Source organism: Shewanella sp. MEBiC00475 (assembly GCF_005234075.1).
GTDB lineage: Bacteria > Pseudomonadota > Gammaproteobacteria > Enterobacterales > Shewanellaceae > Shewanella > Shewanella polaris.
Genome location: NZ_CP039928.1, coordinates 2,422,200 through 2,479,870, shown reverse-complemented (window position 1 = coordinate 2,479,870; position 57,671 = coordinate 2,422,200). Strand labels below are relative to the sequence as shown.

Here is a 57,671-nt window from a genome sequence, read left to right as displayed (position 1 = left end):
CCAACGGATAATCGCACGAATACGACGTTCCATTTCTTGGTTACCAGGCATATTAGGCTCTTGGCCTGCTGGAATAGTATTTAAATAGGCAGTAGTGGCATTGTAAGGTAAGTGAGTACCATTACGACGTGCTTTATCAATTAATTTTTCGAGTAAAAAATGTGCACGTTCAGGCCCTTCATGCTCTAACACAGCTTGCAAAGCATCAACCCATTCATGGGTTTCTAGTGGGTCTAAATCTTGAAGCATATCTTCAGACATCTCGCAGTCCTTCTTTATATACGGGTTATATTTCGGCTTTTAGTTGCTGCTTGTTGACACAGCAAAAATGTATTCTTATTCAAAGTGACAAGTACTACACACCGCTCTTTAAACGGCGCAAACTACGTTGCAACCGACTGTCTTCTTCTCTTACTGCCAACATGACTTCTTCGATGTAGCTTAAATGTTCATTAGAAGCTTCACGCGCAGCGTCTGGGTCCCGACGTACAATCGCAGCGAGTAAAGCTCGTCTGTGATCATTTGCCATGGTGGAAGCTTCTTCGCGTCGGCTTAAAAGTTCCAAGTTTTGTTCTACATTTTTATGTAGTACAGGGGTTAAACTTAATACTAGATGAAGCATTGCAACATTGTGTGACGCCTCTGCCACTGCACGATAAAAATGTACAATTGCATCAGCCTGCTCTTCAATACCGCTTGCGGCTTCTACTTCATTAATTCGGTTTTTAATATTTTGCATATCCGCATCAGTACCGCGCAATGCAGCAAAATACGCCATCATGCCTTCAGTAGCGTGACGAAATTCAAGTAAGTCATACTGACTTTCAGAATCGTTATGCATTAATTCAACGATAGGATCGGCAAGACTTTGCCAAAGTTGTTCTTTTACATAGGTGCCACCGCCTTGACGACGCATCAGCAACCCTTTAGCTTCTAATTTTTGAATCGCTTCACGTAAAGAAGGACGAGACACTTCAAATTGTACCGCGAGTTCGCGTTCAGGAGGTAGTTTCTGACCCGGCTGTAAACTGCCTTCGAGGATCATTCGCTCTAATTGCTCCATGATCACATCAGAAATTTTTGGCTGGTTAATTTTAATATAAGCCATCTGGCGCCCTGCTCCCTAAACAAGCAATTGTCAATTGGTCTGACCAATTAATATGAGATAGCGCACTTTATCAAATCATACAAGCCATGTCTAGTTATCGGCATATCGACAATAGAACACCGTATTCGTTTAAAACGTTCGAGCCAAGAGCATAACTGATATTAACACTCAAGGGGTCAGACCATTTACTCGAATTAACCTCAACGCTGGATACAATAAAGCCGCCCTAGGAACTAGAGCGCTTCGCTGCTAGAGGCTATAAAATCTCAGCAGCAAAGCTGTCCTAGTAGGACGTAGTCCACCCTAGAGTCTAACTAACAACACCAAAAATGGTTAATACCGAAACCATTGTCAGCAATAACACAAAATTACGCTTACTCAATGCCAGTAATGCCAATGTCGACCGTATACTCAGCGGCGCATCACCTGCTTCAGGTAAAGATTCTGCCGCGACAGCAGTGTAAGTTACGATTGTTTTCGCATCGGTTTTGCCACTTAAACCATATTGTCGCCAAGCACTCAAACCAGTGCTAAATTGGCCACTTAATACATAGCCAAAACTAAAGATACGGCTTGGCAGCCAATCCAATAGCATCAGCAAACGATCAACTAATGGCATCTCAAGCTTATTTTTATTATTGTAATCACTAAAAAAACGTACTGTACAATACAAAACAGCGCCAACGGGTTCTAAAAATATTAAATACAATGCCACTGCGCCGTAATAGCGATAATTAATCCAAGCGGTTATTTGCCCCACTTTACGACCTAAATCTTGCTCATCAACCACATGCAAGTGTTCAGTACAGTCCAACTCTCCGGCCAATCGATAACAAGCTTGTATGTCGCCCCGACATGCCGCTTGAATATACTGTTTAAACACCCGTCGTAATGACTGGTGGCAAAAACAAATAATGGATATCAGCACCCAAAACAACAAACTCAATAAATCATAAAAAATACCATCGAGCAGAAAACTAATCAGCAAAACCAATAAAGCAGGCAACACAATTGCCATCGCAACACCAAATTCGGATTTAAGCGATTGGTTATCCCAAAATAATTTTTGGTAACGCGCTATAACGCTATCAAACTGCCAACCACTGGGCAGAAGTTTCAAACGCTCTACTAAAATTGCCATTAACAATGAAAATAACGCCATGAAAATCCTTTTTTACTTCTATTCAGTTATTGCCAGCATTAATAAGCAGCTCTTTTGCGGGCTATATTGATAAGTACCATCTAACATCAGCAAAGTCTGTAAGTGCTATTTTAAGCGCTAAGTGTTGTGTTTCAAGTTCGTAATCTCTAAGTGCTAACCTAAACAACTGGAATGGCTTGCTTATATCGAGACCAATCAAAACCACTACCGGGATCTGTTTTACGTCCTGGCGCAATATCACAATGGCCGACAATATTATTTACATTAATCATAGGATACTGCGCCATTAACTCCAATGTTAACAGGATTAATTGATCATATTGCTCATCGGTATACCCACTGTTATCTGTCCCTTCTAGTTCTATACCTATGGCAAAATCGTTACAACCCTCACGCCCATTGAATTCAGAGACGCCAGCATGCCAAGCTCTGTCATCACAACCCACATATTGAACCACTTCACCATCACGGCGAATAAGAAAATGCGCTGAAACTTGCAAGCTTGCTAACTCAGTAAAACTGTCGTCAGCATCTACATTTAGGCAACCTTGGAATAGTTCATCAATGTGCGGTAAGCCAAAACACCCCGCGGGTAAGCTAATATTATGGATCACCAATAAACTCACCTCGCCATTGGGGCGAGCGTTAAAATGTGGCGATATACACTTTCGAGCCTTGGTTAACCAACCTTGTTCCATTAAGCCTTGTGGCATATCCATCCTTAAACATCACTACCAAACCATTATGAGTTCAAATTTAACAGTATTAAACAGCAATACCAATCCTAAAAATTACCTATTTGCTTGTGTCAGTATAGCGATAAATTATGTTAATCTTTAATAGCTGCTTTCGGCAATAAACTCTCTACTGAATGCGGATACCGTTTTGCCCTATCACGCTATGTTAGCAAGGACTTTGCTTATGTTAGAAAATGACATTCGTCACGCTGTAAAAACTGCCTTAGATGAAGACTTAGGATACACACCCCACAATACCATTCATGGGATGCTAACTGCCGACATCACCGCACAACTTATTCCTGAAGATAAACATATGTCTGGGGTGCTCATCACTCGCGAAGAAGGCGTTTTTTGTGGCAAAGAATGGGCTGAACAAGTATTTAATCAGTTGGGTAGTGAAGTCGCACTCCATTGGCATGTTGACGACGGTGATTTAGTGGTTCCCAATCAAGTTTTGTGTGAACTCTCTGGTCCGGCACGAGCCATTTTAACGGGTGAGCGCACTGCAATGAACTTTATTCAGATGTTGTCAGGCGTTGCCAGCTTAACCAAACTGTACGTCAACAAGCTTGCTGGCACTCATACTCAATTGCTCGACACCCGCAAAACTATTCCGGGCCTTCGAACTGCACAAAAATACGCTGTCACCTGTGGCGGTGGACATAATCATCGCATTGGCTTGTTCGATGCTTTTTTGATTAAAGAAAATCACATCATGGCTTGTGGTGGCATTTCAAAAGCCATTAACGCAGCACGTCAATTAGACAGCCAAAAACCAGTAGAAGTTGAAGTAGAGTCACTTGACGAATTAACCCAAGCTCTCGACGGCGGCGCCGACATCATCATGTTAGATAATTTTGATGTCACTATGATGGTTGATGCCGTTAGCCTAAATAATCGTTATAAAGACCAAGGTAAAGGCGCCAAATTAGAAGTATCAGGCAATGTCACCTTAGACACACTAGCCAGTTTTGCACAAACCGGTGTTGACTATATATCTGTGGGCGCACTGACTAAACACGTTAAAGCGCTAGACTTGTCGTTACGATTAAAAGCGTAATACATAGTTAACATTAAATATTGATTACACCCAAGCATGAGCTAACCATTACTTAGCAATGAATTAGCAATGAATTAGCTCATGCTGAGCAAATATAATTTTTTATCGATCTTGTGATCAATCATTATGATTAATCGTTGTTATCAATTTGCTATTAATTGTAATCATGAACGACCGGACAAGTTAATCTTGCTTACCTTTGCACCAGCATAGTTCAAGCAATCACCATCTCAACGTAAGCTTCCCTTCAAAAAGTGTGTCATCCATCATCAAGAAAGCGCCAAAAAATCAATTTTGTTGCATTTTTGTCAAAAAAACATTTATTAATCGCTAATGTCAAAAAATAATTTATCGTACCAAGTGCGGATAACGTGAAATCAGTGCATTTTTAGACATTTATTTTCAATTTGTGTGCGAATGCTATTCCATTTTATAACAGTTTATAATAACGTTTGTCGTAGGCGAGTTGGCCTTTCGGCCATGTAGGGTAAAATATTGAGTAAATACCGCTCTTGCTGGATAACGATCAATTAACACCTAGTTAACATTTAATTGTAAATTAATATGTAAGTGTTAATCTGCCATCCTGTAAAGATTGACGTATTTGCTCTAGTCTTACCACTCAGCCGAAACGTCTTATTAAGTAAACAAAATCTGTAAGCATTTTTGCAGTTAACTTGGTTTTCGATGTGATATCAAACATGACATATAACCGTTATGTTGCATGGATTGGTTGCATGGATTGTAAGGTAGAACAAGATAACCAAGGGTAATGTAACAATGTTAACACTATAAAAATCATGGTGCTTAAACACCATACAATTGTGCTTAACGGTTTGGGCAAATGGAATGCCAACTACTACAGTTAGTTAATGGATTGAGTCGTTAGACCATGCCACTCAACTAAATGAGTAGTCATCTAGGATAGAGACTAGCCCCCAGCCTATTAAACGGAGAGAAAAATGAAAGGTATCAACCAAATCAAAAACGCTAAGGGTTTTACTCTTATCGAATTAATGATCGTAGTCGCGATCATCGGTATTCTTGCAGCAATCGCATTGCCTGCATATCAGGATTACACAGTTAAGTCCCAAGCAGGCTCAGCTTTGTCTGAAGTGAATTCTGTCAAAACACAATTTGAAATAGTAACTAATGAAGGTAAAGCACCTAGCTTAGTCGCAACTGAGGTTGGTTATATTGGACAAACTGCAACAGGTGCTGCTTATTGTGGTTTAGCAGTAACGGCAACGACTATTGTTTGTACAACAAAAGGTGGTAATGCTACTGCCTTTAATGGAAAAACAATTACTTTAACTCGTACTGCTGCCACAGGAGTATGGGCTTGTACGTCTAACTTAGATGCTAAGTTCAAACCAGGTAAGTGTACCTAATATTTTAGAGAAAAAAGGCAGCTATATGCTGCCTTTTTTGTATTTGGCTGAAATGCAATTTATGACATAATCAATAATATAAGTATATTAGCAAGGTAAATAAACATGTCGACTGCAGGATTAAATCTTGGCCTTTCAACTTTATTTATCAAAAAAGGTCTACTAACAGAAGAAGAAGTCGCAACGTCAATCTCGCAATCTCGTAAAACAAAAGTTTCACTCGTCACTACTGTAATTCAAGCAAAACTTCTGTCTGCTCGTGAAATTGCAGAATTATGTTATGAAGAATACGGGACACCTCTCCTAGATTTAAACGAATTTGATATTGTCTCTATTTCAGAAGAATTATTAAACAAAAAACTCATTGAAAAGCACAAATGTTTACCACTTTTTAAAAGGGGTAATCGCCTTTATATTGCCACCTCAGATCCGACAAATATAGCCGCTCTTGAAGATTTTCAATTTAGTTTAGGTTTGCATGCGGAAGCTATTCTCGTTGAGGATGATAAGCTATTAAAAGCACTTGAAAAAATCATTGAAGATGATATTTCAGGATTAGACTTAGCCGGTGTGGACGAAGAAGCGCTTGCCAATATGGAAGTCACTGATAATGAAAGGCGGGATGAACCAACGGGTGACAGCAGTGATGATGCCCCAATTGTTATTTATATCAATAAAATCCTCACCGATGCCATTCGTAAAGGTGCCTCTGACTTACATTTTGAGCCCTATGAAAAACGCTACCGGATCCGTTTCCGTATCGATGGAATATTACACGAAGTATCTGAGCCACCAGTCAACCTATCCAACCGGATTTCAGCCCGCTTAAAGGTCATGTCAAAGCTGGATATTGCTGAGCGCAGAGTGCCACAAGATGGCCGCATTAAAATGAAACTGTCGCGCACCAAATCTATCGATTTTCGTGTCAGTAGTTTGCCCACCATTTGGGGCGAAAAAATCGTAATGCGTATTTTAGACTCATCATCCGCACAACTCGGTATTGAAAAGCTCGGATATGAAGATGATCAACGTTTACTCTATGAAGAAATGCTCGCTAAACCCCAAGGGATGATTTTAGTTACCGGCCCTACAGGTTCGGGTAAAACAGTCTCCCTGTATACTGGGCTGAATATTCTTAATACCGAAGAGCGTAATATCTCTACTGCAGAAGACCCGGTTGAAATTAACCTCGAAGGGGTTAATCAGGTCCATATTAATTTAAAAGCAGGTTTAACCTTTGCTTCTGCACTACGTTCTTTTTTACGTCAGGATCCTGATGTGGTGATGGTAGGTGAAATTCGTGATTTAGAAACCGCCGAAATCGCCATTAAAGCCGCGCAAACAGGTCATTTAGTGTTATCAACGCTGCACACCAACTCTGCAGCAGAAACCCTCACTCGTTTAATCAACATGGGGGTGCCTGGTTATAACATTGCCAGTTCCGTTAACTTAATCATTGCTCAACGACTTGCCAGACGCTTATGCCCAGCATGTAAACATGAAGAAATAATCCCAGTGGCAGAACTACAACGTTTAGGATTTGCTGAAGCTGACATAGCCAAAGGCTTTACCGTATTTAAACCTGTAGGCTGTGAGCTATGCTCTGGCGGTTATAAAGGCCGAGTCGGCATTTACGAAGTAATGAAAATGAGTGATGAAATTGCCCGTACTATTATGGAAGGGGGTAACTCACTGCAAATAGCAACCCTCGCTAAGCAGCAAGGTATGCGTGATTTACGTCAATCTGGGTTGCTCAAAGTCATCCACGGTGTAACCAGTATCGCGGAAATTAACCGTGTCACTAGCTTTTAATTCAGCTATAGTCAAATCAGTGATAGTAAATCAACTAGTTAATTGATTATTCTCTATTAACAATAATGCGTTAACGTGGTGCAGCGAAAAATAAAAGGATTGGCTAAATGGCCACAACAACAGCTAAAAGAAAGCCAAAGTCAAAGGTAAAAAAAACCACTAAACACCAACCTAAGGTATTTACCTACCAATGGAAAGGCATTAACCGCGATGGTCAGCGCACTTCGGGTGAGTTGAAAGGATCAACTATAGCTGAAATTCGCAGTGTGTTAAAAGCCCAGGGTGTCACCCCCAAAGGCGTACGCAAGAAATCCGCACCGTTATTTAAATCTGAAAAAAGCATCACCGCAATGGACATTGCGATGATCACTCGCCAAATAGCTACCATGCTGGCTGCTGGTGTACCTTTGGTCACAACTATCGAATTACTTGGCCGGGGCCATGAAAAAGCCAAAGTGCGCGAATTATTAGGTACCATTTTATCCGACGTCCAATCAGGTATTCCGCTTTCAGATGCATTAAGACCTCACCGACGCTATTTTGATGATTTATACGTAGATTTAGTGGCAGCCGGCGAACATTCAGGCTCACTCGATGCAGTATTTGACCGCATAGCTACCTATCGCGAAAAAGCCGAACAATTAAAGTCAAAAATCAAAAAAGCAATGTTTTATCCCGCTGCGGTAGTAATTGTTGCAATATTGGTAACTTCGCTACTACTATTATTTGTAGTACCGCAATTTGAAGAGATTTTCAACGGCTTTGGCGCTGAACTGCCCGCGTTTACTCAGCTCATTATTGGTATATCTCGCTGGCTGCAAGCTTCATGGTATTTCTTTGTTATAGCCATTGTTATTGGTATTTGGCTGTTTAAACGAGCGCATCGTACGTCTCAAAATTTTCGCGATAAAATCGATCAAATGGTACTTAGAATCCCTATAATTGGTAATATTCTCCATAAGGCAGCGATGTCACGTTTTGCCCGCACCTTATCAACCACCTTTGCGGCGGGCGTACCATTAATAGATGGTTTAGAGTCCGCCGCAGGGGCATCAGGTAATTATGTTTATCGCAAAGCATTATTAAAGGTACGTCAGGAAGTGATGTCTGGTATGCAAATGAATGTGGCCATGCGTACCACAGGCTTATTTCCTGACATGCTGATTCAGATGGTGATGATTGGGGAAGAGTCCGGCGGTTTAGATGAAATGTTGAACAAAGTCGCTAACATTTATGAAATGCAAGTGGATGATGCCGTTGATGGGTTATCAAGCTTAATCGAACCCATTATGATGGTGGTGATTGGGACTCTAGTCGGCGGTTTGATCGTCGGTATGTATTTACCTATTTTTGACATGGGTAATATTGTTGGCTAAATAAAAAACCAAAAATAAGAACAAAATGACTGAATTTATCTCAACTTTTGTAACAACAATGCACCAGTACCATTGGGTATTTATCGCAATTAGCTTTATTTTTGCTGCCACCATTGGCAGTTTTCTCAATGTGGTGATTCACCGTTTACCAGTAATGATGAAACGAGAATGGCAAAGTGAATGTAACTTCTACCTCAATGAATACCATCCAGATATTGTTAAACAGGTGGGTAATGAGCGCTTAAATAAACCTATCGATCAATTCCCAGTAAAATACAATATTGTGGTACCCGGCTCTGCATGCCCAAAATGCAAAGCCAATATTAAACCTTGGCATAATCTCCCCATATTAGGTTGGATAATGCTTAAGGGTAAATGCGCCGATTGCAAAACCAGTATTTCAAGCCGCTATCCCATTGTCGAACTATTAACTGGGGCATTAATCGCCACCTTAGCTTTCTATTTTGGCCCAACATGGCAGTTTGTGTATGCCAGTATTTTAACGTTCGTGTTGGTTGCATTAACAGGAATAGATCTAGACGAAATGCTATTACCCGACCAACTGACATTACCAATATTGTGGTTAGGGTTAATTATTAACCTTAAAGGGATTTATGCTAGCCCTGAAGATGCCATTATTGGCGCTGCTGCAGGTTATTTAAGTTTATGGTCGGTATTCTGGTTATTTAAACTGGTTACCGGCAAAGAAGGCATGGGATACGGCGACTTTAAACTGTTAGCGGTATTCGGTGCTTGGTTAGGTTGGCAAATGCTGCCATTAATTATTCTATTATCTTCACTGGTTGGTGCTGTGGTAGGTATAACGATGATCATCGCTAAAAAGCTCAATAAAGGTAATCCAATTCCTTTTGGTCCTTATATCGCTGCAGCGGGTTGGATAGCGTTGGTCTGGGGGCAAGATATTCTTAACTGGTATCTAAGTACCTTATGATTAAAAACAAGTTTGTTGTTGGACTTACTGGTGGTATAGGAAGCGGCAAAACCACTGTAGCTAACTTATTTGCTGAATACGGCATAGACTTAGTCGATGCAGATGTTATCGCTCGAGAGGTTGTCTCAATAGGCTCAGATGGACTCAAAGCAATAACTGAGCATTTCGGTAAGGCTATTTTATTAACCGACGGCAGCCTTGATAGAGCGGCTTTACGAACTCACGTATTTAATCACCCTCAACAACGTTTATGGCTTAATAATTTACTCCATCCTATGATCCGTCACCAGATGCTTACTCAAGTACAAGCATCAACGTCAGCATACGTGATAATGGTTGCACCCTTGCTATTTGAGAACCATTTAGATAGTTTAGTGAATACCACTTTGGTTGTAGACATTGCACCCGAGTTACAAATTTCAAGGACGATACAACGTGATGGTGTCAGTAAACAACAAGTCGAACATATTCTTGCGAGTCAAATGACCCGAGAACGACGTGTCGCTCAAGCTGATAATATTATTGATAATCAAGGAGAAAATGAACTGTTGCGCAGTCAAGTATGTCGTCTGCACCAACAATATTTACAACAGGCTGCTGATTTAGAAACTGACCTCAATGACTGATTTAATCTACGAACAACCATTAAATGAAAAAATACGTAGTTATTTACGCATAGATAATCTTGGCCAACAGTTGCAATTATATGCCACACAAGATCATCAACATCAATGTTTCCCCTCGCTTTTCTCTCTTGCAGAGCTCACTGAACGTTGCGATTATCGCACCGACATATTAAAAGATATCGAAAAACAAATTCAGCTAATTTCCAATTGGCGTACATATGCTAATGTTGATAACGCTCAAGTAGATCTACTCACAGAAAGACTCAACGCATTAAAGTCACCGTTACAAATACAAGAAAGAATTGGTTGTAGACTCAAACAAGATAAATTTATTACCGCATTACGACAACGATCAAATATGACGGGAGCGTACTGTAACTTTGATTTGCCTCAGTTGCATTTTTGGTTAGGTCAGGACTGGCAACATAGACAACAAGATATTAAAAACTGGCTAGTACAATATCAGCCTCTTCTGGCACCAATATCCCTATTATTAGAATTAATCAGATCTACTGCTGACTTTACTTTATGCCATGCGCAAGGAGGGTTTTTTCAAGGTGATTCTTCGCAATCACTGTCGTTAATCCGAGTTAAAATAAATTCCAATCAAAATTGTTATCCCACCATTAGTGGCCATCGAAATCGTTATGCTATCCATTTCGTAGATTTTAATTTACAACGTCATACTAATGAATCTGTTGAATTCTCACTAGCAACCTGCACTTAAACACTTTACCATCAGTAACAACATTAATGACTAAGAACAATTATGCCTTTAACAGTAGTAAATTGCCCTATTTGTAGTACCAAAGTCGAATGGAAAGACGAATCTCTATTTAAACCATTTTGTAGTGAGCGTTGTAAACTCATCGACCTTGGTGACTGGGCTAGCGAGAAACACGCAATTCCGGTTAAGAATAGTATCGATCCAGATATGCTTGATGATATTGGTTTTGATGAAGGCGACTTCTTTAAAGAATAAGGGCCCTAATCATGCAAAAAAGAGTACATGTTGCCGTCGGCGTTATCATAAATCAACATAAGCAAATTTTATTAGCTAAGCGTCATGACCATTTGCACCAAGGTGGAAAATGGGAATTCCCAGGCGGTAAAGTCGAACAAAATGAAACGGTAACCGCAGCGCTAATTCGCGAATTGAAAGAAGAAGTTAATCTTGATGTTAGCAGCACCACAGAATTTATGGACATCTGTCATGACTACCCAGATAAGCTTGTTAGGCTTGATATTCACTTAGTGACAGATTTCAATGGCCAAGCCGCTGGCGTTGAAGGACAACAAATAGAATGGGTTGAACTACAAACCATCTCTAAATATGAGTTCCCTGAAGCCAATAAACCCATTGTAGATAAGCTTTTAACGTTAAATTTATAAAAACACTAAGCCACCAGATTCTGCTGCAATAATTTTTACCCTTTCACAAATTGCAGACGAAAAAAAGCCCGCTACATAATAGCGGGCTGTTTCACGACTCTTGCAAGTCAATTAGGCGCCTGGAAATGACCTACTCTCACATGGGGAGACCCCACACTACCATCGGCGATACTGTGTTTCACTTCTGAGTTCGGAATGGGATCAGGTGGTGCCACAGCTCTATGGTTTCCAGACAAATTTGTTTAAAGACTGGTTAATTATCCGTCTGACGGCATTGTCTCCTCACTCTAGTGCTCATGTAGTGAACTACACTCCGCGCTTCGTTCGTCACGGCTTTGTCAGCCAAACAATTTCCTGCGTCTAATTACCAATATTTAATAATTCGGAAAGCTGATTATGCTTTATTAAAGCTTACTTGAGGTCTCGCACTGCTTAAGCGCTCTATTCTAACACTAAGGTCAGTAAAACCCATCTGGGTTGTATGGTTAAGCCTCACGGGTCATTAGTACAAGTTAGCTCAACGCCTCACAACGCTTACACACCTTGCCTATCAACGTAGTAGTCTCCTACGGCCCTTTAGAGAGCTTAAAGCTCTAGGGATGACTCATCTTAGGACTCGCTTCCCGCTTAGATGCTTTCAGCGGTTATCGATTCCGAACGTAGCTACCGGGCAATGCTATTGGCATAACAACCCGAACACCAGCGGTTCGTCCACTCCGGTCCTCTCGTACTAGGAGCAGCTTCCTTCAATCATCCAACGCCCACGGCAGATAGGGACCGAACTGTCTCACGACGTTCTGAACCCAGCTCGCGTACCACTTTAAATGGCGAACAGCCATACCCTTGGGACCGACTTCAGCCCCAGGATGTGATGAGCCGACATCGAGGTGCCAAACACCGCCGTCGATATGAACTCTTGGGCGGTATCAGCCTGTTATCCCCGGAGTACCTTTTATCCGTTGAGCGATGGCCCTTCCATTCAGAACCACCGGATCACTATGACCTACTTTCGTACCTGCTCGACGTGTATGTCTCGCAGTTAAGCTGGCTTATGCCATTGCACTAACCGTACGATGTCCGACCGTACTTAGCCAACCTTCGTGCTCCTCCGTTACTCTTTGGGAGGAGACCGCCCCAGTCAAACTACCCACCAGGCACTGTCCCGAACCCCGATAAGGGGCCGCGGTTAGAACATCAAAACTACAAGGGTGGTATTTCAAGATTGACTCCACTCTGACTAGCGTCAAAGTTTCAAAGTCTCCCACCTATCCTACACATGTAGGTTCAATGTTCAGTGCCAAGCTATAGTAAAGGTTCACGGGGTCTTTCCGTCTAGCCGCGGGTATACGGCATCTTCACCGCAATTTCAACTTCACTGAGTCTCGGCTGGAGACAGCGTGGCCATCATTACGCCATTCGTGCAGGTCGGAACTTACCCGACAAGGAATTTCGCTACCTTAGGACCGTTATAGTTACGGCCGCCGTTTACCGGGGCTTCGATCATGAGCTTCTCCGAAGATAACCCAATCAATTAACCTTCCGGCACCGGGCAGGCGTCATACCGTATACGTCATCTTGCGATTTTGCACAGTACTGTGTTTTTGATAAACAGTTGCAGCCACCTGGTATCTGCGACTGCCGTCAGCTTAGGGAGCAAGTCCCATCACCGACAGCAGCGTACCTTCTCCCGAAGTTACGGTACCATTTTGCCTAGTTCCTTCAGCCGAGTTCTCTCAAGCGCCTTGGTATTCTCTACCCGACCACCTGTGTCGGTTTGGGGTACGATTTCTACTAACCTGAAGCTTAGAAGATTTTCCTGGAAGCATGGCATCAACTACTTCATCACCTTAGTGACTCGTCATCAGCTCTCAACCTGTACATTTAAGTACGTATTCCCGGATTTGCCTAAGAATACAGCCTACTACCTTAAACGCGGACTACCAACGCCGCGCTAGCCTAGCCTTCTCCGTCTCTCCATCGCAGTTAGCAAAAGTACAGAAATATTAATCTGTTTCCCATCGATTACGCCTTTCGGCCTCACCTTAGGGGTCGACTCACCCTGCCCCGATTAACGTTGGACAGGAACCCTTGGTCTTTCGGCGAGGGAGTTTTTCACTCCCTTTATCGTTACTCATGTCAGCATTCGCACTTCTGATACGTCCAGTGTGGGTTACCCCTTCACCTTCAACCGCTTACAGAACGCTCCTCTACCGCGCACACCTAATGGCATGCACCCGTAGCTTCGGTGGTATGTTTAGCCCCGTTAAATCTTCCGCGCAGGCCGACTCGACTAGTGAGCTATTACGCTTTCTTTAAATGATGGCTGCTTCTAAGCCAACATCCTAGCTGTCTAAGCCTTCCCACATCGTTTCCCACTTAACATACACTTTGGGACCTTAGCTGACGGTCTGGGTTGTTTCCCTTTTGACAACGGACGTTAGCACCCGCTGTCTGTCTCCCGAGTAGTACTCATTGGTATTCGGAGTTTGCAAAGGGTTGGTAAGTCGGGATGACCCCCTAGCCTTAACAGTGCTCTACCCCCAATGGTATTCGCTCGAGGCGCTACCTAAATAGCTTTCGAGGAGAACCAGATATCTCCGAGTTTGATTGGCCTTTCACCCCCAGCCACAAGTCATCCGCTCATTTTTCAACATAAGTCGGTTCGGTCCTCCAGTTGATGTTACTCAACCTTCAACCTGCCCATGGCTAGATCACTCGGTTTCGGGTCTACGCCTTGCAACTAAACGCGCAGTTAACACTCGGTTTCCCTACGGCTCCGCTATTCGCTTAACCTCGCTACAAAACGTAAGTCGCTGACCCATTATACAAAAGGTACGCAGTCACGGTCTCAAGAACCGCTCCCACTGCTTGTACGTACACGGTTTCAGGTTCTATTTCACTCCCCTCACAGGGGTTCTTTTCGCCTTTCCCTCACGGTACTGGTTCACTATCGGTCAGTCAGGAGTATTTAGCCTTGGAGGATGGTCCCCCCATATTCAAACAGGATGTCACGTGTCCCGCCTTACTCGTTTTCATCTATGGTTAGTTTTCATGTACGGGGCTATCACCCTGTGCCGCTGTGCTTTCCAACACATTCCACTAACACCCCATAGACTTAAGGGCTAATCCCCGTTCGCTCGCCGCTACTAGGGGAATCTCGGTTGATTTCTTTTCCTCCGGGTACTTAGATGTTTCAGTTCCCCGGGTTTGCCTCACTACACTATGTATTCATGTAGTGATAACAGCTTATGCTGCTGGGTTTCCCCATTCGGATATCGTTAGCTCAAATGCTTATTACTAGCTCGCCAACGCTTTTCGCAAGTTATTACGTCCTTCATCGCCTCTGACTGCCAAGGCATCCACCGTATACGCTTAGTCACTTAACCATACAACCCAAATGAGTTTCACTTGCGTGAACCACCTGCGTTATATCGCAACTAGCTGGTTTTTACTTGTCTCACCTCCAGGGTAGGAAGTGGACTCGCCTTAGTTTTTAGAATATTCAAGACACTTAAACAGTGTTTTGAGAACTCAAGATACTGATGCTTTCGCATCAGTATTATTTTTCGCACTAACGTAATCACATCAACAACAACGAATCGTCATCAATGCGCCTTTAGTTAGTACTATCAGCTTTCCAAATTGTTAAAGAGCGGGCTTAAAAAAGCCAAAGATAAAATTTCATTTATCTTTGGCATCTCTAACCTATGCATGTATTTATCATTATGATAAATCTAAATGGTGGAGCAATGTGAGTGGGATCGAACCGCTTTTATAGCGTCTTGATCAAACTAATTGAACCAACAAGTAAATGGTGGAGCTATGCGGGATCGAACCGCAGACCTCCTGCGTGCAAGGCAGGCGCTCTCCCAGCTGAGCTATAGCCCCATTTACATGCAGTGAGATTAATATCAAGTAACCAATCATAAGATTGGCGAAGCCAAATCGAATTTTAACAAGTTAATTCAATGCGACGTTTCCACTCTTATTACAAGAGTCTAAACGAGTATTTAATTAACGCAGATAAAATGAAGATTTGGTGGGTCAGAGTGGACTTGAACCACCGACCTCACCCTTATCAGGGGTGCGCTCTAACCAGCTGAGCTACAGACCCATTCTTTTTGGTCTTTTAACCCTTACTCGGCGTTACTTTCTTCGTTTCTCAGTCATGTGCTAAAAGCACACTCCCTGCGAGACTCATCAAGTGCCTTGATTAAGAATCAAAATCCTCAAAAATACCTTTCGATATCTTTCTCTTTCTTTCTATCAAGTAATCTGTGTGAACACTCACATGCATTGCTGCACTTTAGGTATTGAGTTAGTCGTATAGGTAAGGAGGTGATCCAGCCCCAGGTTCCCCTAGGGCTACCTTGTTACGACTTCACCCCAGTCATGAACCACAAAGTGGTGAGCGTTCTCCCGAAGGTTAAACTACCCACTTCTTTTGCAGCCCACTCCCATGGTGTGACGGGCGGTGTGTACAAGGCCCGGGAACGTATTCACCGTAGCATTCTGATCTACGATTACTAGCGATTCCGACTTCATGGAGTCGAGTTGCAGACTCCAATCCGGACTACGACGTACTTTGTGAGATTAGCTCCACCTCGCGGCTTTGCAACCCTCTGTATACGCCATTGTAGCACGTGTGTAGCCCTACTCGTAAGGGCCATGATGACTTGACGTCGTCCCCACCTTCCTCCGGTTTATCACCGGCAGTCTCCCTAGAGTTCCCACCATTACGTGCTGGCAAATAAGGATAGGGGTTGCGCTCGTTGCGGGACTTAACCCAACATTTCACAACACGAGCTGACGACAGCCATGCAGCACCTGTCTCACAGTTCCCGAAGGCACACCAGAATCTCTTCCGGCTTCTGTGGATGTCAAGAGTAGGTAAGGTTCTTCGCGTTGCATCGAATTAAACCACATGCTCCACCGCTTGTGCGGGCCCCCGTCAATTCATTTGAGTTTTAACCTTGCGGCCGTACTCCCCAGGCGGTCTACTTAATGCGTTAGCTTGGGAGCCCAGTGACTAAGTCACCAAACTCCGAGTAGACATCGTTTACGGCGTGGACTACCAGGGTATCTAATCCTGTTTGCTCCCCACGCTTTCGTACATGAGCGTCAGTCTTTGTCCAGGGGGCCGCCTTCGCCACCGGTATTCCTTCAGATCTCTACGCATTTCACCGCTACACCTGAAATTCTACCCCCCTCTACAAGACTCTAGTTCACCAGTTCTAAATGCAATTCCCAGGTTGAGCCCGGGGATTTCACATCTAGCTTAATGAACCGCCTGCGTACGCTTTACGCCCAGTAATTCCGATTAACGCTCGGACCCCTCGTATTACCGCGGCTGCTGGCACGAAGTTAGCCGGTCCTTCTTCTGTAGGTAACGTCACAGCAGCGTGCTATTAACACGCTACCTTTCCTCCCTACTGAAAGTGCTTTACAACCCGAAGGCCTTCTTCACACACGCGGCATGGCTGCATCAGGGTTTCCCCCATTGTGCAATATTCCCCACTGCTGCCTCCCGTAGGAGTCTGGGCCGTGTCTCAGTCCCAGTGTGGCTGATCATCCTCTCAGAACAGCTAGGGATCGTCGCCTTGGTGAGCCATTACCTCACCAACTAGCTAATCCCACCTAGGTTCATCCAATCGCGAAAGGCCCGAAGGTCCCCTCCTTTCCCCCGTAGGGCGTATGCGGTATTAGCAGTCGTTTCCAACTGTTATCCCCCTCGACTGGGCAGATCCCTAGGCATTACTCACCCGTCCGCCGCTCGTCAGCAAAGAAAGCAAGCTTCCTCTCTGTTACCGCTCGACTTGCATGTGTTAGGCCTGCCGCCAGCGTTCAATCTGAGCCATGATCAAACTCTTCAATTAAAGTTTTTTGAAATACTCTGTTAGGAATATCTCGGCTCAATGAATTCTGATTTACACCTTATAAACTCGGAAGAATCTATAAAATGCTTGTTACATATTGCTATGAACATTCATCGTTGCATTGAGTTGAAATTTTTTGATTGCCAACATTCCGAAGAACAGAAGACAATTTCGAATAACTCAATACCTGTGAATGTCCACACAGATTACTTGATAAATTGTTAAAGAGCGTTGATGCTATCTTTCATGCATCGCCGTAAGACGCTAGGTCGTTGGCTTGGGCTGCGTATTTTACGCATTCCCTTTATGGCGTCAAGTGTTTTTTCAAACTTTCTTTTCGCTGCTGAACTCAGTGTTTTGAGGCACTTAATTCAACCTAACCCGGTGACTGCTTGCGCTGTCTGCCGTGTCAGTGGATGCGCATTATAGGCAACACAAGATTTAGTGCAAGCGCTTTTATTGATGAAACGTATTGAACGTCGAACTTTTATGCAGATCGATTCTTTTTTAGCTTTTTTGCTTAAAGAACCATCTTCAATGAAATGGGAAATGCTTGTTTTTGATATTTAAGTGACTTTTAAGCTCAATTTTTCAACAGCGGTCTGGTTTATCTGGTAATTTTTAATTAGTATGTAATAGTATTTAACAGTTATTTATCATTTTTATATTCATTAGAGATTATTTTATGCAGAAATCATTCGTGATTGTTTTGATTGCGGCGCTTCTTGGCGCTTTTGTTTTTTCTCAGTTTGGCGGTACACCATCTTCGGTAGCGTTTATTGCTGGTGTAGTCGTTGCGACGTTAATTTTCACCTTTATGCCATCTAGCGGTTCATGTTCTTCTGATGAACCTTATGTTGGCCCTACCATGACACTATATGTAGGCAATTTGCCTTACCGTGTTCATGAAGGAGAAGTAAAGGCATTGTTTGGCGAATACGGACCGGTTAACTCAGTTCGTTTAGTGCGAGACCGTAAAACAGGACGTCGTAAAGGATTTGGTTTTGTTGAGATGTCTGAAGCGGGCGCACAGAAAGCAATGTCGAAATTAAACGACTACAGCTTTCAAGAACGCACGTTAAAGGTAAGAGAAGCTAAATCACAAGAATCTGATTCAGATAATAGCTAATTGCTATTTAAAGTAGATTCTTATCACTGTTCAATTTAAGCAGTGTTGTTAGTCGGTTATGGTTACCAGCGAAAAATCACCAAAACCATAATCGACTAATGTTCCTTTTAATCCCTCGCTAATACCTTTCGTGTAACAAGCTTGTAAGTGCTTATTCCCTTGCTGTTCTTTACTTAATAGAAATCTCACTCGCTTTGCAACTGCCTCTCCTGAATCCAGTAATGCCACATCACTTCCTAAGCATTGACTAATTTCCGCCGCGATTATGGGGAAATGTGTACAACCAAGCACTAGCACATCGATATCTGATTCTATAATAGGCAATAGCAGTTGTTTTAATACGATTAAGTCTATCGGTATCTGCGCAACATGTTGCTCTGCTAGTAGGACTAACTCCGACGTACCAAACAATTCAACCTTACAACCTTCTGCAAATTGGCTAATTAATGCCTGAGTATAATCTCGCTTTACTGTACCTGGAGTTGCCAGCAAACCAATGTGTTTTTTCTTTGATAGCATCGCAGCAGGTTTAATTGCCGGAACCACACCGACGATAGGGATCGATAATTGCTTACGTAATTCGGGTAGCACTAGAGTGCTGGCGGTATTGCACGCCACAACAACAATACTGGCATTGAGACGTCTAGCATGAAAGGTTATCAATGCAACACAGCCCACGATTAATTCTTGCTCTGATAAGTTTCCATAGGGTAAACGTGCATTATCAAATAAATAGCAATAATCATGCTGTGGCAGTAGTTTTCTAATTTCATTCATAACCGACAATCCGCCGATACCAGAATCAAACACTAAAATAGGTCCAGACAATATGGGCTCCAAATATGTATATGCTCAGCATTAATCATCATGTAACTTTATACTTAGGCGCGTAATACTAGACATGAGCGTCATTTAGTATAATATTTGCGCCCATTTTTACAGCCTTAGGTGGACGATATGAATTTAGCTGCAATGGACCCTAAAAACTACGATGCACAATTACAACAAAAGCGCATCAAGCTAGAGCAGACCTTTGCCAGCTTCAACCCACCCGCACTCGAGGTATTCGCTTCAGAAGTAGCGAATTACCGTATGCGTGCAGAATTTAGAATGTGGCACGAAGGCGATGACCTATATTACTACATGTTTGATAAAGCACTGAATGCAAAAGTGCGTTGCGATCAATATTTACCTGCTGGTAAATTGATTAATCAAATGATGGCGACTTTGATTGAAGAATTAAGACCCAATCCGGCGTTACGCCACAGACTATTTCAAATTGATTTTTTGTCGACATTAAGTGGTGAAATACTGGTTTCTTTACTTTACCACCGCCAGCTTGATGAAGAGTGGCGTGAACAAGCGACTCAATTAAAAGCAAAATTATGTGCCCAATTCAATGTTAATATTATTGGCCGTGCGCGTAAGCAGAAAATCGATTTAGATAAAGATTTTGTGGTTGAGACCTTAACGGTTAATGAACAGGTATTGCATTACAAACAAATTGAGAACAGTTTTACCCAGCCCAACGCGAAAGTGTCTGTAAAAATGCTGGAATGGGCGATTAATGCCACTAAGAACAGCCAAGGTGATTTACTTGAACTGTACTGTGGTAATGGCAATTTTACGATTGCACTCGCTCAAAACTTCAATCGAGTATTAGCAACAGAGTTGGCTAAACCTTCTGTTGACGCTGCGCAGTACAATATTGATATCAACAATGTCACTAACGTCCAAATTATTCGTATGTCGGCAGAAGATTTTAGTGATGCTATGGCTAAAAAACGTCAATTTAGACGTTTAGAGGGTATCGATTTAGACAGTTACGATTGCAATACTATCTTTGTTGACCCACCACGCGCAGGTATTGATTCTGAAACATTGAAGCTAATCCAAGGTTATGAGCGGATTTTATATATCTCGTGTAACCCAGAAACCCTCAATGATAATTTACTGACGTTAAGTCAAACCCACAAAATAACTCGCTTCGCGCTATTTGACCAATTCCCTTACACTGACCATATGGAATCTGGCGTTTTGCTAGAACGTTTATAATTAAAAGATGCTATTCAAACAGGGGGCAAAAAAGTTATGCCTCGTTTGATAAAACAGACAATCGATTAGGCTCGATTGTCTATTTTATGTTGTAACGCTTCAGCCCCAGTAGCAACCATACGCAAATGTAGTACTAATTGATCGGCTAATAATCTTCGTTCACTACGTTTTGAATCCAACGCTGATGCGCCCGCATTGAAGACTAAAATAACGAGAGCTTCAGCTTGAGCACGCGCTAACACAGGAGTGCGATTTGTCTGTGCTTCAGTATAATGAGCAAGTTCAGATATGAAGTGCTCAATTTCACGCTCAACGGCAGCTCTAAATGCTGCAGAGGTACCAGAACGTTCATGTAACAGTATTCTAAATACGTTCGGATTTGACTCCAAGACTTCCATAAAAGTGTCGACAGAAATACGGATTACACTGCCACCCGCTTCAGCACGTTGACGCCCTTTACGCATCATTTGACGTAGGGTTAATCCACCTTCATCAACCATGGTCAAACCCAGTTCGTTCATATCTTTAAAATGACGATAGAAAGATGTTGGTGCAATACCCGCTTCGCGAGCCACTTCACGTAAGCTTAAGCTAGAAAAACTTCGCTCAGCATTAAGCTGATTAAATGCAGCATCAACTAATGCTCGACGAGTTTTTTCTTTTTGTTGTGCTCTAACACCCATTACTAATCCATTCAATCACTATTAATTCACAGATAATACCGTTTTTAAAACAGAAACACAGCCCTGTTAAACTTGACCATGGCTAGCTCATTAAGTTAAATTAGCGTACAATTGTACGCTCAACCTTCTTTTAAACCTATTTATTGGAACCCTATTAAATGAAAAAACCTCCAATCATTTGGCTTAATACACTGTTATTTGCCATTACTTTTATTGGCGCTCTAGTATTAGTCCCTTGGCGTGGTATTACCCATGGCTTTGATGGCATTGAATGGATTTCGTTTGTTATTTTTGCTTACGCAAGTGGTCTATCGATCACTGCGGGTTACCACAGATTATGGTCTCATAAAGCTTATAAAGCTCACTCTTCGGTACGTTTTTTATACGCACTAGGTGGGGCGCTCGCACTTCAAAACAGTGCATTACACTGGTGTAGTGATCACCGCGTTCATCACAAACATGTTGATAATAATGATAAAGATCCATATTCCGCAAAAATGGGATTTTGGTATAGTCATATCGGTTGGATGCTGCGCGAGTATCAGGCAAGTCGTTATAGTGATTATAACAATGTACGTGATTTACAAAATGATCGTATCGTTATGTGGCAACACAAACACTATTTAGCTTTAGTGATACTAATGAATATTGGTTTGCCAGCATTTATCGGTTGGTTAAATGGCGATATTCTATCTATGGTATTAATGGCAGGCTTATTGCGTCTAGTGGTAGTACATCACTGTACTTTCTTTATCAATTCATTGGCTCATATCTGGGGTAAACAACCGTACACAGATAAAAATACAGCTAAAGATAATGCCATTTTAGCATTGTTTACGTATGGAGAGGGTTATCACAACTTTCATCATATTTTCGAAAATGATTACCGTAACGGTATTAAATGGTGGGATTACGATCCAACCAAATGGTTAATCAAGCTAATGAGTTGGTTTGGCTTAACCAGTAATTTACGTCAAGTTCCACAAGAACGTATTGAAAGTGCCCGTTTGCAAATGCAGCTTTTAGAGGCTCAAAATCAGGTTGCTCACTTACCTAACTGTGATGAAATAATTGAAAAATTTCAAACAGAGTATGAGCTAATGAAGCAACACTTAGTTGAATATTATCAAGCTCAAAAAAGCTTGTTAGAAGCAAAACGTAAGCAACTAACTGACCATAACCTCAAACAGCAGGTACAATTATTACGTAATCAATTTCTTGAGCAACAACGTAATTGGAAAAGCTTAACAGCAGCCTATGCACAGTAAAGCTAATGCTTAACTATTTAAAAGGTCACGTACATACGTGACCTTTTTTATTTTGAGCAATCCCAAATAATGCCACTATTACCCTCAACTTAAGATATACCCCGTTTTACAATTCATTCTTTCTACGACCCCAAAATAGAGGTCTGTCGTTCGTTGCTGTAGCAACTATGTGTATTGGCTCACACGACAATCAATTAAGTGCAACACTCACTGAACATGTGTTCGCGTATATTACCTTTACTCCTTACCACCATGCTCACCTAACTGCCGCATGACATTAGCGATACATTGAATTGACCTAAAAATAAAATAAGCTAATGTTCATAATAATATTTTTATAGCTTTAAAAAAGATCGACTAAGTTTGATAAACGACTAAAACACAAGATATTCTGCCTAATAATGATTATAATTGCTGCTCAATTCGCCATCGAAAGATCAACTAATATGTCTCAGCAAGCAATCAAACTAACCGAATATAGCCATGGCGCAGGCTGCGGCTGTAAGATCTCCCCTAAAGTATTAAGCACCATTCTTGCATCACAACTCCCCGTATTTACTGATCCTAACTTATTAGTGGGTAATCAAACCCGTGACGATGCCGCTGTCTATAAGCTAAATGAACAAACTGGCATTATCAGTACCACAGACTTTTTTATGCCCATTGTGGATGACCCATTTACTTTTGGCCGAATTGCAGCCACCAATGCCATCAGTGATATATACGCTATGGGTGGTACTCCCATAATGGCGATTGCCATTTTAGGCTGGCCAATTAATAAATTACCCGCAGAAGTAGCACAACAAGTAGTAGATGGTGGACGTCAAGCCTGTGCCGATGCCGGTATTATGTTGGCTGGAGGTCACAGTATTGATGCTCCTGAACCTATTTTTGGATTAGCCGTAACAGGGCAAATTCCGCTTGAACAAGTAAAACAAAACGATACCGCCAAAGCAGGCGATCGTTTATACCTCACCAAACCGATTGGTATTGGTATTCTGACAACAGCACAGAAACAGAAAAAACTCCGTGATGAAGATAGTCTAATTGCGCCTGATGCGATGTGTCAGCTCAACAAGATTGGTATCGATATTGCTAAAATTGTTGGTGTTAATGCATTAACAGACGTAACGGGGTTTGGACTGGCCGGCCACTTAATTGAAGTCTGCCAAGGCGCAAAACTTAAAGCTAACTTAGTGTTATCCCAAGTGCCTTTATTACCAAAAGTAAGTGATTACTTGGCTCTTGGCTGTATTCCTGGCGGAACTCATCGTAACTTTGACAGCTATGGCGAATATTTACCGCCTTTAACTGATGATCAAAAAGCCATTCTCTGCGATCCACAAACCAGTGGAGGATTATTAGTTGCAGTGAGTGCTGAAGCGGAAAATGAACTTAAAGCATTATTAGAAACCAATGGAATTGAAGCTATTTGTATCGGGAGACTCAATACCTATAAACCGAGTTCTGATGGCCATGATGTTCTTGTGGAATTAAGCTAATGAGCGAGGTTATTCCCAGTTCTGAATATGGCAGAATACTATTAGAAGGTCGTCCATTAATTGATGTGCGTGCACCTGTCGAATTTATCAAAGGTGCATTTAGCCATTCAATTAATTTACCGTTAATGCAAGACGGTGAACGCGAGAAGGTAGGAACATGCTATAAACAACATGGTCAGGACGCTGCTATCGCATTAGGCCATGAGCTGGTAACCGGTAAAGTTAAACAACAGCGTATCGATGCTTGGCAAGCTCAATTGTCTCAACACCCAGACAGTTACTTATATTGTTTCCGTGGCGGTTTACGTTCGCAGCTATCACAGCAATGGATTAAAGAATCTGGCTTAAACATCCCTTATATTCAAGGGGGTTATAAAGCCATGCGCACTTTTTTAATTAATGCTATCGAACAAACCCCCAGCCAAACCAAAATGCTCATTTTAAGTGGCATAACGGGTAGCGGTAAGACAGAAGTGATTAATCAGCGAGATGAGTCTGTCGATCTTGAAGGCATAGCAAATCATCGCGGATCGAGCTTTGGCAAAAATATTGACCCGCAGCCCAGTCAAATTAACTTCGAAAATAACTTAGCTGTTTCATTACTAAAACATCAAAAACAGCAACATAATCACTTACTGTTAGAAGATGAAAGTATTCTGATTGGTCGCTCTGCCCTGCCACACAGCTTTTACCACGCCATGCAACAAGCTGAAATTATTGTGCTCGATGAACCATTAGACGCACGTTTACCGCGTTTATTGCATGACTATGTAGAGGGAAAACTTGCTGATTATGAGTCTCGCTTGGGTAAACAAGCTGGTTTCGATGCATTTGCTGCTTATTTGACTCAAAGTTTACTGGGGATCCGTAAACGCTTAGGCGGTAAACTACATCAAGAACTGCAAGACTTAGTAGATAAAGCACTTAGTGCGCAACAGAATCAAAATGATACCAGTAAACATCTAGACTGGATAAGCCAGTTACTCACTATTTATTATGACCCAATGTACCAGTATCAACTTGAACAGAAAAAAGATAGAGTCATATTTCAAGGTAATAGACAAGCCATACACCAATGGTTAGATAACCATAAGTCATAAAGCACTTCATTATAAAGCCCTCATGATGAGGGCTTTATAATGTCTGGTACCTTCAGCATATAAGTTAACTATATTTAACTCCTCTAACCTAAACGGATGATTAACACTTTCAATGAATGATTCACCAGCGTTCAAAAAACACACACCGTAAAACATTTATTAAAATTGAATTAACTATATGAAAATCATTTAGTTAACAGCGAATCCCACGGTAAGTTGGCACTGCCGACTACAATAAAATTGGGGTTTTCTAACGTTTCACGCTCATTGTAGGTCATAGGCTGTAAATTTATATCAATTAGCGCACCACCAGCTTCTTCAATAATAATTTGTGCAGCTCCCGTATCCCACTCACCAGTTGGTCCTAAGCGAACATAGCAGTCTGCTCTGCCCTCTGCGACTAAACAACTTTTTAATGCTGCTCCGCCCATCACCACTAATTCGCAATGGTTCGGTTTATTAAGTAACTTTAATACCGATTGAGGATCTTGACGACGACTTACCGCTAAACGTAAATGTTCTGGTTCATCACCGGTTAATTGTTTACTGGTAATACGTATTTCGTTCTTACCATCACGTTTATAGGCACCTAGTCCAGCTATTGCGTAATAACACACCTTAGTCATCGGCACATAAACCACCCCCATAATTGGACGATTATGTTCAATCAAGGCGATAATGACAGAGAAGTCACCACTTCCAGCAATGAACTCGCCAGTACCATCAAGTGGATCAACTAACCAATAACGCTTCCATGTTTCACGTACACTTAATGGAATATCTGCGGCTTCTTCACTTAAAATAGGAATATCGGGTGTTAGCTCTGCTAACTTACTGCAAATAATATCATTGGCAGCTAAATCAGCAGACGTCACTGGGGTGTTATCTGACTTAATTTCGCGTTTAAAGTTACCTTTTAGGTAAATATCACGAATTTTTTGTCCAGCTTCTGTCGCAATGTCTATGACTTGCTCAATTACATCTTCTGGCTTCATTACTACTCCAATTACTGGATTCGAGAAAGATGACCTGACAAGGACACCAATAAATACGGCTATTGCCTATTCTATGTGCGATTACATGGTGAATTCAATACGCCAAAATAAGTTACCTATTTAGCGTTTTTCAACTTCAGCTATTTTTCATCAGCAAGCTGATGAGTTGATCCAGCCAAATATTGTTGAGTTAAAAAAAGGGCACTTACACTGCGAGACTCGGAGAAATCAACATTATCGATTAATAACTGCCAATCAGATAATGGCCAAGGTATCACGTCAATTGGCTCAGGCTCGTCACCTTCTAAACGACTAGGGTACAGTTTTTCTGCTACAAAAATGTGCATTTTGCTGGAAAAATAACTTGGCGCAAGAGATAGCTCTTTTAAATGGGTCAATTGATAACTACCAAAACCGATTTCTTCTTGGAGCTCTCTATTGGCAGCTTCCATTGCAGTTTCACCTGGGTCAATCAACCCTTTAGGAAAGCCTAGCTCATAACTATCAGTACCTCCAGCATATTCGCTGGCGAGTAACAAATTACCTTGATGAATGGGAACAATCATCACAGCCCCTCTGTTGCTCCCTTTCATGCGTTCATATTGACGTTCTACGCCATTAGAAAACTTAAGGTGTACCTGCTCAATTTGAAACAGTCTGCTTTTGGCAACAATTTCGCTATGCAGGGTCTCCGGCTTTTTTTGCCGATGTGTCATTGAAGCCTCGTGTGACGAATTAATAGATACAGGATACAATCTTACTATGCTAGGTATATTCTACAACCGGAATTTATATGTTTCCTTGGTATAACATAGACACAGTACTGCTAGATATGGATGGTACCTTGTTAGATTTACACTTTGATAACCACTTTTGGTTACATCTCGTGCCACAACAATTAAGCATTCAACGCCAAATAAGCTTGGATGAAGCCAATACACTCGTCAAACAAGCTTATTACGATGTGGTCGGCACCTTAGATTGGTATTGTCTTGATTACTGGCAACGCTACTTACAACTCGACATATTGGCATTACACCATGCATCCGCAGAAAGAATTAAACTTCGCCAAGACAGCATGCCTTTTTTACAGGCTTTGGCTGGAGCAAGTAAGCAACGTATTTTGTTTACCAATGCCCATCCGCAAAGTTTAGCGCTTAAGCTAACTCATACCAATTTAGCCCATGGATTAGACGATATGTTATCGAGTCATGAGAGCGGTTACCCTAAAGAACATCCGCAGTTTTGGCTATATGCATTTGATAAATTTAAGTTAGATCCTGCTCGATGCTTATTTATAGACGACAGCGAAGTAATTTTAGCAGCATCAAAAAAGGCAGGCGTAGGTTATCAGCTCGGAATTAAAAACCCAGATAGCCAAAAACCTCATATTGAATTTGCCGACTTCCCAGCAATTACCGATTACCAGCCACTATCACTGGCACTTCAATCTGTATAGCCATTATTGAAGCAATAGAAACGACTATGGTATTTGAAACTACGGTAAACAAGGGACATTATCTTAACTAATACCAAGAATACAAATACATGGTCACGAATATAAAAACGCCTTGATAGTGATATCAAGGCGTTAATTATTCAAGGAGACTTATTGATTACAGTCCAGGCACAACACCTTGATAGTTAATAGGGTAATACCCTTGGCTGTCTTGTCGACCTAAGAATGATAACGAGTCTCGTAAATCTTTAGGCTGAGCATCGGTCGGTTTAATTTTAGCACTGACCTTAACCAAGTTTGACTCGCCTAGAGTCGCGGTTCCCGTTAAGCCTAATACGTTTTGGGTTTCATCAGTGGCGATTTGTAATTGGCCATCAAGACAACTGAGCCCCAATGCGATATTGCCCAATGGGTACACACCATATTGATTTTTAACATTTGTATTATTTAAAAATAATTTACCGTTTAATTGCTCACACCATGGCTCGCCTTGCTTTAAGGCTTCAACCATTAAGCTCACGTCACCATCAATTTTAGTTTTAAAAGGTAAGCGAGCATCCGCTAATAAAAAGCTGTCGGGTAGATCAATACGGATATTTTTCGCACTCAGCCCTGATAATGACCAACTAATACTGCCTTTACCATTTACAGGTGTAGCACGACTGCCGACGTTAATATCGATATTAGCTTTACCAGCTAATAGTCCCCACGGGCTTAATTTCCAGCTAACCTGTTCAATCTGTTTTTTATCAATGGTGATTAATGCCGCTTTTCCTTGCCAAAGCGTACCCTCAGCACCGCTGATAGCCACATTACTCGGCAATGGAGCAATACTGACTAACCAGTTTGCCGGTAAATAAACCAATAAAAACACTAGGTAAATAATGACGCCAATGACTATTTTTGAAAATAAGCTCACAAAAAATCCTTACTGAGAAAGCTGAATACGTCTTACTTTTACAAAACCAGCAACGTCTGATTCGGTTAGGTCTACACTGTCCAACGTTAAGCCTTTTTGCTCTACTAAGTCATGTAAGTAACCTAATAACGCATCAAATGGCACGTCATCCATCCATAGTTGTATTTTATCGCCTTGCGGCTGCATACGAGTGATCTCTAATTTATATTGACCAGCCGTTTGATTTACCACAGAACTTAAACTTCCACGAACTTTAGCTTGCGCACCCGCCTGTTTCAGACCGGCGATTTTATTAGCGGTTTGTTTAACATAATTTAACGTTTGCTGTGCTGCGCTGTTATCACGCTCGGCCGTTTCTTGAGCATTCGAAATCGGTGTCCAAATGCCCCAATAAACAATACCAATAACCAATATTGCAGCACAAAATCCAACAAGTTGTTGCTCTCTAATGGCTAGACTTTGCCACCAACTACGCATGTTTTCCATGTTATTTAATCCTTAACGTCAGTGTGCTGGTAACACTTTCTTCGTTACTGTTCATGGCGCCACCGTCGAGCAGGTAGTCTTTGCCAACAAGTTCTTTAAACTTATCGATTTGACCATAGGTTTTTGCTGTCACTTGCATACGTAATTCATTACGATTTGCTTCATAACGCAATGAGTTCGGTTTGAGTTCTGGTACTTTACTAAACGCTGGTTTTAAACCGTCTAACATTTCAAAAAATACCGCGCCACCACCTTGGCCTTGCATGCTGCGCAATTGACTGCCCATCTGTGAGCGCATATTAACAATGCGGTTTACACCCGGAACGGCTTGCTTAAAAATCAATTCACTTTGAGCTTGCAGCTCTGCGGTGTGGTTATTAAGTTGATGAATGGATAAGCCTTTATTCGCCAAGGCTAAAACAATCGCAATCACCAAGACAATAGCAGTGTTTTTCCAGATGAATAACTGTTTACTGTATTCATGCTTAGGTTTATAAATGCCACTGAGCAAATTGATTGGGGCATTCAAAATGCCTTTTGCTAATACCATCATAGGTAAATCTAGCGGCTTGTTATTAATCTCCACACCTTCAAATGCAATATCGTCACTATAACTTGCTACGCTAATAGGTTCATCGTCATTGGGTTGTGCCGCCGTGAGTAACTGCGGCAGTGCAAATGCAGACCATGCTTTAGGTAAACTAACGCCGCCACCTTCTGAGGTTCTAATTAAATATTCGCTGCCGACACTCATTGCCGCCCAACGGCATTGCTCTAAAGGCAAGGCTAAACAATCAGGTACAATACGTTTCACTTTTAAGCCAGCATGATGTAGCCATTCTAGCCATATTTGCATTTGTTCATGCGCCACAGCTGCCACATTGAGTCGCTCCCCTTCACGAGGCCCGACAACAAAATGCATTTTATCTACATCGGTTGCTAGTGATTCTTCTAACATGTATGGCAATGCCATTAATGCTTGGCGTTGACCTTTTTCGGGTAACATAATTTGTGTCAATGTCATATTGGCCGCTGGCACAAGTACATCAACAGGACGATTACCCGCCCGCTCAGTTAAACTGCTGAGACTCGCGGCATCAGATAACTCACCAGAAGCGATGATTTCTTGCTCTTGTTCTGACCATACTAGCCACGAACATGGGTGTTCTGATGTTTTTCCTAACCGGATAAATAGCCGTTCAGACACTGTTATTCTCCACCAATCTCAATACGTATTGTTACGTAATGAATTTGTTATTATTGTTGACCACCATACTGACGGGTGAGTACATCTAAATTGTTACCATTGCGCTTAAGTACACTTTCCATTCGAAATATTGCATTATCGACTTTGGCGCCAGCCTTTAATGAGAAATACTGACTGTCTACTACAAAACTCGACTTTACATCCGCGTCCAGTGTTACACCACTGAGTGACGAACTTTCCCAAAATTCTTCAATTTTTTCGTATCCATCACCAGGCCGACTGTTAATAATACTTTCAGCTTCGCTGACCGAAATCTTATTTTCTAGCATTCCAGCAAGTAAAGCCGCTTGCTCAACCTTAATGGTATTCACATTTAATAACTGGCTATTTTCACCGGGTATGGCACACACATAAGGTGATAGATTTAAATATACATCTTGGCTAAACCCTAGTACGGCCCGTAATTCACTGCGATGCTGCATCAAGGTATTAGCGGCACGATACGGCACATTACGCGATTCATATTCGGCATCTTCAGCACCATAAGAACCAGCCAAGGTATCTTCGTCAATATAATCTTTAAGCATATAGGTAAACTGCTCTGCGCCAAACTCATCAACACCTAAACTGATAAGTAACGATTGAAACTGTTGTGCTGCAACGGTCAATTTAGGTTGGCCATTTTCAGTTTTTGTTGATTCTTGGCCAACAGCATTAACATTAAAACATGCCCGCATATCTTGTATTTCACCAACAATCTGACCATATTCAGCTGGGAAAACGACATCAGCTAAAGCCCAGTATTGCTGTAAATGTACCGTTCCGTCTGAATCTTCAAAGTCTTGCTTGAGCACTTTCATTGCAAGCTCTTCTGCAGAAAGCGCATACCAATAGGCTTGATCATATTGGGCTAAATTAAGCGTTCGCCGCATGGAAAGCTGATTACGACTGCTAATATTGGTCGCAATAACCACTACCATGGCAACAATCAACATCACCACAATAAGTGCTACACCACGCTGCTTTTGGCCACCCATTATGACTTCCCATCATCGTCTGAACTGTCTGAGCTGTCTGAGCTGTCTGAGCTGTCTGAGCTAGACTTAGTTGCCGGAGCACCTTTAGGCAACAAAAAACGACGTTGAATTTTACCCAAACCTTCTAATTCTATCTCCATCGCAATCCCTCTAGGCATCACGGTTCCATCTGCTTCTTTTTGCCATTTTCCGTCAATGTAAAACGAATATTCAATTGATAGCACATGGTCTATAACCATACTTTTTAGTGGTTCAGCACCCGATATTGGCTCAGGGTAAGGATAATACCAGCGTTCTAAGCGGCCATTTTGGACAACATAAGCAACCGACTGTAAACTGCCCCGAGGCAGCATACCATCTGGGTTTAGCCAACCTAAACGGTAAAACATCAATGCTTCGGTTTCTGAATCGAGAATATTATCGCCCACTTGAAAAAATTGACTACTGCGACTGCCGTCAAACAACCGAGGCGTTCGCGCAACCATTTGACCTAAATCGCGTTCTAATGCACCAAAACCTTGTTGCAATGACTTAAGCCGATCGGAAAACTCTTTAGTCACTTCATCATTTTTCATCACCGTCGATAATACCGAGTTAGCTGCAATCCCCAACATGGCAAAAATCGCAATTGCGATAAGCATTTCCAGTAACGTAAAGCCGCTAAAATATTTAGGCTTTGTTATGCACATAACTACTTACCTGAGCAACAATACGTTTAAATTTATCATCGTCGCTGACGCTAATACGGATCATTCTAAATTTATCATCTGTGGTCTTAATAACATCTCGGCGCCAATACCATTCTCGTCCTGCGAGTTCTTCTTGGCCGGTTTTTTGGCCTATATCAGGAAACGCATCAGGTAGACGCACATCGACCATTTGGTTACTTGCTACCCATTGGGCTAAGGTTCGCTCTTCTAAAATGGGCATATTCGCCATTTGCTCACCCAAACTTTTGGTAACCGATACCGCAGCAATTGAAAATACCATCAAAGCAACCATCACCTCTAGTAAGGTCATGCCAGCGTTTTTACCGCGAAAGCTTTTTATACCTAAGCGGTTAAACGTGGGACTTTTAACGCTTAAATCATTAGGGCGTTTAAATGATGTCTGTTTATTCATCTACACGCCCTATTGTTAAGCGACCTAATGCATTACCAACAACCAGCACATTGACTGGCTGACTGTCGTCATTAATCGTATTAAAGTTCAGTTCAAATGGTGTCATTTCCCCGCTGGGAAACAACAATATTTGTGGTTCGGGGTGTTTCTTTTTGTCTTCTTCAGTTTGTTCGTCAATAAAAGGCTCGTCAAACCAAGACTCATCTTGCTCGTCTTCTTGCACCAATGGCATGCCATCGATCACAATATCTAAGGTTATGCCCTCGTCCATTTTTTTTGCCGATAATAACCGGTCGTGATCTACAGGCAGCCATTGGCCTTCTTTATAAAACACAAACTGATATTGATCTTCGTCAATCACAATGCCAATAAACTGGCCACTTAATACACTTTCATCCAGCACCATTTCGGTGGCAGTAATAAAGCGTTGCGCCTGCTTCTTGAGCTCTTGTTCTGGCCCCGCAACACTAACGGATAAGGTTACCGCAGAGGCAACCAATCCCATTAGCAATGCTACAATTAACACCTCAAGTAAGGTGAAACCGGCTTGGCGATGTTGGGTCATATTACTGGTAATCTTGTAAATTCCAGTTACCGATATCATCTTCTGAACCAGCTTGGCCGTCAGGACCTGCACTGAAAATATCAAGTTTTCCATTTTCACCAGGGCTGAGTAGTAAATAATCGCTGCGCCATGGGTCCTGCGGTAAACGCTTTACATAACCGCCTTCACGGTAATTTCTTGGTTCTGGAGACGAATTAGGCTTTTGCACTAACGCATCGAGACCTTGCTCTGTAGTGGGATAAATACTGTTATCTAATTTATACATATCCAATGCATTTTCTAAGGCTACAATATCTGATATGGCTTTTTGTTGGTCAGCTTTGTCTTTATTACCCATAAGATTGGGTACTACCATTGACGCTAAAATACCTAAAATAACAATCACCACCATTACTTCGAGTAAGGTGAAACCACGTTGTTTATTATTATGTTGCATTGATTATTTCCTCTAAAAAATCTTATAGAATCACACAAAACAGGTGTCATTCTTGATTAATACTTTTGGTCTTTCAAGTTTATATAAGCGTAAGTGTAAACTTAACCGCTGATCAAATTATTTAACTCTAATATAGGCTGTAAAATTGCCATCACGATAAACAATACAATCGATGCCATACTCACAACTAACATGGGCTCAAATACCCCCAAGGCAATATTGACATTCGATTCAAACTCTCGGTCTTGGTTATCTGCCGCACGTTCAAGCATATTTTCTAACTGACCACTTTTTTCACCCGATGCAATCATATACAACATCATCGCTGGGAATAACTTAGTATTAGTCAACGCAGTGCCTAAACTAGTTCCTTCACGGACTCGGGCAGTTGCTTCATCTACAGCGGCACGCACTTTGACATTTTGTAACACTTCGCTCGCAATACGCATACCATCAAGTAATGGCACAGCACTGGCAGATAAAATACTCAAGGTTCGTGCAAATCTTGCGGTATTTAGGCCTTTACTCACTTTACCAATCACAGGCATTTTCAATAAAGCAGTATCATATTTCATCCGCGTAGCAGGATTCTTTAACATACGCTGAAACATCACTATTCCAGCAAAAATAAGCATAACGACCACAATGCCCCAATGCTGTACAAAATCAGAAGCAAGAATCAAAAACTGGGTTGTGCCTGGCAATTCTTGGCCCATGTGTTCAAATTGCCCGACCACTTTTGGCACCACAGCAGCAAGCAACACGGCAATAACGCCAATGGCCACTACGGTTAAAACAATTGGATAAATCATCGCTTGAGTTAGCTTTGATTTGAGTTGTTGGCGACGTTCTGTGTAATCGGCTAGTCGATTAAGCACCACTTCTAAATGGCCCGACTTCTCACCAGAAGCCACCATTGAACGGTATAAATCATCAAACACATGCGGGAATTCGGCCATCGAATCTGCCAAACTATAACCTTCAACAACCCGAGAACGCACAGCCATAATCATACTGCCTAAGCGGTCTTTTTCTGATTGTTGCCCTACCGCTTTTAGCGCTTCTTCAATGGGTAATCCCGCCGCTACCAGAGTCGCGATTTGGCGAGTAATCAATGCCAGTTCAGCGACAGAGATATGTCCCTTAAACAAATTAGCTAGATTAAATCCACCTCGTTGTGAACGAGCTTCCTTTTCATTGACGGGTTGAAGCTCCAGCGGCATAAGACGCTGTTCTCGCAATTGACTTCGAGCGTGACGAGCGGTATCGGCTTCAATCACACCTTTTTGTTGTTTGCCTTTACTATCAAGGGCTTTGTATTCAAACGCCGCCATTGATTACTCCTCGCGTGTAACGCGTAATACTTCTTCTAGCGTTGTCACACCAGCAAGCACTTTACTCATACCGTCATGGCGAATACTGGGGATCCATTTTCGCACATATTTTTCAATGGCCAATTCGCCTCTACCGCCATGAATAAGTTCACGAACATTGTCATCAACAATCAGTAATTCGTGTATGCCGGTTCGACCACGATAGCCATTCTGGCCGCATGCTTTACATCCTTTGGCACGATAAATAATACGGGGGTCGTTTGCGGTAATGCCTAGCAATTCACGTTCGCGCTCATCGGGTTCATGCGCTTCTTTACAGCTTGGGCATAATGTCCGAATAAGTCGCTGAGCCAGTACTCCAAGTAAACTTGAAGAGACTAAAAACGGCTCGACACCCATATCTTGTAAACGAGTAATCGCACCGGAGGCGGTGTTGGTATGTAACGTTGAAATCACTAAGTGACCAGTTAATGAAGCTTGGACAGCAATATGTGCGGTTTCTAAATCGCGAATTTCACCAATCATCACCACATCGGGATCTTGACGTAAAATTGCGCGTAATCCACGTGCGAAGGTCATGTCTACTTTAGTGTTAACCTGAGTTTGGCCAATGCCTTCTAATTCATATTCAATTGGATCTTCTACCGTTAAAATATTGGTATCTTTAGAGTTAATTTCAGTTAGACCAGCATATAAGGTGGTACTTTTACCTGACCCTGTAGGACCGGTCACCAAAATAATCCCATGAGGTTTACGAATTAACTCATCAAATTTTTCGCGAATACTCGGTGTCATACCCAGTTGTTGCAAGTCTAAGTTACCGGTATTTTTGTCCAATAAACGCATTACTACACGTTCGCCATGACTTGATGGCATGGTTGATACCCGCACATCGACAGCACGACCCGCAATACGTAACGAAATACGACCATCTTGTGGTAGGCGTTTTTCGGCAATATCTAAACGTGCCATCACTTTAATACGCGAGACCAATAATGACGATAATTTACGATTCGGTTTCAAGACTTCCTTTAATACCCCATCAACACGGAAACGAACAATTAACTGTTTCTCATAGGTTTCGATGTGGATATCTGATGCTTCTTCTTTAATGGCTTCTGATAACAATGCATTAATTAATTTAATGATTGGTGCATCATCATCGCCTTCAAGTAAGTCTTCAGTTTGTGGTAATTCCTCGGCAAGGGTAAACAAGTCCATTTCATTACCAATGTCTTCCATTAGCTGCTGTGCTTCTGAAGAGTTAGCTTGATAGGCTTGAGTTAATTTAGCTTCAAACTTAGCCACGTCAAGCTTGATAACGGCCAACTCGACACCTGCATAACGCCTTACTTCAAGCATGGCATCTAGCGGGGTGTTATCAGTATAGAATAAACACAGTTGCTCATTCTCCTTGGCCAACACCAATTCAAAACGATGTGAAAACGCAAATGGCAGGCGCTCTTTACTGTTCGAGTGGAAAACTTCATCTCCTTCGACAACTTCCATAGCGACATCACTAGAAACTTGGGCTAATGGCTCTGCCATAACGCTATCAGTCATTGTTTTCAGCCTTGTCCTTTTGCATACTTTCATTAATGATGCTTAAAGCCGCATCAGAATCACGCACATCAGTACTCAAGCGTTTGCGACTTTTATAGCGGTCAAGCATGTCGTTCACTTCATCTGGCAAGTAAGCTTCTTGATCCCATTCTTCAAGCACAGGAACTTCAGTATTGGGCATTAAGTTAATACCACGGTCTTGCTGTTCAAGCTGTAATGCTCTGAAGTAATTATATTTACGACCCGCAATACCTTCCATTGTCATCCCGTCTCGGATGATGGTTGGCTTAATGAAAATCATCAGATTTTTCTTGGTCGTACTGCTTGAAGAAGATTTAAATAACCAACCTAAATAAGGAATGTCACCCAAGATAGGGACCTTTTGCACACTTTCCTGTACATCTTCGCTAATTAAACCGCCTAATACGACTATTTGACCAGAGTCGGCCATCACAGTTGTGGTTAAACGGCGAGTTGAGAAACTGATGTCTACACCAGTATTGCCATTAACTCCTGAGACTTCTTGTTCGATAGTTAATTTAACCGAAGAACCTTCGTTAATTTGTGGCACAACTTTTAACTTAACACCCACCTCTTTACGTTCAACAGTCTGAAAAGGATTGTCATTGCTTGAACTGGAAGTTGAACCGGTAAGGATAGGAACCTCATCACCGACAATAAATGATGCTTCTTGATTATCTAAGGTGGTGATTGACGGTGTTGCTAAAATATTTGAATTAGTATCACTTGATACAGCTTGAATTAACGCGGCAAAGTTACCTGTCGTAACACCCCATGCCATACCATTGACTTTACCTAATGCTTCAGCAATTAAGGTGTAATCACCATCTGACGTTGGATTAGTGGTTGTAGTAGATCCACCATCAGAGTTAGTCACGGTAACGGTAGTACCGTCTTCTTCCTGTGCAGCAAATACACCTGCGCCAACTTCACTGATCGACGGGCCGATGTTGTTAAACTGAGTTAAGCCACCATCGGTACTACCCCATTGCACACCAAAGCCAACGTCATCGCCTTCGGAAATTTCAACAATAATAGCTTCAACTAATACTTGAGCTCGACGAATATCCAGTTGATTAATAACGCTTTCAATGGTTCTAAGTTGATCAGGTTCAGCACTAATTACCAGCGAGTTGGTATCGTTGTGAGCCATAATATTGATATCACTGCGACGTTGAGTTGAGCCGCTTTGCTTGGTGCTAGTACCGTCTTTACTGTCTTCTAAGTTTTTTGCGAACCCAGTTAACACTTCAACTAAGTCTTCTGCTTTGGCATAACGCAAATAGCGCACTTTCGTGTTGCCAGTACTTGCTTGTTCCGCATCAAGACGTTTAATTAGCTCAACCACCCGTTGACGGCTTTTTTCATCGCCACTGACAATAACCGAATTCATACGCTCATCGGCTACGACTTTCGGTGATTGTCCTGGCAACTGCGATTGGTTGGCACTTGAACGATATAACGTGTCAACAATACGTACTATTTCACCTGCAGAGGCATAGTTTAAGGACACTACCTGTACTGCGGTATCACCTTGTTTATCAACTCGGCGAACAATTTCTACCAGTTTGTTCACTACCGCCGCACGGCCAGAAATCATTAATACGTTAGCTTGGTCGTAGTTAACCACGTTACCGCCACCAGCATTATCATTTAACTGGCGTAATAGCGGCGCGAGCTGTTTAGCTTCAGAATTATATAATGGCACCACTCTGGTCACCATTTCATCGCCTAAACCAGGAGATTTATCATCCGCAACACGAATAGCTGAGGTTTTGGCATCTTTGTCTTTAATCACTTTAATAACGTGGTTTTCCATTTCAACTACGGCATAGCCATAGACTTGGAGTACGTTAAGAAAGAATTGGTAATATTGATCATCATTTAGCAAATCATAACTACGGACATTAATTTTGCCACGTACCGTTGGATCTACAATAATGGTTTTATTGAGGTTTTTACCGACAATATTAATAAACTCTTGAATATCTGTGCCTTTAAAATTGGCGGCATATTGTTCCGACCACGCACTCGGCGCCGCTATCATCGCAGCCCCCACCAGCATCCCAGCAATAATCTTATGTCGGATCCCTTTATTTTTCATTATACTCAATCCTCTAACGCCAAATTATTCTGGCAAACTAAACATGATTTCGACCAACTGTCCTTCACGCTCAACCATGACAGCCATTTCAGTGAGCTCAGGCAGTTGTGCCATCACTTCTAATGCCTGACCCATATCGGTCAGATCATATCCATTTATTGATTTAGCTAAATCATTAGCTTGAAAACCAGCTTGTTTAAACAATGCAGCATCTTTACCCGGATTTAAACGGTAACCGGCTAATTCATCATCATTGCGTACTGGTGAAATAGCTAAATAATCAGTGATTTTGCTTGGGTCAGCTAACATCTCATCTCGAGAATCAGACAACTCTTCAGAAAAACGTTCATTCTCACGGCGATCAACTCGAGTGACCTGTCGGTCTACTTTTGCTTGTTGTAGTTGCGAGTTAACTTCACTTTGGGTGCTGTATTTAAGCCCATCAAGCATTAGGGTTTCATAACGACCACTGTTACTGATAATAATTCGGTCGGCATAAACCTCTTTTAAAGAAGCAGAAGTGCCTTTAATTTTATCGCCTAAGCTATAGGTTGCTTGTTCACCGCTAGACTCAATAATAGCTAGACCTTGAGCTTCGTCAGTTGACGCAACTACACCGGTTAATTGAATAGACAAGTTTGTTTTGGGCGCATCAGTGATTTGCTCTACGACTTCAGCTTTGGGCTTATTGTTATTATTATCTAACCTGCCAAAAAGCAATAGGTTACGAACACCAGCAAGCTCGATACGCTTGGCAGTGCTTGCTGAGATTGGGGTTGGCTGCCACACAGCAGATTGCGATGATACAGGCATTAACTTCCATGTAATCTGCGCAGCTAATAGCAGCACAATAATCAACCCAAGCCAAAATACAATAGCACTCAATAGCTTGTGTGGTATTTTTGTTGAGCTGATGATCAATTTATCTAATAAAACCATATAATATTGGACCCTCTATACGTCTTGGTACAGGTCTCTGTTCTAGTTGTGAATAAATACGTTAAAATATGCGTAGGCATCATGCTAACCCACTGAGGATAAAGCAACAACCCCAGAGTATATTGATTGGCGAATCTTCACCGAATATGCTAAATTTGCACCCTAAAAACAGTCATAATGTTGCCCTTTACCGCAATAATACTCGTATTGTATGGCAGTTAAGTTACCCAGTCTGTGAAATCATCCCTGTTTTGGAGGTCTTTTGTCTCAAACTCAGTCCGAAAAAAGCGTTATCCGGCTTGATAAATGGTTATGGGCAGCACGATTTTATAAAACTCGCGCTATCGCAAAAGACATGATCAATGGCGGCAAAGTACATTACAACGGCCAACGAACTAAATCCAGTAAGAATGCAGAAGTCGGTGCAACTATCCGTCTTCGCCAAGGCAATGATGATAAAGAAATTATTGTCCTTCAATTATCAGGTCATAGACAAAGCGCAAATGTAGCACAAACCCTATACCAAGAAACACCTGAGAGTATTAACAAACGGATTATTAACGTTGAAGCACGACGGCTAAATATTTTGAATAACCCGTCACCCGATCATAAACCGGATAAAAAACAAAGACGACAGATTATGCGCTTAAAAGATTACTAGGCGCCCAGATAGTAAGAGAATACAAATGAAAAATGATATTTTACATCGCTACATTTTTGATAATGCCGATGTGCGTGGAGAGCTAGTTCAATTAGAAAATTGTTACCAAGAAGTGCTTTCTGCACATGCTTACCCGATTGCATTACAGAACTTAATCGGTGAGTTAATGGCCGCAACATCACTGTTAACGGCAACCATCAAGTTTACGGGCGACATTAGCGTACAGTTGCAGGGCGATGGCCCAGTTTCTTTAGCCGTCATTAATGGCAACAATAAACAAGTATTACGTGGCGTTGCTCGTTGGAATGGCGATATTACGGCTGATGCAAGCTTGCAAGAAATGCTGGGTAAAGGTTACATGGTGATCACGTTAACACCTGATGAGGGCGAGCGATATCAAGGTGTTGTGTCATTAGATCATATGAACCTAGCCGCCTGTTTAGAAGAATACTTTAATCAATCAGAACAGTTACCGACTCAAATTCAGTTATTTGCTAACGGTAAACAAGCTGCAGGTATGCTGCTACAAGTGTTGCCATCAAAGTCTGAACAAAATGATGATTTTGAACATTTATCAACACTCACAGCGACCATTAAAGCAGAAGAGTTATTCACCCTTGATGCTGAACAAGTATTACATCGATTGTATCACCAAGAAGAAGTGCGATTATTTGATCCTGTGGATGTTACATTCAAATGTAGCTGCTCACGTGAACGCAGTGCGGCAGCGATCAAAACCTTACCACAAGCTGAAGTTGAAGCCATTTTAGCTGAGGAAGGAAAGATTGAAATGGATTGTGAATACTGCACCGCAAAATACCCTTTTGACGCGATAGATATTGCAGCGCTATATTCAGGAAGTCACAGCAGCCAATCAAAACAGTAATTGAGCATGTAATAATTACGAACCAAGTTACAAAAATAAGCGCGTAAAGCGCTTTTTTTGTACCTAATACAGTTTAAAAAACGACTTTCCATTAAAAACTTTCACAAATATTACCAAACTGTTCGTTACCCTCGCGCCGACTTACGCTACAATCGCCTACATTAGTTTATAGCCATCGCGCAACAATAATATCAAGCTAATTATTAATAAATAAACCCAATAGCAGTTCATAGCAAAATACGACCTAAAAGAGAAGGAGATCAACACTATGGCGGATTTATCACACCCAGTTCACCTTAACCCCACAACCGCAAAGCTTGTAGAAATCGCACTATTTCGTGGAGAAGGTCAACTCACCGCAAATGGTGCCTTAGTGGCCAAAACAGGAGAAAGAACGGGTCGTTCACCCAATGACCGGTTTATCGTCAAAGAGAAAAATACAGAAGCCGATATTGAATGGGGTAAAGTAAACCGACCATTTGATGCGGGTCAATTTGATGCGCTATGGAGCCGTGTAGAAGCTTATCTTGCTGACAAAGAATTATTTATATCTGAACTAGAAGTTGGCGCTGATGACGAACATTACATTCCAGTGAAAGTCACGACTGAATATGCTTGGCATCAAATTTTTGCACGTAATTTATTTATCAATCCAGAAACCTTTAATCGCGGTGACAAACAAACATGGCAAATTATCAATGCACCTGGATTTGTGTGTGAACCACAACGCGATGGTACTAATTCTGAAGCGGCCGTTATTATTAACTTTGCCGAACGAAAAGTACTGCTTGCTGGCATGAAGTACGCAGGTGAAATGAAGAAGTCGATGTTCTCAGTACAGAACTTTTTATTGCCTGCTAAAGGTGTGTTACCAATGCATTGTTCGGCTAATGTCGGCCACGATGGTGATACTACGTTATTCTTTGGCTTATCGGGTACCGGTAAAACCACACTTTCTGCCGATCCAAAGCGTTTGTTAATTGGTGATGATGAACATGGTTGGGCACCCGGTGGTGTATTTAATATTGAAGGCGGTTGCTATGCTAAATGTATCGACCTAAGCCAAAAAAATGAACCAGTTATTTGGGATGCCATTCGTTTTGGTACAGTATTAGAGAATGTCGTTCTTGATGAACGCCTAGTTCCGAATTATAACGATACCAGTTTGACTGAAAACAGTCGTGCGGCTTATCCTTTAGAGCATATCGCTCAACGTAAAGAAGATAATCGCGGTGCAGAACCTCATGCCGTAGTGTTTTTAACTTGCGACGTATCAGGTGTGTTACCACCGGTATCGGTACTGAGTAAAGAACAAGCAGCATATCACTTCTTATCGGGTTACACCGCTAAGGTGGGCTCTACTGAAATGGGCTCGACGTCTGCAATCCAGTCAACCTTCTCTACTTGTTTTGGTGCGCCATTCTTCCCACGTCCTGCTGGCGTGTATGCAGAATTGTTGATGAAACGCATTGAGTCATTTGGTAGCCAAGTTTATCTTGTTAATACAGGCTGGACTGGTGGTCCGCATGGTGTGGGTAAACGTTTTGATATCCCAACTACTCGCGCTATTGTTGATGCGATTGTAAGTGGTGAACTAAGAGATGTTGAAACGGTTTATATCGACAAACTGAACTTAAATGTCCCCGTTAGTGTCTCTGGTGTAGATACCGCGTTATTAAACCCAGCCAATACCTGGGCTGATAAAGCAGAGTATGACAAATATGCTCAACAGCTAGCACAAGAGTTCAGTGATAATTTTGCAAAATACCAAGTGTCTGACGCTATTAAAAGTGCCGGCCCTAACGTGTAAACAACCTATCAACTCTTCGCAATTCACTTAATGTGATGTCGCCTCTAAAATCCCAACTTCGGTTGGGATTTTTCATTGTTGGGTATTCCGCTCGTCTTAATGTCAATATTCATCATATAAAAGCCTCTGAAACTGTTGCGAGGCAATGCTATGATGTTATTACTGTTATCGTTTCCAAATCATTCTAGAGGTATTCATGCGCCGCTTTTTGCTCACAGGTTTAATGGCTAGTACGTTGCTCATCAATTCCACTTTCGCTCACGCAACTGAACCTTCGCCGCTCATCGTCGCAACAGAACAAATAGCACTATTTGAAAACGACAGCATATTGCCTCCAATTCATCCCTGGTCTGGCGCAAGTGAAGCATTACTGTTAAGTGCGGAGCAGCCTTGGGCAACCCCATTTGAGCAACAAGGCTATGTTTCAAGCCCAAACTATCACGACACCATGGAATGGTTAGACAAACTTGTCGACAGCAGCGACGTGTTACAAAAAATCAGTATTGGTAAAAGTCCCCAAGGACGCGATATATGGATGATTATTGCATCACAAGACGGAGAATCTACGGCACAAGCATTGAGTGATAATGGTAAAGCGACAGTACTTGTGCAAGCGGGCATTCATTCTGGTGAAATAGACGGCAAAGATGCAGGCATGATGCTGCTGCGTGACATCAGTCATAGCAACAAACGCGAGTTACTTGAAAATGTTAACTTACTGTTTATCCCTATTTTCAGTGTCGACGCCCACGAACGCAGCAGCCAATTTAACCGAGTCAATCAGCGAGGACCGGTCAATATGGGGTGGCGCACCACGGCCAACAACCTTAATTTAAACCGTGACTATGCTAAGGCAGATGCATTAGAAATGCAGCACCTTATCCGTGCGATTAATATTTGGCAGCCAGATTTATACATTGATATCCACGTAACCGACGGTATTGACTACCAATATGACGTGACCTTTGGTTACAACATTGCACAAGGGTATAGCCCAAGTATTTTTGCATGGTTAGAGTCTATTTATCGTCCTGCCGTTGAAAACGCATTAAGCGAACAAGGCCACATACCAGGCCAATTAGTGTTTGCTAACGATAATACTGATATGACTAAAGGCTTGTCTCTTTGGAACCCTAGCCCACGGTTTTCCAACGGCTATGGCGATGCTCGTCATTTACCGACTATTTTAATTGAAAACCACAGCCTTAAACCCTATAAACAACGAGTGCTTGGCACTTATGTGATGCTTGAACAAACCCTTAAAACGGTGGCAAAAAATAGCACTAAGCTAAAGTCTGCGATTAATGAAGACAAATACCGTAACCCAAGTAAATTAACCATTAGCTGGCAAAGTGAAACCTTAGCAGAAGGTAGAGACTTTAAAGGTATTGATTACCATATTGAGCAAAGCCCAATTAGTGGTGGCAAAGTAGTCCGCTGGACAGGTGAACCTAAGTTATATAAAAACTTACCCATTGTGGCTAACACAAAAGCAGATATCACAGTAACACGACCTGTAGCCTATTATATTCCACCACAATGGTCTGACGTTATTGAACGCTTATCTTTACATGGCATTAGAATGACGAGATTGAAAAAACCAAGGACGATAACAACTCAGCAATATCAATTCAGTGACCCATTATTCTCAAGTGCTGATTATGAAGGTCATCAAACCGTAATAGCGGCAACCTCCATCCATAAAATAAACGCCACACTTCCTACGGGTACTGTACGTATTCCAACCGACCAGCCTCTAGGGGATTTAGCCATGCTGTTGCTTGAACCTCAAGCAGAAGATTCTTTGTTTTACTGGGGGATGTTCAACACTATTTTTACCCGCACAGAATATATTGAGGACTACGCAGTAGAACCTTTAGCAGCAAAAATGTTACTCGAAAACCCGGCTCTACAAGCTGAATTTGATCTAGCGCTGAAGGATCAGGCTTTTGCCAATGATAGCAAAGCACGACTACGTTGGTTTTATCAACGCAGCCCTTACTACGATAATGAATACATGAAGTATCCGGTGCTGCGGGCTTCTAAGTAGTGAGCTCATGACTCTACAAGAATGTTGTCACTTGCAGAGTCAAGCCTTTGTGAATACTGTTCAATCAATTGTAGTTTTTGTTGACGAGAATGTTTCTTAATGGCTATTTCACGTTTTGATGCCTCACTTCTATCGGCTAATTGTTCTGTATAAACCAAGGTTAGCGGACCTTTACCTTTTAAATATTTAGCCGATTTGGCACCTCCCGCTTGATGCTCAGAAAAACGGCGAGAAATATCCGTAGTGATGCCGGTGTATAAATGTGAATTAGCGCAGCGAATAATGTACAAATACCAAGCTGAACATGTGTTTTTTTGCGACATAAAATATAAAAACCTTAAACGTGATCATAAATTTTTCGTGCCATCATGGCATACTAAGCACCATTAAAAAGTGAAGACCAATTTCAGCTAAAATACTGCTAATGTATTTTCGTTATTCATTAAGGAAGTTCTGATGTCCAATACTCAAGACCATTGCGCTCAACCAGCATTGCTTCATCCCGATCAAGCGATCGAGCAACTGTTAGCTCAAGTTGAAGCAACCCAAGATACCGATATAGTAGCATTAACCCAAGCTATCGATAGAGTACTAGCAGAAGATCTCGCATCGAGTATTGATTTACCCCCATTTGATAACTCATCAATGGACGGTTACGCATTCCGTTTTGCTGATTTAGCGACTTCACAGGATAAAACAACCTTCACCTTAGTGGGTAGCTCTTTTGCGGGGCACACTTTTAATGGCCAAGCGGTACCCAATAGTTGTATTCGTATTATGACGGGTGCCCCATTGCCTAGTGGTTTTGACACTGTGCAAATGCAAGAAAAAGCCCAAGTAATAGATGAAAACCACATTAGCATTGAACACCCACATCGGTTAGGTGCAAATGTACGCAAGCGTGGTGAAGAACTCCTTGCTGGCACCAAAGTATTGCATCGTGGCATCATTATTCGCGCAGCGGAAATGGGCGTACTCGCCACCATCGGCATCAGCCAAGTGAAAGTGACACGTAAATTGAAAGTGGCTTTCTTTTCCACTGGTGATGAATTACGCCCAGTAGGAAGTGAACTGGCTTTAGGGCAGATTTATGATTCAAATCGTTATTCAATTCAAGGGTTACTCAGTAAAAGCCACGTTGAATGGATTGATTTAGGTGTCATAGCAGACGATAAGGAAGCCATTCGCGGCGCGTTTAGAGAAGCTGCGGATCAAGCTGATATGGTGCTAACATCTGGCGGAGTATCGGTTGGTGATGCTGATTACACCAAACAGATTTTATCTGAAGAAGGCCAGATTACCTTTTGGAAACTTGCCATTAAACCAGGTAAACCTTTCGCCTTTGGCAAAATAGGGAATGCTATTTTTTGCGGCCTACCCGGAAATCCAGTCTCTTCGATGGTGACATTTTATAAGCTGGTGTTACCTATTTTAAATAAAATGCAGGGACTCAAACCTGTCACACCATTAAGTTGCCAAGCAAGGTTACTGAGCGACATACACAAATATCCTGGTAGAGTCGAATATCAACGCGGCATACTCAGTCGTAATGAGGCCGGCGAACTTGAAGTTGCCATTACAGGCAGCCAAGGTTCAGGCATGCTCACATCAATGAGTTTAGCGAATTGCTTTGTGATATTAGACCAAGCCCAAGGCAACACCCCCAAGGGCACTCAAGTCACCGTAGAGCCATTTAACAACGTATTGTGTTAGGAATATTATGGACTCACTCGATCAAGAGATACTCACTGACAATGAAATGCTGCGTTATAGCCGTCAGATCTCCATTAAAGCTATCGATATTGATGGCCAAGAAAAGCTTAAGCTTGCCAAAGTATTAATTATCGGTGCTGGCGGCTTAGGCTGTGCAGCAAGCCAATACCTTACTGTTGCGGGGGTGGGTGAAATTACCTTAGTTGATTTTGATACTGTAGAACTGTCTAATTTACAGCGTCAAGTATTGCACTATGATGTCAATATTGGCCATCCAAAAGTAGAATCAGCTAAACAGTCGCTTATACAGCTTAATCCCTTAGCCACCATCAATACCATTAACGCTCTGTTAGATGATGATGAGATTAATGAGCTGGTGAGCCAACATAGTTTAATTCTTGATTGCACAGATAACATGATAGTGCGAGAACAACTTAACAAGAGTTGTTTTGAACACAAAGTGCCCTTAGTGTCGGCAGCGGCCATTCGAATGGAAGGCACTGTAACAGTATTTGACTACTTACAAGACAGCCCTTGCTATCAATGTTTTAGTGCTTTATTTGGTGAGCAACAATTAACGTGTGTCGAAGCGGGTATTCTTGCGCCAGTGGTCGGCATGATTGGTTGTATTCAGGCAACTGAAGCAATAAAAGTCATCACTGGTATTGGTCAAGCTTTAACGGGTAAATTGTTAATGATTGATGCGATGACAATGGAGTTTAGGCAAATGTATTTACCTAAGCAACCTCACTGCAAAATTTGCAGTGTTAATCCGTAGATAAAACCACATCCCTAATGTCATAGTTATGGTGCTAATGTGCTGGCGAGTGTGTAACGCCAGAGTCGCTTAATGCACTGACAGCTCAGTCAGCTGTTGGCGCAACAACCAAAGCCGCTTGAACAAGCTTTTCTCGTTCCGCTTTGGCAATATAAGGTGATTTATTGGCAGCATGGAGCTTAGCGTTGGCTTTTTTTGCTTTTGCTTTAAGGGTTTGATTAATTTTCTTTTTACGATTCATATTGGTCACTTGAAATTATTTATACCCAATAATTATAATATCAAAGTGGCTAAAACCCTATTAATTCCAGCCTCTCTGTGACCAAATAATATCAATCGCGTATAGCGTTATTCTTGTAATACTACCCACAAAGCATGGATAAGCCCTGGTATAAAAAAGAAAATACATAATAGGATGTTAATTAATAAGTCTTTACCCATACCTTTTTTGAGCAACACCGCCACTGGTGGAAGTAAAATTGCAAGAATCACTAGTAGTAATTTATTAGAATCCATTTTAGTTACCTTTTATAAATTGATTAATTTAACCCGCGTTATGATACAAAATAGTATACTATACAATTTGTTAACATAATAAACACATTGTGATTCTATTGTGATTTTTAATACCGTAGACGAAACGGTTTCTCCGAGCACGATACCCATCAACCATAAAGTGAGCCAAATCGTGCCAAGCCAGAGCGCCTCTGAACTGATCAGATAATTATTGGAATAGGTATTATTACCGCACCATTTTTTAGCTAAATGGTGTGGAGCTTCGCAATCATTGATTCTCTTAATCCATAGTGCTGAAAACTTAAGGTGATACTTTCTTAAACCAACATTTCTCACAGCATATCAACTCACACTCAACATGCTGAGATTTAGCTATTCGCACATTTTTATTGCCGGGATGACTATCTTGTTGGGTTTATCGCTGGTGCGATAGGATGGCAGCTAAATAGTCAGTTAGTGTTTACTAGGCCATGGTAAATCATCGGGTAATTGCCATTGATTAACGAGCAATTGTTGGCATTCTGGCAACATAAACTGGCGTCCAAATAACGACGGAGTCTGGAAAATATAGTCTTGTTCTAAGTAAGTAAAATGCAAACTGTAAGCATGTAAATAACACCTATCACTCAACTCACCGCCATAAAGTTGATCGCCTAAAATAGGCACGCCGATACTGGCCAAAGCCACTCTGAGTTGATGAGTTTTGCCACTGAGCGGTTTAAGTAAATACATCCGCATACCTTGGCTGATATTGTGACTAAAAAACAGAGTTACTGCTGGGTTTTCAGTGGTTCGCAATAATTTATACATACTGCGACGCGACTTAGCCATGTCGCCAATAATCCAGCCCTGTTTCTTTTTAGGTTTACCGCAAGCAATCGCCAAATAATATTTTTGTACTTTATGCTCAGTAAACATTTTGGTAAACACATTTGCTGCTTGAGAAGATTTTGCCACAATCAACAAACCAGATGTAGGGGTATCAAGCCGATGGACCGGGTAAAGCTTATAACCTAAATCAGCTTCAGCTTGCGCTATCACGCCCGCACTGCCATCTTGACTATGAAAATGAACATAAGCTGACTTGCTAATGATAATAAAATCGGGTTGATCGCTGATCATTTGATACATAGCTTATCCGGCAAAGAGTATAGGGGAGCTTCTCAAGATTATTTAAAGTGAATACTCACCAACAAACCGGGGTGATTATCGTGTAATGAAATGGTCGCTTTATGACGAGATAAAATAGCTTTAACCATAGATAACCCTAAACCGGTTCCTTTATAATGACGGCTAGGATCTAAGCGGACTAAACGATCGAATACCCGCTCTTTATCTTCGTCAATAATACCTGGCCCGTTATCACTAATTTGAATATGCTTACCCTGCTGTTTAATACTGATTGTTGCACCGTCAGGGGAATATTTAATCGCGTTATCCACTAGATTGAACAGTGCTTGGAATAGCAAATATTTATCGCCATTCACGTAAACATCATCTTCTAGACTAATATTCAGCACTTGATCGCGACTCTCTGCAATCACCTCAGCCATTTCAAATAAATCTTGGCAAATCTGCTGTAAGCTCACAGGCTGCAAATCAAGTGTTTGCTGCCCTTCTTCAATGCGTGTTAACGACAACATTGCATCAAAAGTCCCAAGACAATGATCTAACTCTTCAAGTAACTCAGCTGTGGCGTCTGCAAGCTCAGAGGCTGGCTTTTGCGACAATAGCTCAATACCAATACGTAAATGCGATAATGGCGTACGTAAATCATGAGCAATGTTATCGGTCACACCACGAACAGCACGAAGGTTTAGCTCTAAAGTGTCCAGTACCAAATTAAATTGCCGTGCAAGCATATCAAATTCGTCTTGGCTTTCACTGACAGGTAAACGCGTTTCATAATGTCCGGCTTCAATTTGTTCACTTAAGCGGTTATATTCGACCAATCGTCTAAGAATTGCTTTTGAGAAAATATAACCCAACGCGAGTGTAAGCCCCAAGGTAAACGCCACCGCCCAAAATGCCGCATTAATAAATTTCTCAATTAACGTTGCAAGCTGATCGGTTCGGGTGGCGATCAGCACAGGGCCATAACGGGTAATAACCAGACCGCCGGTCAGAATATGCAGCTTATCTGGGCCGCCCGTGAAAATAGGGAAATCTTTAGTTTCAGGCAGTTGTGGCATGTTTTCGGGTAAAAATGTCAACGCGCCCACCATATCGACACTATTACGCCAGGCAATCAGTGCCGTTTTTGGATCGGCCGCACGAATTTGAGCCGCAAAACTGCGACGGTTTACCGTTAATGCTAACTGTTGATAGCGCTGCATTTCTGCAGCAAGGTGTTTGTCTACTTGATTTTGTTGCTCAATAACTAACTGTCGATAGAGACTAAGCACCAACATAACAATCAGTATTGTTACTAATGTCGAGAAGATAAGCGTGATACGCCACGCACTACTTTGGTAAGGCTTAATGCCTTTTACAAAGGCGATATCCTGCCCCTCTAACCGTTTCAATTAATTCACCATGGCCAAGTTCTTCAAACTTGCGACGTAACTTGGCAATGTGTACATCAATCACGTTGGTACGAGGATCAAAATGATAGTCCCATACCGCTTCAAATAATAATGTTCGGCTAATCACTTGATTAGGATGTTCCATTAAATATTTAAGCAATTGAAATTCTTTAGGTTGTAGCATTAACTCGCTATCATCAAGGGTGACTTTACGCGTTAATAACTCCATCTTTAAACTGCCCACTTCAATATCAGTGGCTGCAGGTTCAACGACATTACGTTGTGCAAGCTTCTCCGCACGCACTAATAATTCAGTAAAGGCAAATGGCTTAGTCATATAGTCATCACCACCAGCGCGCAAACCTTTTACACGTTCATCAACGTGGCTTAAAGCCGACAAAATTAGCACTGGTGTTTTGTTACCGCTGGTCCGCAGAGCTGACAATAATGTTAAGCCATCAAGTTTTGGCAACATGCGGTCAAGGATCAGTAAATCATATTGGTTATGCTTCGCTAACGTGAGACCTTCTTGGCCATCCGTCGCGCTATCAACTTGATAATTCTGAGCAGTAAATCCATCGGCTACATACTTTAATGTAGTAGCATCATCTTCAACCAATAAAATACGCATAGTCATAGAGTCTTTAATCCCATTTGAGCAGTGGTAGTGGACGTAGAGTTTCAATATCGAAAGCAATGGTATTTTTACTATCTTGATTGAGTAATTTTAATTCGAGATAACTAATTGATAAATCGTGATCCAATTCCGCCTGCGTTAAATATCCTTGTTGATTTTTAATCGCCAGAGTCACAAGTTCAGAAAACTTCATATGCTTAGCTTGGAGCAATTTTGCTGCATTCACTTGGCCAATGTCATCAGAGACATAAGCAGACGACTTTTCAGCTAACAAAGCACCGTCTAAAGCGCGATATTGGTATTTACTGATCTGGTGTTTATCTACGTTAACCATTGAAATTTTATATACTAACAAACCTTCTTCAACGTCAACATCAAAGTCACTTATTGTGCCTTCGTCTTGTTGTTCTAATTGTTCCATGACCGTTATTGGCTTCAAAAAGTCGCCATTGGTCAATAATGTGCGCATAGATGGTGTGGCCATCACGGCACAAGGAAGAAAGCATATTGCTAGCAGCAACCGAACCATCACAAGCCTCTATATAATTGAAAACGTTATCACACGCCTACTCTACCTAAGAGCAGCCAAAGTCCCAAGAAATCTAAGATTAATAATTGATCATAAATACCATTTTATGATGTGATCGTTCGATATTACGGGTTCAGAATATGAATTTGATCGGACTTTAGTGCAATAGTCGTTTTCACTCCGGCCTCGAGCGCTAACTTACGGACTAGATGTGTAGGCACATCGGCATTGATGATTGATCCGACATCGATCACCGACGCCATTACTCTCGAAGACTCACCCATTATCAGCACCGACTCAATCAGCACTTCTAACTTATTTATGCTTTTACATAAACGGCCACTGCTAATGGTATTAAAGCGGATGCCTTGATTTGGAATAACCCAGCGAATAGTTTGCCCAATAGTTAATTTTGGGGCACTGTCGCTAACAATCAATTCATGACCCAGTGTAAACGTAGTCATGTTACGTTCCATGTCTTGCTCGATCACTCGACCGTCAAAAATATTTCTCAAGCCCATTTGCCTTGCCACCGCTTCGTCATTTGGATGAGAGATCACCTCAAACGGCTCCCCGTGCTGGAGCATTTTTCCCTGACTAATCAATATCATCTTATCGGCCAATAACAAGGCCTCATGGGTGTCGTGCGTGACCATAACTACGGGAATAGATAATTGTTGTTTTAAGCGAGCGAGCTCAATATATAAGCGCTCACGAGTTTCTTTATCTACTGCTGAAAAAGGTTCATCAAGCAGCAAGATAGCAGGCTCTCGAGCCAGTGCGCGAGCGAGTGCTACACGTTGGCGTTGTCCACCAGACAATTGAGCAGGTAAACGATTAGGAAAACCATGTAAGTTGACACGATCTAACCAATCTAGCGCACGCGGTTTACGTAATGCTTTGGGTATATGGTCAAGCCCAGAAATGACATTATCTAACGCTGATAAATGCGGGAACAAACCAAAGTGCTGCGGCAAATAGCCAATATGCCTTTGCTGAGGGGTCAAAGAAATAGATTGTTGTTCATCAAACCACACCGCATCACCACAATGAATCTGACCATACTGAGGTAAGGTTAAACCGGCAATCATTCTAAGCAAGGTCGTTTTACCTCCACCAGAAGGGCCAACGACAGCTAACACTTCACCAGCCCGACAACTGAAGTGCGCTTCAAGAGGGATGGGAAATGTTTGTGAAATATCACATGTAAGATCAGCGTTGTGAGGCGCCATGATGCCCTCCTAAACGCCTCGACATACTGGTGGTCAGTGCCAACGCACTCACTGCAAACACTAATAAAACCAGAGACATCATTCCAGCCGAATCAAAATCGAATGCCTGCACACTATCATAAATCGATATTGAGATGGTTTTGGTTTCACCTGCAATGTTTCCACCCAACATTAACACTACACCAAATTCACCCAAAACATGGGAAAAACATAGCACCACGGCCGTTAATACACCAGGCCAAACCATGGGTAGTTCTACTCGGAAAAAGATACGCAATCGGCTCATGCCGCAACACGCAGCTGCATCGCGAATATCGATAGGAATGGTTTCAAACGCACGCTGAATCGGCTGAACGGCAAAGGGAATATTGACGATAATAGAGGCTATCACTAAGCCAGAAAAATGAAATACCAGTTGTTGCCCAGTTAACTGCTCAACCCATTGACCGATAATGCTCTGGTTACCTAAACCTACCAATAAGTAATAACCTATGACCGTAGGTGGCAACACTAATGGCACCATGATTAAGGCTTCGAGCCATGATTTACCTTTAAACTGGCGATAAGCTAATTCGCGGCCGACAAAAATGGCCAGTGGAATGAGTAAAATCACCGTAAAACAGCTCAATTTGACCGACAACCACAGAGCTTGCCAATCCATTAATCCACCTTACTAACAACATGTACGGGTAAATTAAACCCAAATTGAGAGAGAACTTCCTGTGCATCAGGTGATTGCATATATTGATAAAAACGTTCTGCCGTTTCAGAAGCATTGGGCATTAATGCCATACGTTGATTGATCGGTTGATACAGAGCATCGGGGATCACGACATAGTTACCACGCTTGATAAACTCAGGCGTTAGCGCCAATGATAATGGTACGATTCCTCCTTGAGTTGATCCACTGATGGTAAACTGGGCGGCTTGTGAGGCATTTTCGCCTAAAATTAATTTAGGCTGCACCGCATCCCATAAACCTTTCGCTTTAAGGACTTCTCGGGCACGCTCACCATAAGGAGCATGATCAGGATTGGCAATCGCAAACCGCGACAATTTACCATCGTTGATTAATTGCGTTAATCCAACTAATTCAGGGTCCAAAATGAGTGGTGATGATTTAGGCGCAGCCAATGCTAATCGCCCAATGGCATAAATAATGCCTTTATTTTGAGTCAAGCCAGCTTGATGCAGAATATCAATATAATCTTCATCAGCACTGAGCATTAATTCAAAAGGAGCACCATGCTTAATCTGAGTGACAAAATTGCCTGATGAACCATAACTGAGTCTTACAGATAGCCCCGTTTGCTGCTGAAAGCGTGTGGCAATTTCAGCCACAGCAAACTGAATATTTGCAGCGGCGGCAATAGCTGGTGTGTCACTGGCTATGCTTGCTGAACTAAATCCAACTAAACTAATAATCGCAAGTAACGCCGAAATACCGCCAGTATAAAACTTCAACGAAAGCCGATTAAAAAAATGAATCATGGTATTGATGAAATACATTGAAGATTTACCCTCGCTATTTACGAGCAATATGGAAAATTACTTTTGCCACATTTTAGCTGCTTGTTGATCGCTATCACGCGCTTCAACCCATTTAGCACCAGCGTCACCTGCTTCAAGCTTCCAGAAAGGCGCTTTGGTTTTTAAAAAGTCGATTAAAAATTCACAGGCAGCAAAAGCGGCTTTACGATGGGCACTGGTCACTCCAATAAATACAATTTGTTCGCCAAGTGCCAATGTACCAAAACGGTGAATAATGGTCACTTTGTTTAATGGCCAGCGTTCACAAGCTTGTTGGCTAATCTGCATTAATACTGATTCTGTCATCCCAGGATAATGCTCTAGGGTTAAATCAGTTACTGCACTGCCATCATTGAAGTCTCGTACTTTACCGACAAAATTGACTACTGCACCATCCTGATTATCGCAAGCCAGTAATGCATATTCATCGGCGACACTAAAGTCTTCAGTGTGAACTCGTATGATAATTTGATTGATCTGTTGCTGCATATTAACCTCCTGTGACTGGAGGGAAAAAGGCGACTTCATCACCATCGTTTACAGGCGAATCCCACTGGCTCATAGTTTGATTAATCGCGACCAATAATTTATCCGATGCCAACACTTTTGCCCACTTATCATCTGTGGCAGCAAGCGCTACGCGTAACGTTTCGGCGGTATCTATATTGTCGGCACAATGTTCAACTTTAGCGGTACCTAATAGTTCACGGATTTGGGCAAAAAATAACACTTGGATCATAGTAGTCTCTCAACGTATTTATTCATAAAACGTATTTAAATTTACGCTAGTGATAATTAACTGATTAGGCTTTAAAATGCCCAGACTTACCACCGCGTTTTTCAAGCAAGCGGACTTGAGAAATAATCATGTCCTTTTGCACAGCCTTACACATATCGTATATCGTTAATGCCGCCACTGACGCTGCGGTTAAGGCTTCCATTTCGACACCGGTTTTACCAGACAGCTTACACAAACTGGTAATGCGAACACGATTATTTTCAGGTTGAGCCTCTAGATCTACTTCTACTTTAGTTAGCATTAGTGGATGACATAAAGGAATTAAATCTGATGTTTTTTTTGCGGCTTGAATACCCGCGATACGTGCTGTAGCGAACACATCACCTTTGTGATGGCTACCACTCATGATCATGGTTAAGGTATCTGGTGCCATATCAATAAAGGCTTCAGCACGAGCTTCACGCTCGGTGACCGCTTTTTCAGTAACATCGACCATATGGGCATTGCCATCGGCGTTAATATGGGTAAAACGATTGCTCATACTTTTACAGCCTTATTAAAATTCAATGTCTATCGACTGAGCGTCACTGACATTGTGGGTGTCGTATCAGTTTGATTAGTCTTAAAATAGCTTAACCACCAATTGAGGCAAGATGTTGAGTCACGCCAGTAATACCTTGGTGTAAAAAATGGGTTTCTTTTTTCTGAGCTAATTGACCGTGTAAACGGCTAATTAATTCATCTCGTTGAGAAGAATCTTGGAGTAAATCACGTAAATCCACGCCATTTTCAGTAAACAAACATAGATGTAATTTACCTTTTGCAGAGACACGTAAACGGTTGCAACTGGCACAAAAGTTTTTTGCATAAGGCATGATTAACCCAATACGGCCTTTGTAATCTGTATGACTGAAGTTTTGTGCTGGACCATCATCAACATCAGGCAGATCATATAACCAGCCTTCTCGTTCAAGTTGTTTTTTAATGTCCACTCCAGCTAAATGGTGTGCATTAAAATAATCGCGACCTAAACCCGTCTCCATCAACTCAATAAAACGTAAATCAATGGGTGTGTTTTTAATCCAATGTAAAAAACGCGGTAAATCTTTATCGTTTAAGCCTTTCAATAGTACCGCATTAATTTTTACTCGCTCAAATCCAGCTTCAAGTGCGGCATCAATACCACGCATCACTTGATCGAATTTATTCTCACCCGTAATTTGATAAAACATTTTAGGATCTAAGCTATCAACTGACACATTAATGCGGCGCAGTCCGGCGTCATACCATTCTTTGGCATGTTGCTGTAAGCGATAGCCATTAGTTGTCATGGCTACAGTATTAATATTAGGGTTATCGGCAACAATCCGCACTATGTCGGTAAAGTCTTTACGAAGTGTAGGTTCGCCACCAGTGATACGAATTTTTTGCGTACCGACTTCACCAAAACCGGCAACTAAATTTTCAATCTCGTTGAGAGTTAAAAATGTAGGCTTACCGTCTGGGCGATAGCCGTCGGGCAAGCAATAAGTACATTTGAAGTTACAAACGTCAGTCACTGACATTCGTAAATAATGAAAACGTCGACCAAAACTATCTTGTAATTGGGACATGTTAACCTTTCCAAGTGTGGGAGGTAAGTGCATTTCTTTACTCACCCCGGTGGCAAAATTACCACGGCTAACTGTCCATATCATCGACGTAGGACAAAAAGCTCGGAGAACCGTCAGATCTGATTATAGGCCTAAATACCATTATACAAATACCCCTTTAGGTTAATATCTTAGCTAAAAAGATTATATCGTTTACTATTTGTGACTCGACTCACGCTGACAAGATTGTGTTTGCTACTGTGACAAAAGCAAATTTTGCGGTAAGGTAAGTAAAAGGATAAACGATCGTTTACATATCGTTATAAAAAAACAATAAACCCGCGATGAACGGGATACTTTGAAAGGTGAGAACATGGAACGCGAGTCAATGGAGTTCGACGTTGTAATTGTCGGTGCAGGCCCTGCAGGCTTAGCAACGGCTTGTCGTTTAATGCAAATATCTAAAGATGCAGATAAAGAAATCACTGTTTGTGTGGTAGAAAAAGGCTCTGAGGTTGGTGCGCATATATTATCGGGGGCGGTATTTGAACCTGATGTTCTGGACGAATTATTTAATGATTGGCGTGACTCCGATATTCCTCTGAATACTAAAGTCACTCATGACGAAATCTATTTATTAAATTCAGAGACAAAATCTCGCTTAATGCCAAACAGTTTAGTGCCAAAAACAATGCACAATGATGGTAATTATATTATTAGTGTCGGCAATTTATCACGCTGGTTAGCCAACAGAGCAGAAGCGATGGGAGTAGAAATTTTCCCTGGTTTTGCTGCAAGTGAATTACTGTTTAATGAAGACAACAGTGTTAAAGGCATTCTAATCGGTGACATGGGTGTTAGCGAAGATGGTAAACACAAAGATAGTTATATGCCAGGTATGGAGTTACATGCAAAATACACAGTCTTTTCAGAAGGTTGCCGTGGTCACCTAGGTAAACAACTGATCCAAAAATACCATTTAGATAATGGTAAAACCCCACAACACTATGGCTTAGGCTTTAAAGAAATTTGGAAAATACCTGCAGAACAACAT

Annotated in this window: 56 protein-coding genes, 2 tRNA genes, 3 rRNA genes and 1 riboswitch (2 of these 62 cut by a window edge); of the genes, 22 read left to right on the top strand and 39 right to left on the bottom strand. The window is 41.8% G+C overall.

The window, feature by feature from the left end; genetic code table 11:
• The 4 genes from aceE to ampD form a co-directional block, all read right to left on the bottom strand.
• Nucleotides 1-261 carry the start of a pyruvate dehydrogenase (acetyl-transferring), homodimeric type gene (gene aceE / locus FCN25_RS11045; RefSeq protein ID WP_137224712.1) on the bottom strand. Its footprint begins 2,406 nt before the window's first position, so only the first 261 of its 2,667 coding nucleotides appear in the window; the start codon lies at nucleotides 259-261; its stop codon lies beyond the left edge, outside the window.
• A gap of 94 nt (nucleotides 262-355) precedes the next feature.
• On the bottom strand, nucleotides 356-1,108 hold the full coding sequence (pdhR, locus tag FCN25_RS11040) for a pyruvate dehydrogenase complex transcriptional repressor PdhR (RefSeq protein ID WP_137224710.1): 753 nt from the start codon (nucleotides 1,106-1,108) through the stop codon (nucleotides 356-358).
• A 310-nt stretch (nucleotides 1,109-1,418) separates the two neighbouring features.
• A complete protein-coding gene (gene ampE / locus FCN25_RS11035; protein ID WP_137224708.1) occupies nucleotides 1,419-2,270 on the bottom strand; it encodes a beta-lactamase regulator AmpE in 852 nt (283 codons plus the stop codon).
• Between the two features lie 158 nt (nucleotides 2,271-2,428).
• Nucleotides 2,429-2,983, bottom strand: a complete 555-nt coding sequence (gene ampD, locus FCN25_RS11030) for a 1,6-anhydro-N-acetylmuramyl-L-alanine amidase AmpD (protein ID WP_137224706.1) — start codon at nucleotides 2,981-2,983, stop codon at nucleotides 2,429-2,431.
• A gap of 208 nt (nucleotides 2,984-3,191) precedes the next feature.
• Here ampD and nadC point away from each other — a divergent pair, with 208 nt between their 5' ends.
• The 9 genes from nadC to mutT all read left to right on the top strand — a co-directional run bounded on the left by nadC (nucleotide 3,192) and on the right by mutT (nucleotide 11,619).
• Nucleotides 3,192-4,070, top strand: a complete 879-nt coding sequence (nadC, locus tag FCN25_RS11025; RefSeq protein WP_137224704.1) for a carboxylating nicotinate-nucleotide diphosphorylase — start codon at nucleotides 3,192-3,194, stop codon at nucleotides 4,068-4,070.
• A 962-nt stretch (nucleotides 4,071-5,032) separates the two neighbouring features.
• Nucleotides 5,033-5,461, top strand: a complete 429-nt coding sequence (locus FCN25_RS11020) for a pilin (protein ID WP_137224702.1) — start codon at nucleotides 5,033-5,035, stop codon at nucleotides 5,459-5,461.
• A 105-nt stretch (nucleotides 5,462-5,566) separates the two neighbouring features.
• Nucleotides 5,567-7,273, top strand: coding sequence for a type IV-A pilus assembly ATPase PilB (pilB, locus tag FCN25_RS11015; protein WP_137224700.1), 1,707 nt, complete (start codon nucleotides 5,567-5,569; stop codon nucleotides 7,271-7,273).
• 107 nt (nucleotides 7,274-7,380) lie between these two features.
• On the top strand, nucleotides 7,381-8,649 hold the full coding sequence (locus FCN25_RS11010) for a type II secretion system F family protein (protein ID WP_137224698.1): 1,269 nt from the start codon (nucleotides 7,381-7,383) through the stop codon (nucleotides 8,647-8,649).
• Between the two features lie 25 nt (nucleotides 8,650-8,674).
• Entirely contained in the window at nucleotides 8,675-9,601 is a 927-nt protein-coding gene (locus FCN25_RS11005; protein ID WP_137224696.1) for an A24 family peptidase, read from the top strand.
• Nucleotides 9,598-10,227, top strand: a complete 630-nt coding sequence (gene coaE, locus FCN25_RS11000; protein ID WP_137224694.1) for a dephospho-CoA kinase — start codon at nucleotides 9,598-9,600, stop codon at nucleotides 10,225-10,227. Before FCN25_RS11005 ends, coaE begins: the two co-directional genes overlap by 4 nt.
• On the top strand, nucleotides 10,220-10,954 hold the full coding sequence (zapD, locus tag FCN25_RS10995; RefSeq protein WP_137224692.1) for a cell division protein ZapD: 735 nt from the start codon (nucleotides 10,220-10,222) through the stop codon (nucleotides 10,952-10,954). The genes coaE and zapD overlap by 8 nt, the downstream gene beginning before the upstream one ends.
• Nucleotides 10,955-10,996: 42 nt before the next feature.
• A complete protein-coding gene (gene yacG, locus FCN25_RS10990; RefSeq protein WP_137224690.1) occupies nucleotides 10,997-11,209 on the top strand; it encodes a DNA gyrase inhibitor YacG in 213 nt (70 codons plus the stop codon).
• A gap of 11 nt (nucleotides 11,210-11,220) precedes the next feature.
• Nucleotides 11,221-11,619: an 8-oxo-dGTP diphosphatase MutT gene (gene mutT, locus FCN25_RS10985; RefSeq protein ID WP_137224688.1), complete on the top strand. Its 399-nt coding sequence runs from the start codon at nucleotides 11,221-11,223 to the stop codon at nucleotides 11,617-11,619.
• Nucleotides 11,620-11,736: 117 nt separating this feature from the next.
• On the opposite strand, the gene rrf is transcribed toward mutT, so the two are convergent.
• The 5 genes from rrf to FCN25_RS10960 form a co-directional block, all read right to left on the bottom strand.
• Nucleotides 11,737-11,852: ribosomal RNA gene (gene rrf / locus FCN25_RS10980) — 5S ribosomal RNA — on the bottom strand.
• A 248-nt stretch (nucleotides 11,853-12,100) separates the two neighbouring features.
• Nucleotides 12,101-15,005: ribosomal RNA gene (locus FCN25_RS10975) — 23S ribosomal RNA — on the bottom strand.
• Nucleotides 15,006-15,431: 426 nt separating this feature from the next.
• Nucleotides 15,432-15,507 (bottom strand) — tRNA-Ala (locus FCN25_RS10970).
• 149 nt (nucleotides 15,508-15,656) lie between these two features.
• Nucleotides 15,657-15,733: transfer RNA gene (locus FCN25_RS10965), tRNA-Ile, on the bottom strand.
• A gap of 217 nt (nucleotides 15,734-15,950) precedes the next feature.
• Nucleotides 15,951-17,495, bottom strand: a 16S ribosomal RNA gene (locus tag FCN25_RS10960).
• The 16S, 23S and 5S rRNA genes sit together here with 2 tRNA genes alongside, the layout of an rRNA operon.
• Before the next feature lie 685 nt (nucleotides 17,496-18,180).
• Between FCN25_RS10960 and FCN25_RS10955 the strand changes: the two genes are divergently transcribed.
• On the top strand, nucleotides 18,181-18,624 hold the full coding sequence (locus tag FCN25_RS10955) for an RNA-binding protein (protein ID WP_137224686.1): 444 nt from the start codon (nucleotides 18,181-18,183) through the stop codon (nucleotides 18,622-18,624).
• A 48-nt stretch (nucleotides 18,625-18,672) separates the two neighbouring features.
• On the opposite strand, the gene murI is transcribed toward FCN25_RS10955, so the two are convergent.
• A complete protein-coding gene (gene murI / locus FCN25_RS10950; protein WP_137224684.1) occupies nucleotides 18,673-19,452 on the bottom strand; it encodes a glutamate racemase in 780 nt (259 codons plus the stop codon).
• A 129-nt stretch (nucleotides 19,453-19,581) separates the two neighbouring features.
• On the opposite strand from murI, the gene trmA reads away from it, so the two are divergent.
• Entirely contained in the window at nucleotides 19,582-20,679 is a 1,098-nt protein-coding gene (trmA, locus tag FCN25_RS10945) for a tRNA (uridine(54)-C5)-methyltransferase TrmA (RefSeq protein WP_137224682.1), read from the top strand.
• A 65-nt stretch (nucleotides 20,680-20,744) separates the two neighbouring features.
• Here the strand turns inward: trmA and fabR are convergent, their stop codons facing one another.
• On the bottom strand, nucleotides 20,745-21,362 hold the full coding sequence (gene fabR / locus FCN25_RS10940; protein ID WP_137224680.1) for an HTH-type transcriptional repressor FabR: 618 nt from the start codon (nucleotides 21,360-21,362) through the stop codon (nucleotides 20,745-20,747).
• 158 nt (nucleotides 21,363-21,520) lie between these two features.
• Here fabR and FCN25_RS10935 point away from each other — a divergent pair, with 158 nt between their 5' ends.
• The 3 genes from FCN25_RS10935 (at nucleotide 21,521) to mnmH (ending at nucleotide 25,232) form a co-directional block, all read left to right on the top strand.
• Entirely contained in the window at nucleotides 21,521-22,630 is a 1,110-nt protein-coding gene (locus FCN25_RS10935; protein WP_137224678.1) for a fatty acid desaturase, read from the top strand.
• Nucleotides 22,631-23,076: 446 nt separating this feature from the next.
• Nucleotides 23,077-24,132 (top strand): selenide, water dikinase SelD, encoded by a 1,056-nt coding sequence (gene selD, locus FCN25_RS10930; RefSeq protein WP_137224676.1) that lies wholly within the window; start codon nucleotides 23,077-23,079, stop codon nucleotides 24,130-24,132.
• A complete protein-coding gene (mnmH, locus tag FCN25_RS10925) occupies nucleotides 24,132-25,232 on the top strand; it encodes a tRNA 2-selenouridine(34) synthase MnmH (RefSeq protein ID WP_137224674.1) in 1,101 nt (366 codons plus the stop codon). The genes selD and mnmH overlap by 1 nt, the downstream gene beginning before the upstream one ends.
• A 185-nt stretch (nucleotides 25,233-25,417) precedes the next feature.
• Here mnmH and cysQ read toward each other — a convergent pair whose 3' ends face one another.
• Nucleotides 25,418-26,227 (bottom strand): 3'(2'),5'-bisphosphate nucleotidase CysQ, encoded by an 810-nt coding sequence (gene cysQ, locus FCN25_RS10920; protein WP_137224672.1) that lies wholly within the window; start codon nucleotides 26,225-26,227, stop codon nucleotides 25,418-25,420.
• A 140-nt stretch (nucleotides 26,228-26,367) separates the two neighbouring features.
• A complete protein-coding gene (gene nudE / locus FCN25_RS10915) occupies nucleotides 26,368-26,943 on the bottom strand; it encodes an ADP compounds hydrolase NudE (RefSeq protein WP_137224670.1) in 576 nt (191 codons plus the stop codon).
• Between the two features lie 77 nt (nucleotides 26,944-27,020).
• Here nudE and yrfG point away from each other — a divergent pair, with 77 nt between their 5' ends.
• Complete coding sequence (yrfG, locus tag FCN25_RS10910; RefSeq protein ID WP_137224667.1) at nucleotides 27,021-27,686, top strand: GMP/IMP nucleotidase; 666 nt, start codon at nucleotides 27,021-27,023, stop codon at nucleotides 27,684-27,686.
• Between the two features lie 157 nt (nucleotides 27,687-27,843).
• Here yrfG and FCN25_RS10905 read toward each other — a convergent pair whose 3' ends face one another.
• The 12 genes from FCN25_RS10905 to gspC all read right to left on the bottom strand — a co-directional run bounded on the left by FCN25_RS10905 (nucleotide 27,844) and on the right by gspC (nucleotide 39,419).
• On the bottom strand, nucleotides 27,844-28,605 hold the full coding sequence (locus FCN25_RS10905) for a type II secretion system protein N (protein WP_137224665.1): 762 nt from the start codon (nucleotides 28,603-28,605) through the stop codon (nucleotides 27,844-27,846).
• A gap of 9 nt (nucleotides 28,606-28,614) precedes the next feature.
• The gene (locus tag FCN25_RS10900; protein WP_137224663.1) at nucleotides 28,615-29,091 is read right to left on the bottom strand and encodes a type II secretion system protein M; all 477 of its coding nucleotides are present in this window, start codon (nucleotides 29,089-29,091) and stop codon (nucleotides 28,615-28,617) included.
• A gap of 1 nt (nucleotide 29,092) precedes the next feature.
• Nucleotides 29,093-30,298 (bottom strand): type II secretion system protein GspL, encoded by a 1,206-nt coding sequence (gspL, locus tag FCN25_RS10895; RefSeq protein ID WP_137224661.1) that lies wholly within the window; start codon nucleotides 30,296-30,298, stop codon nucleotides 29,093-29,095.
• A gap of 50 nt (nucleotides 30,299-30,348) precedes the next feature.
• Complete coding sequence (gene gspK / locus FCN25_RS10890) at nucleotides 30,349-31,335, bottom strand: type II secretion system minor pseudopilin GspK (protein ID WP_137224659.1); 987 nt, start codon at nucleotides 31,333-31,335, stop codon at nucleotides 30,349-30,351.
• Complete coding sequence (gspJ, locus tag FCN25_RS10885; protein WP_137224657.1) at nucleotides 31,335-32,024, bottom strand: type II secretion system minor pseudopilin GspJ; 690 nt, start codon at nucleotides 32,022-32,024, stop codon at nucleotides 31,335-31,337. The genes gspK and gspJ overlap by 1 nt, the downstream gene beginning before the upstream one ends.
• Nucleotides 32,005-32,355, bottom strand: a complete 351-nt coding sequence (gspI, locus tag FCN25_RS10880; RefSeq protein ID WP_254693773.1) for a type II secretion system minor pseudopilin GspI — start codon at nucleotides 32,353-32,355, stop codon at nucleotides 32,005-32,007. Before gspI ends, gspJ begins: the two co-directional genes overlap by 20 nt.
• Before the next feature lie 94 nt (nucleotides 32,356-32,449).
• Complete coding sequence (gene gspH / locus FCN25_RS10875) at nucleotides 32,450-33,022, bottom strand: type II secretion system minor pseudopilin GspH (RefSeq protein ID WP_137227388.1); 573 nt, start codon at nucleotides 33,020-33,022, stop codon at nucleotides 32,450-32,452.
• Between the two features lies 1 nt (nucleotide 33,023).
• Entirely contained in the window at nucleotides 33,024-33,458 is a 435-nt protein-coding gene (gene gspG, locus FCN25_RS10870) for a type II secretion system major pseudopilin GspG (protein WP_137224653.1), read from the bottom strand.
• Nucleotides 33,459-33,559: 101 nt separating this feature from the next.
• Nucleotides 33,560-34,792 carry a type II secretion system inner membrane protein GspF gene (gene gspF / locus FCN25_RS10865; RefSeq protein ID WP_137224651.1) on the bottom strand — a complete coding sequence of 411 codons (1,233 nt, stop codon included), beginning with the start codon at nucleotides 34,790-34,792 and terminating at the stop codon, nucleotides 33,560-33,562.
• Nucleotides 34,793-34,795: 3 nt separating this feature from the next.
• Nucleotides 34,796-36,355: a type II secretion system ATPase GspE gene (gene gspE, locus FCN25_RS10860; protein WP_137224649.1), complete on the bottom strand. Its 1,560-nt coding sequence runs from the start codon at nucleotides 36,353-36,355 to the stop codon at nucleotides 34,796-34,798.
• Entirely contained in the window at nucleotides 36,348-38,480 is a 2,133-nt protein-coding gene (gene gspD, locus FCN25_RS10855) for a type II secretion system secretin GspD (protein WP_137224647.1), read from the bottom strand. The genes gspE and gspD overlap by 8 nt, the downstream gene beginning before the upstream one ends.
• Nucleotides 38,481-38,504: 24 nt before the next feature.
• On the bottom strand, nucleotides 38,505-39,419 hold the full coding sequence (gspC, locus tag FCN25_RS10850) for a type II secretion system protein GspC (protein WP_137224645.1): 915 nt from the start codon (nucleotides 39,417-39,419) through the stop codon (nucleotides 38,505-38,507).
• Nucleotides 39,420-39,681: 262 nt separating this feature from the next.
• Between gspC and hslR the strand changes: the two genes are divergently transcribed.
• The 4 genes from hslR (at nucleotide 39,682) to FCN25_RS10830 (ending at nucleotide 44,826) form a co-directional block, all read left to right on the top strand.
• A complete protein-coding gene (gene hslR, locus FCN25_RS10845) occupies nucleotides 39,682-40,080 on the top strand; it encodes a ribosome-associated heat shock protein Hsp15 (protein ID WP_137224643.1) in 399 nt (132 codons plus the stop codon).
• A gap of 25 nt (nucleotides 40,081-40,105) precedes the next feature.
• A complete protein-coding gene (gene hslO / locus FCN25_RS10840) occupies nucleotides 40,106-40,966 on the top strand; it encodes an Hsp33 family molecular chaperone HslO (protein WP_137224641.1) in 861 nt (286 codons plus the stop codon).
• Nucleotides 40,967-41,234: 268 nt separating this feature from the next.
• Entirely contained in the window at nucleotides 41,235-42,776 is a 1,542-nt protein-coding gene (locus FCN25_RS10835) for a phosphoenolpyruvate carboxykinase (protein ID WP_137224638.1), read from the top strand.
• A 196-nt stretch (nucleotides 42,777-42,972) separates the two neighbouring features.
• On the top strand, nucleotides 42,973-44,826 hold the full coding sequence (locus FCN25_RS10830) for a M14 family metallopeptidase (RefSeq protein ID WP_137224635.1): 1,854 nt from the start codon (nucleotides 42,973-42,975) through the stop codon (nucleotides 44,824-44,826).
• Nucleotides 44,827-44,831: 5 nt separating this feature from the next.
• Here FCN25_RS10830 and FCN25_RS10825 read toward each other — a convergent pair whose 3' ends face one another.
• Entirely contained in the window at nucleotides 44,832-45,149 is a 318-nt protein-coding gene (locus tag FCN25_RS10825; RefSeq protein WP_137224632.1) for a GIY-YIG nuclease family protein, read from the bottom strand.
• Between the two features lie 133 nt (nucleotides 45,150-45,282).
• Between FCN25_RS10825 and glp the strand changes: the two genes are divergently transcribed.
• Nucleotides 45,283-46,539, top strand: a complete 1,257-nt coding sequence (gene glp / locus FCN25_RS10820) for a gephyrin-like molybdotransferase Glp (RefSeq protein ID WP_137224629.1) — start codon at nucleotides 45,283-45,285, stop codon at nucleotides 46,537-46,539.
• Nucleotides 46,540-46,546: 7 nt separating this feature from the next.
• Entirely contained in the window at nucleotides 46,547-47,317 is a 771-nt protein-coding gene (moeB, locus tag FCN25_RS10815; protein ID WP_175405852.1) for a molybdopterin-synthase adenylyltransferase MoeB, read from the top strand.
• Nucleotides 47,318-47,402: 85 nt separating this feature from the next.
• Here moeB and FCN25_RS10810 read toward each other — a convergent pair whose 3' ends face one another.
• The 13 genes from FCN25_RS10810 to moaA form a co-directional block, all read right to left on the bottom strand.
• Entirely contained in the window at nucleotides 47,403-47,558 is a 156-nt protein-coding gene (locus tag FCN25_RS10810) for a DUF2986 domain-containing protein (RefSeq protein ID WP_137224624.1), read from the bottom strand.
• Nucleotides 47,559-47,665: 107 nt separating this feature from the next.
• Nucleotides 47,666-47,833: a YqaE/Pmp3 family membrane protein gene (locus FCN25_RS10805; RefSeq protein ID WP_137224622.1), complete on the bottom strand. Its 168-nt coding sequence runs from the start codon at nucleotides 47,831-47,833 to the stop codon at nucleotides 47,666-47,668.
• Between the two features lie 453 nt (nucleotides 47,834-48,286).
• Nucleotides 48,287-48,964 carry a TIGR01621 family pseudouridine synthase gene (locus tag FCN25_RS10800; protein ID WP_137224620.1) on the bottom strand — a complete coding sequence of 226 codons (678 nt, stop codon included), beginning with the start codon at nucleotides 48,962-48,964 and terminating at the stop codon, nucleotides 48,287-48,289.
• A 38-nt stretch (nucleotides 48,965-49,002) separates the two neighbouring features.
• Nucleotides 49,003-50,244 (bottom strand): HAMP domain-containing sensor histidine kinase, encoded by a 1,242-nt coding sequence (locus tag FCN25_RS10795; RefSeq protein WP_137227387.1) that lies wholly within the window; start codon nucleotides 50,242-50,244, stop codon nucleotides 49,003-49,005.
• 67 nt (nucleotides 50,245-50,311) lie between these two features.
• Nucleotides 50,312-50,989 (bottom strand): response regulator transcription factor, encoded by a 678-nt coding sequence (locus FCN25_RS10790; protein WP_137227386.1) that lies wholly within the window; start codon nucleotides 50,987-50,989, stop codon nucleotides 50,312-50,314.
• A gap of 13 nt (nucleotides 50,990-51,002) precedes the next feature.
• A complete protein-coding gene (locus tag FCN25_RS10785) occupies nucleotides 51,003-51,479 on the bottom strand; it encodes a hypothetical protein (RefSeq protein ID WP_254693629.1) in 477 nt (158 codons plus the stop codon).
• Nucleotides 51,480-51,649: 170 nt separating this feature from the next.
• Nucleotides 51,650-52,756: an ABC transporter ATP-binding protein gene (locus FCN25_RS10780; RefSeq protein ID WP_137224615.1), complete on the bottom strand. Its 1,107-nt coding sequence runs from the start codon at nucleotides 52,754-52,756 to the stop codon at nucleotides 51,650-51,652.
• Nucleotides 52,737-53,417: a molybdate ABC transporter permease subunit gene (modB, locus tag FCN25_RS10775; RefSeq protein ID WP_137224613.1), complete on the bottom strand. Its 681-nt coding sequence runs from the start codon at nucleotides 53,415-53,417 to the stop codon at nucleotides 52,737-52,739. The genes FCN25_RS10780 and modB overlap by 20 nt, the downstream gene beginning before the upstream one ends.
• A complete protein-coding gene (modA, locus tag FCN25_RS10770; RefSeq protein WP_254693772.1) occupies nucleotides 53,417-54,181 on the bottom strand; it encodes a molybdate ABC transporter substrate-binding protein in 765 nt (254 codons plus the stop codon). Before modA ends, modB begins: the two co-directional genes overlap by 1 nt.
• A 123-nt stretch (nucleotides 54,182-54,304) precedes the next feature.
• A complete protein-coding gene (moaE, locus tag FCN25_RS10765) occupies nucleotides 54,305-54,775 on the bottom strand; it encodes a molybdopterin synthase catalytic subunit MoaE (RefSeq protein ID WP_137224610.1) in 471 nt (156 codons plus the stop codon).
• 1 nt (nucleotide 54,776) lies between these two features.
• Nucleotides 54,777-55,025 (bottom strand): molybdopterin synthase sulfur carrier subunit, encoded by a 249-nt coding sequence (gene moaD, locus FCN25_RS10760; RefSeq protein ID WP_137224607.1) that lies wholly within the window; start codon nucleotides 55,023-55,025, stop codon nucleotides 54,777-54,779.
• A gap of 64 nt (nucleotides 55,026-55,089) precedes the next feature.
• Nucleotides 55,090-55,566: a cyclic pyranopterin monophosphate synthase MoaC gene (gene moaC, locus FCN25_RS10755; RefSeq protein WP_137224605.1), complete on the bottom strand. Its 477-nt coding sequence runs from the start codon at nucleotides 55,564-55,566 to the stop codon at nucleotides 55,090-55,092.
• 91 nt (nucleotides 55,567-55,657) lie between these two features.
• The gene (gene moaA, locus FCN25_RS10750) at nucleotides 55,658-56,638 is read right to left on the bottom strand and encodes a GTP 3',8-cyclase MoaA (protein ID WP_137224604.1); all 981 of its coding nucleotides are present in this window, start codon (nucleotides 56,636-56,638) and stop codon (nucleotides 55,658-55,660) included.
• A riboswitch (molybdenum cofactor riboswitch) is annotated at nucleotides 56,626-56,758 on the bottom strand. It overlaps the preceding gene by 13 nt.
• A 232-nt stretch (nucleotides 56,759-56,990) precedes the next feature.
• Here moaA and FCN25_RS10745 point away from each other — a divergent pair.
• Nucleotides 56,991-57,671: the 5' end (the start) of an electron transfer flavoprotein-ubiquinone oxidoreductase gene (locus tag FCN25_RS10745; protein ID WP_137224601.1), read on the top strand. Its footprint extends 969 nt past the window's final position; 681 of the gene's 1,650 nt are visible here — the first part of the coding sequence; it begins with the start codon at nucleotides 56,991-56,993; the stop codon falls past the right edge of the window.

Coding starts and splice junctions, on each gene's coding strand:
- yacG (WP_137224690.1), top strand. CDS start 10,997: ATGCCTTTAACAGTAGTAAATTGCCCTATTTGTAGTACCAAAGTCGAA.
- FCN25_RS11010 (WP_137224698.1), top strand. CDS start 7,381: ATGGCCACAACAACAGCTAAAAGAAAGCCAAAGTCAAAGGTAAAAAAA.
- moeB (WP_175405852.1), top strand. CDS start 46,547: ATGGACTCACTCGATCAAGAGATACTCACTGACAATGAAATGCTGCGT.
- FCN25_RS10955 (WP_137224686.1), top strand. CDS start 18,181: ATGCAGAAATCATTCGTGATTGTTTTGATTGCGGCGCTTCTTGGCGCT.
- moaD (WP_137224607.1), bottom strand. CDS start 55,025: ATGATCCAAGTGTTATTTTTTGCCCAAATCCGTGAACTATTAGGTACC.
- gspG (WP_137224653.1), bottom strand. CDS start 33,458: ATGCAACATAATAATAAACAACGTGGTTTCACCTTACTCGAAGTAATG.
- FCN25_RS10805 (WP_137224622.1), bottom strand. CDS start 47,833: ATGGATTCTAATAAATTACTACTAGTGATTCTTGCAATTTTACTTCCA.
- gspH (WP_137227388.1), bottom strand. CDS start 33,022: ATGACCCAACATCGCCAAGCCGGTTTCACCTTACTTGAGGTGTTAATT.
- gspJ (WP_137224657.1), bottom strand. CDS start 32,024: ATGTGCATAACAAAGCCTAAATATTTTAGCGGCTTTACGTTACTGGAA.
- FCN25_RS11020 (WP_137224702.1), top strand. CDS start 5,033: ATGAAAGGTATCAACCAAATCAAAAACGCTAAGGGTTTTACTCTTATC.
- pilB (WP_137224700.1), top strand. CDS start 5,567: ATGTCGACTGCAGGATTAAATCTTGGCCTTTCAACTTTATTTATCAAA.
- selD (WP_137224676.1), top strand. CDS start 23,077: ATGTCTCAGCAAGCAATCAAACTAACCGAATATAGCCATGGCGCAGGC.
- gspI (WP_254693773.1), bottom strand. CDS start 32,355: ATGACCTTACTAGAGGTGATGGTTGCTTTGATGGTATTTTCAATTGCT.
- gspC (WP_137224645.1), bottom strand. CDS start 39,419: ATGGTTTTATTAGATAAATTGATCATCAGCTCAACAAAAATACCACAC.
- moaA (WP_137224604.1), bottom strand. CDS start 56,638: ATGTCCCAATTACAAGATAGTTTTGGTCGACGTTTTCATTATTTACGA.
- FCN25_RS10810 (WP_137224624.1), bottom strand. CDS start 47,558: ATGAATCGTAAAAAGAAAATTAATCAAACCCTTAAAGCAAAAGCAAAA.
- zapD (WP_137224692.1), top strand. CDS start 10,220: ATGACTGATTTAATCTACGAACAACCATTAAATGAAAAAATACGTAGT.
- fabR (WP_137224680.1), bottom strand. CDS start 21,362: ATGGGTGTTAGAGCACAACAAAAAGAAAAAACTCGTCGAGCATTAGTT.
- gspK (WP_137224659.1), bottom strand. CDS start 31,335: ATGGGTGGCCAAAAGCAGCGTGGTGTAGCACTTATTGTGGTGATGTTG.
- pdhR (WP_137224710.1), bottom strand. CDS start 1,108: ATGGCTTATATTAAAATTAACCAGCCAAAAATTTCTGATGTGATCATG.
- FCN25_RS10790 (WP_137227386.1), bottom strand. CDS start 50,989: ATGCGTATTTTATTGGTTGAAGATGATGCTACTACATTAAAGTATGTA.
- moaC (WP_137224605.1), bottom strand. CDS start 55,566: ATGAGCAATCGTTTTACCCATATTAACGCCGATGGCAATGCCCATATG.
- mutT (WP_137224688.1), top strand. CDS start 11,221: ATGCAAAAAAGAGTACATGTTGCCGTCGGCGTTATCATAAATCAACAT.
- FCN25_RS10785 (WP_254693629.1), bottom strand. CDS start 51,479: ATGGCCACACCATCTATGCGCACATTATTGACCAATGGCGACTTTTTG.
- FCN25_RS10900 (WP_137224663.1), bottom strand. CDS start 29,091: ATGGAAAACATGCGTAGTTGGTGGCAAAGTCTAGCCATTAGAGAGCAA.
- FCN25_RS10800 (WP_137224620.1), bottom strand. CDS start 48,964: ATGTATCAAATGATCAGCGATCAACCCGATTTTATTATCATTAGCAAG.
- nadC (WP_137224704.1), top strand. CDS start 3,192: ATGTTAGAAAATGACATTCGTCACGCTGTAAAAACTGCCTTAGATGAA.
- nudE (WP_137224670.1), bottom strand. CDS start 26,943: ATGACACATCGGCAAAAAAAGCCGGAGACCCTGCATAGCGAAATTGTT.
- yrfG (WP_137224667.1), top strand. CDS start 27,021: ATGTTTCCTTGGTATAACATAGACACAGTACTGCTAGATATGGATGGT.
- FCN25_RS10935 (WP_137224678.1), top strand. CDS start 21,521: ATGAAAAAACCTCCAATCATTTGGCTTAATACACTGTTATTTGCCATT.
- FCN25_RS10780 (WP_137224615.1), bottom strand. CDS start 52,756: ATGGCGCCTCACAACGCTGATCTTACATGTGATATTTCACAAACATTT.
- ampE (WP_137224708.1), bottom strand. CDS start 2,270: ATGGCGTTATTTTCATTGTTAATGGCAATTTTAGTAGAGCGTTTGAAA.
- FCN25_RS11005 (WP_137224696.1), top strand. CDS start 8,675: ATGACTGAATTTATCTCAACTTTTGTAACAACAATGCACCAGTACCAT.
- ampD (WP_137224706.1), bottom strand. CDS start 2,983: ATGCCACAAGGCTTAATGGAACAAGGTTGGTTAACCAAGGCTCGAAAG.
- cysQ (WP_137224672.1), bottom strand. CDS start 26,227: ATGAAGCCAGAAGATGTAATTGAGCAAGTCATAGACATTGCGACAGAA.
- FCN25_RS10830 (WP_137224635.1), top strand. CDS start 42,973: ATGCGCCGCTTTTTGCTCACAGGTTTAATGGCTAGTACGTTGCTCATC.
- trmA (WP_137224682.1), top strand. CDS start 19,582: ATGAATTTAGCTGCAATGGACCCTAAAAACTACGATGCACAATTACAA.
- modB (WP_137224613.1), bottom strand. CDS start 53,417: ATGGATTGGCAAGCTCTGTGGTTGTCGGTCAAATTGAGCTGTTTTACG.
- coaE (WP_137224694.1), top strand. CDS start 9,598: ATGATTAAAAACAAGTTTGTTGTTGGACTTACTGGTGGTATAGGAAGC.
- mnmH (WP_137224674.1), top strand. CDS start 24,132: ATGAGCGAGGTTATTCCCAGTTCTGAATATGGCAGAATACTATTAGAA.
- FCN25_RS10825 (WP_137224632.1), bottom strand. CDS start 45,149: ATGTCGCAAAAAAACACATGTTCAGCTTGGTATTTGTACATTATTCGC.
- FCN25_RS10795 (WP_137227387.1), bottom strand. CDS start 50,244: ATGTTGGTGCTTAGTCTCTATCGACAGTTAGTTATTGAGCAACAAAAT.
- hslO (WP_137224641.1), top strand. CDS start 40,106: ATGAAAAATGATATTTTACATCGCTACATTTTTGATAATGCCGATGTG.
- FCN25_RS10835 (WP_137224638.1), top strand. CDS start 41,235: ATGGCGGATTTATCACACCCAGTTCACCTTAACCCCACAACCGCAAAG.
- gspD (WP_137224647.1), bottom strand. CDS start 38,480: ATGAAAAATAAAGGGATCCGACATAAGATTATTGCTGGGATGCTGGTG.
- gspF (WP_137224651.1), bottom strand. CDS start 34,792: ATGGCGGCGTTTGAATACAAAGCCCTTGATAGTAAAGGCAAACAACAA.
- gspE (WP_137224649.1), bottom strand. CDS start 36,355: ATGACTGATAGCGTTATGGCAGAGCCATTAGCCCAAGTTTCTAGTGAT.
- glp (WP_137224629.1), top strand. CDS start 45,283: ATGTCCAATACTCAAGACCATTGCGCTCAACCAGCATTGCTTCATCCC.
- moaE (WP_137224610.1), bottom strand. CDS start 54,775: ATGCAGCAACAGATCAATCAAATTATCATACGAGTTCACACTGAAGAC.